This is a genomic window from Candidatus Nitrosocosmicus sp. T (genome assembly GCF_054408485.1).
Genome location: NZ_CP166992.1, coordinates 634,386 through 692,056 on the forward strand (window position 1 = coordinate 634,386; position 57,671 = coordinate 692,056).

Genomic DNA, 57,671 nt, shown 5'->3' on the forward strand with positions numbered 1-57,671 from the left:
AAAAATAGAATGTATCGATAGACATATTTCACTATATTTGCTCTGTACTTTTAGACTAGAAAAACAGTAATTGATCTTGCTGCCAATTCAGTCTAACAGTGTTAAGAAAAACTACTCCCACACACTTATAATTCATTAATTATAGCCGATCATTTCTATTCTGTGAGCGTGAACCAGAATTATGAACAAAAATATCTTAACAGGTTTAACTCTTTTTTCTTCAATGAGAAACTTTAAGCACTTACAAACCCGTCTTTCTAAAATCAATATTAGATATTTCAGGTTACGCTGATGATTTTGCAGGAGGAAGACTAATTGGTCATCAATGGATTGAAAAGAATAACGAACAATTACGAGTAGATCTTAATTTTATTGCTATTAGATATATCAAATACTACTGGGAGTTCTTATTTAAGTTCAAGCTAAAACAGTCTCACAGTCCTTTAGATGCCAACATAAACGCGATCATAATGAATGTCAACAACGAACCAAAAACTCCTTCACTCGAACAATTAGTAACTAATGAATTCCAACAACTTCGAAAAGAAGTAATCAACAAGAGTATAAAACCCGAAGTTCTTATTCATTTAGATCCTATTGGTGATTTGTATAAGCGTAATGAGAGAAGCGATTCGATCACTGTTGATAAATCATTAATTGAGTTTTTTAGGAACCATAGAGTCATATTGTTATCTGCGCTTAATTTTATGATTACTCGTTACTTGGAAAAAATAAATTTTGTTCCCAGAACTGCAGAAAAGGTTGCAGGGTCGATACCGAGAACTCTTCTAAATCCTAAAGAAAAATTATCCTTTTAAAGTTACATGATTCTTGTTTTTATTGTCATGCAAGATCCGAAAAGGAATATCATATGGATCACGTTATCCCATTTAATTATGTTTATCAAACTGAAATCTTTAACATTGTACCTGTGTGTAATACTTGTAATTCATCTAAGAACGATAGATTGCCTACACTAAAGATATTTGAAAGGGTGGTTGAAAAAAATAAGAAATTAAGTTTAAGAAGAGCCTATACAGACGAATGGTATCGCAAATTATATGATACATGTGTTACTTCGTACCACGGAAGCAGACCATTCTTTGATCCTCACAAATTAGTAGTAGGGAGACTCGGGGGTAAATTTTCTTAATACCCGTGTAGTACAACAGGTTCTGAATTATTTCAATTGTTCTTTAATGCTCTTTTAAGTGAATATAATGGAATTAGATGTCGATATTTTTTAGAATTAACTAACCAAAATCCATGTATTGTTGTTTTTCACCATAAATATTCAGAAAGACATATGAACTCGTTAGCAGAATTATCTATTCATTTATCTATTTTTAAATATCATATATTATCTGATTGAAATATATTGAATTAACAGTTCCCAAATACCTCATGGATTCGAAGCCCACTGAACATGCTGACTTGCTTTATTAACAATAATACCTAGGATAGGACCCTTTGCATGTTAAAAGTTCTTTTATAATTTCAATGGACTATAACAACAGAAATAAGATTGGGAAGGGTTGCAGCAGTCCTATCTGATTTTGATGGAACTTTGTGTCCTACCTCTGATATAAAACAAGATCATAATAATTCTGAATTAATTCCATCATCGTTTGAAAATATACGCTGTGAAATTTCTTTAACTACACCAATAAGTATCATAACCAGTAAAGACTTGATTCCATTTATACAAAAACTAAAAAATTTGCAAGATTGTTATCTTGTATTTTAGGCTTAGAAATCTTTGTTCTAAACGGTATAAAACAAATTGATCATGATAAAAATATTCCAAATGAAAATAATAAATCATGCTTAGGAGATGTCATCATAAAAGATAGGGTTGCACCCTTGGACTCTGAGATGCTATTAACTAACTCGGGTATTAAGTGATATTGCAGCCTATCTTGAAACAGAATATAAGAAAATAAATATTGAAAAAGGTTTCTAAATTCCAAAGAAAATACAATAGGTGGGATTACATTAGATTGGAGAAATGGATCTGATTGAATGACTAGCAGGGAAAAATACGAGGATCTTATCAAAGAATCAGTGTCTATTGTGTTAAAGAATGCTTCTGTCCAAAAGGAGGAGGGCGATGATTATTCATGAGAAGGATTTTCTTCTAGATATGTTAAAGTTTCTGTATTGTTGGATTCGTCTGAATCAATCCAATTAAAATTCGAGATATGATACTTTAAATTAAAACGATCAAGTCACAAGCTTGACTATTACCTTATCTTTACTATATCAACGCGAATCTGTAGAGAATGGATTCGTCAGATAGACTTCGATGCCTTATCCATAATCGGCCTTAAATCAGGAAATTAAATATATAGCCTTAATGACCATCACAAATGTGATTAAAATGCCTAATTCTTCTATTACTACGCCATTTACACAATTGATAGCGGATTTTAAAGGAAAGAAACTTCCATCTGAAGAAATTGAATCGGATTATAATAACACTTTAAACTATCCAAATAATTATTTTGTTGCACCAGAAAACTGGAATGAGTCTTTTTATACAACAACTAGAAAAAATATGCTTTTACTTAGCAGGGGGATAGAAAACATCGTAAGAATAAAACCCCCTTTTAACAAATTCACCTTAATATCTTTATTTCAAAGGAACAGTAATTTCAACGATGTCAAAGAGCAATACCTCACCCTTTCTCCACTGACAAAAAAACTGTATTTGATAGGACACACAGGCTTGGCAAGCGGTATTAGTTTATCCAATATGGCCGACATAGTAGATTTCAGTGGCTGTGGATTGGAAAATAATTGGATAATAATATCTTTAAGTGAAGACGAAGGTTGTGCATTAATTGCTGAAGAATTTACACCTGGTAAGTATAGAGGATTCTTCACAAATAACCGAAATCTAGTTAACAGATGTCTAGATACATTAAACAATTCTTTACCCGTTTCAGAAAGAATAGAAGTTTAATGCGTGGTTACTGAAGCCGCAATTCTATCTTTAAATAACTGAAGTATAAAATTAGTAAAACAGATCATTTCAATATTGTAGCAAAGATGTTGCTATATCGCATTATCGTGACTTACACAATGCTGCTTATACCTCAAGAAACTAAATACTGTTATAACATGGCAAAAAATTTAAAAAGGATTTAAAATATGCTAAAATGCATATTTCGAAGTGCTTAAGCGATACTAACTCATTATAAGAATTTTATTGAGTTATAAAGTCTTGAAGATTTGTTTTTGTTATCTTCAAATTATTTTCTTTCTCCAATATTTTCATAGCAATTAGGGCAAGCGACTTTTTCACACCAAATGTTTTTTCCGGATCAGTAATAGGTTCTAATCTAATGGTTATTTGATTTTCTTTTGATATAATTGTAATGTAAAAAGATATTGGTCTTTGATTTTCAATTACAACTGTGCTCATCAAGATTATGTTTTTGTCCTTATTGAGAAAACAATCGGTATATTTGATAATTGTTTTATTATCTATTTTGTGAATTACTTTCTCAAATTCTAGGTAAATATTTTCAAATTTCAAAGGTCCAGAAATTACTATGTGAGACACAATAAGTCTTCATTTTTTTCTATTTATCTTTGATCGAAGACAATCATATTGGTATGGCTATATAACTATAATCCCGAGAGTGTAATTTTTTGGCCATATAGTTTTTTTCAGTAAATTGGCTACTATTTTATTACTACATTTGTTTTGGTTTTAACATGATCTAGAATATCATCTTTCATGGGGGATCTATAATTTTGCCCACAATATTAACAGGAGAATATGCCAATATTTTTCCATCTTTGCTTATGGGAGTTGGCCCACAGAATAAACATAGTGCTTTACCTTCAGGCCAATATGCAACATCCAGTTCATTAACGTCCCTCTTTGCGTTCTCTTCCGCTTCGACATCTATTTCTGTGAGATCTGTATAGAGTTCATCTCCCCATCTGTTAATTTTGACTTTGACTGGCAGACGATCAAGTATTGCTTGAAAGGTCTTTGATGAAAGTGATTTTTAAATACTGAAAATGATTTAACTTGTGAGATCGTTTGTAATTATAAATATTAGTGCATGTATTTGCGTTGTAATTATCATACTATCGTTAAAACTATTAATCATAACGGTCTCTATTGACGTCGATATTTGATTAATCGAGAATAAATCCATTCGCTGTTTTTTAGAAATTGAAGTTTATTTTTATGAGATAAATGTTATTCATATTGGTTATCATTCCATAAATACAATTTAAGATCATATTTCTTTACCGCTAGCAATAAAACAAACTAAGAAAAAAATGGTTAGTACTATATCTATTCCTAAACCCGATACGTTCATGTCGATAATGGTCGGTTTAGTTGGGTTCCACAATAAAAAGACAAAAGAAAAAGTGTTATAATTCAATTATAAAAATTGAAAAATCAGGAATCGGAGGAAAGTATTTGTTTGCAAACTTGACGAAAAAAAGATTGATTTAGTTAAGCAAGTAGATTGCAAAGTTTAGTATAGAAGCAAAAATTATCCAGACTAAATATGGAACTAAAAGTATCGCAGCAAGTCTTGAAATTGCTCTTGCATAAATTATTGTAACTATTACCATTATATCAAGTAATATGATATCTACTAATCCTAGTAATGGTGACTTTAATCCGAAAAATAGTAATGACCACAAGGCATTTAGGGCTAGTTGAATTCCAAATACGATGAAGAAGACCTTTCTAATTTTAGGCTTAGATTCACTTACCCAGACGGTGTATAAGGATACTCCCATGAGAAAATATAGAATAATCCAAGCTGGACCAAATACCCAGCCTGGTGGAGCAAATGTAGGTTTTGTTAATGTAGAATACCAATCAGGGTACTGCTTCAATTGTAAAAATTGAACCAAAAATGCCTGCGGATTGACAAATAAGTATTGAAATAATAAACTTAAGAACTTTCATATATAATGTGGTTTTTACAACTAAAAAAATATTTGGATTAAAAATACAGAAATAGGATTTCTTACTTTTAGTCAATCTGATACAAATAAGAAGAGGATGTCTTCTAAGAAACAATGCCGTATACCTAATTTTGAAGAATTATGGATAGATCATCCCAATCCTCTTATTGATCTATTTATATCTCCTGTAGGTTATTATGTTGACCAACTAAATATAAACGAATTTCTTCCTCATTATTCAACTATGGAAAAATCATTAATTCCTTCAGAAGAACAATTCAAGGACTTTACCCCGTTAGAAGATATCATGATGATAGGATATCCTAATGGGTTATGGGATAGTGAAAACAATTTGCCCATCGTTAGAAGAGGAATTACTGCAACATCAATATCTACAGACTATAATGGAAAGAAAGGATTTCTAATAGATTCAGCAGTATATCCTGGTTCTTCTGGTTCCCCTATTTTCATGTTTAATGAAGGAAGTTATAGCACTCCCCGCCGGTTTAGCAATTGGCACAAGAATATTTCTCATAGGAATATTATATGCGGGTCATATACATACTGCGGATGGGGAAATAATTACTGAAGAAATTCCAACTAAAAATAAAAATCATACCCGTTCTTTCATACCTAATAATCTGGGGATTGTAATTAGATCAAACTTGTTGTTGGAATTTGAACCCGTTATTAGATCAATGATAAATCAAAATTCTAAAGCCAACTAATTAGCTTTGGCATTCTTATAATTCACATATGGCTCGTAAACGATTTCGCTGAATCAAACGCTCGGACTATGCTTGATTTTCTCATTAAGAAAAAGAATGTAAGAGCATATCCAATTATAGTCGAAGGGAACAATAAAGTCGTATCTCTATCCGAACATGCTATTTTTATCTCTGAAAATTTAAGTTATGTAATAACAAAATCATTTACGTTCCTTGATCTCCTTTGTTTGGCCAAATTTTTCCTTTATATAGTTAAAGGATTCCACCTCATTCATTCCTCCTAACTGAGTATTGATGATCAAGAGCTCTTACACTTGTTCTCCTTTAATTGAAAATCGGACCGTTACTATTCATAGAGTGCAAGTTGTTTGATATTGTGTTATAGAAATAACAGAAGAAGAAAATTAAATCAATACTTTGTTGCAGAGGATAGATGTAAACATTTGACAAGTTTTACATCAAACAGCTGATCTGGTCCATGACAAGATATTCAAAATAAAGTCTAAAGAGAGATTGATTATATTAAATGTGGACCCTATATTCTCCAACATCGCGTTAATCCATTTCTAGTCTATTTACCTTCTAGTTCATCAATCGGATCCGACATTGAGTCCAATTCCGCCATCTGTGCGTAATAATCATCGCCAGAGGCCATATAATCTCCAAAACTAGAAAGGAAATTGTCCTTTTCTACTTTAGATATCACTTTTGTAACTAATTTATTCTGCTCGTCCTTTATTTCTATTAATTTCAACATCTGATCTTTAGCATTAAATGAATTCAAATTTGATATGTAAGAAACATACTGAGTAATTTTTTCGTCTATTATATTCGATTCAATCTCTAACCCTTGCATCAATTCCTTTAAAGTATTAACCTCAGAGGTAAAAATTTCCTTTACCGTAGATAACTCAGCTGCAGTATGTTGCATCTTGATATACTTCTGATAAAATTCAACGAACAGCTTAAGTTCGTTCAAAAGGGTTTCAAGGGATTTCTTTTTTGGTAAAATAGTATCTTGATGTTCTATTATGTCTCTCAATTTTCCAATTATCACTATATTATTTCGGAACTGCAAAGTTTCCGGTTCAAAGGCATTTAAGAGATGGATTCTATGATCGATTGGTTGTTTTTTTGATTATGTCCAATGTCTTGTGATAATTTGCAAGTTCGCCTAGCAAAAATTTCACGCAATCAGATAAACCTCTTGCTGCATTTCTAAGAGAAGAAAAGGTATTTTTTTGTATGTTATTCTCTATCTCTGTAATAAGATCATTGAGATCTGGTTTCCCTTCCGTATAATATCTACTGATTTTGGTTATATCAATTTGATTGAATAGCAGGTATTAAAGAGTTTAATAAATCTAGATTCTTGGAATTAATGTCCATTTTACTGTAAAAACGCATTGAAATCTTTGAGATCTGTCTCTGAGAGATCGGCATCAGAAAGATCGGAACCCTGGAATTTTGTGAATAACAGGTCGGCATCGGTAAGGTCGGCATCGGTGAGAGAAGCATTAGAAAAGTCTGAATATCCAAGGTTTGATTTTAAAAGGTCGGCATCAGAAAGATCGGAACCCTGGAATTTTGTGAATAACAGGTCGGCATCGGTAAGGTCGGCATCGGTGAGAGAAGCATTAGAAAAGTCTGAGTTGAAGATATCCGCGAAGGACAGATTCGCACCTTTAAGATCAGTGTTTAAAAAATTGGTAAATGAAATGGTAGCGTCCGAGAAATCAGCGTCGTCAAGACTCGCTGAAGAAAAGTCTGAGTTGGAGAGAGTTGCATCCGAGAAATCGCCGTCAAATATGCCCGTGTTAGAAAAGTTAGTCCCTATTAATGTGGAACTAGAAAACTTAGCATTGTGAAATGACGAATTAGATAAATTAGAGTTGGAAAGGGTGGAATCAATCAAATTAAGATAGTAGAATTCAGAATTGGAGAAGTTTACATTAGATAGTTGCGAACTTTGTAGTGTAGTGTAGTTTATTTTTGCATTGCTAAGTTTGAGATTTGACAAATTGCCAGAAAACTGCACGTGATCTAGTTTAGAGCCATCTAACTTGGTATTAAAAAGATTTGAGTTCATAATTACCAATGAATTCAACTCGACACCGGACAAATCTTTATTTGATAAGTCGATCTTGTCAAAAACAATTTCTTGTTTGTATTTATCTCTTTTCTCGTTGAATTGTTTAACGTCACCATTTTCAAGAAAGTTGGCTAATTTATCTGGCGTGATATAATATGGATTTAACTCGTTGAATATTGGTGGAAGAAAATGACCTAGAGCAAATGAAACAATGACTAGGAAGATGTCAAAAGCGATATAATGTTTTTTTATCCATATTTTAATTTTAAATCGTTTTAATCTCCCAGAATTTCGATTTGAAGCCATTAACTCTAACTTACGTATAATTTGGACACATTTATTTGAGTGTATCAAGAAAAATCAATTTAGTTTAGATTCAAGTGGAGGAGAAAGATTTGAACATCACCGAATTAAAACAAAAATCACTTCAAATTTGACCCAGTTGCTAGATGCTTAAAACTAGCAGCGAATATCATGATGAATGGGAGAATAATTTGTTTAGATCCAACACAAAATAAGGATCATGAAACATCATTGGACAATTACGATTCCATCATATAAAGAAATACGTTCATAAGCGAACTCAAGAAATGCCAACTCATTCAAATATCTTCTTATTGAATAGTATCACAAGTTCAATTTCACTTTGCATATTTTCTGTAATTCTGATGCGATACCATTTAATTTTTTAAGAGTTTTACTGGAATTTGGATTCAATATCAGAATCCTATTTTGAGGATCCAATTGTAAATAGTCGAAATCGGTGTTCCCATATATTAGTAAACATATCAAATGTCGATTGATTATAAGGAGGAGAATGAGAGAAGATATGTCTCAAAACCTTAAACTTGTTGTAATCTGGATTTTGATCATTTTCAATAATCTTGTATGCTTCTTTAATGCTTTCAAAAGGATTTCCAATGTAATATTGAGATACCGAACTAGACAGATGGATTAAATTTTCCTTTGATTCCTACAGAATCAAACTATTTATATTACTATTAGTAAGATCTAGTTCTTTTATATTACCACCAATTAACCAACTCAAATGTAATGCAGTTCCACTTCTTCCTTTACCAGTTGATAGTTCGATGATATTGTAGTCCTTTTCCAGAAGTCGTAACCTTCTTCCCCATAAGATTATAAGGATTTTTTCAAGATTGAAAGAAATCATTTGAGTTTTTTTCGACTTCTTCCTCAGAATTCCCATACACTACTAATAAAATATCCTGGATATAGTTTTCGTTGTCTAGTGTTATTACAATTTCATTACTGTTGTTGAGTTTATTAATCTTAACTTTCTCGTTAATGGCAAAATTATACTCCCCCTTAAATGCATAATCCATGGATATTCAAGTCATTACGATAGCATTTAATCGTAATCAATTGTTCTAATTACTATTATTTGGGATCCATAGGAAATTAAGATATGAACTCAGATGAGGTCAAGTTTACTAAACTCATTTAAATATTCTTATAAGAAGAATAATAAGTCTAATTTATCAACGGTATGTATCCCCTTACAAATACTACAATTTCATTGAGCAAATTTTGTGAGAAGAAAAAAGGATCTAACAATATCTCATCCTCTTGTTTGATGATGACCCAGTTGGTAATATACTTATACAGGTGCTTTTTATCTCCGCAACTCTTAATATAATAATTGATCTGTCTATCAATTCGAATAAAACTATTCCAATTAGGAACCAAAGAATGAATACTTCCATTTAGTCCTTCCTGATGAACAACCTTTTCTCTGAATGCGTAGACAAGGTTTATGAAATTGCGAGAGTTATGAATGAAATTTTTTAGTGCAGGATTCTTAATTCCAAATGAGGTTAGAAATACCTTTCCTGAATCATTAGAAAGCGAAACTAAGCGATTTTGAAAATTTAATGAATAGTAAATATTTGATAATAATGCGAGATTGTCAAAAATTCCGGTTACCAAAGAAATGATATATTCGATGTGATAAAACATATTAGCAGAAGCGAAATTAACGGAAAAAATTAAGAATGTCAAAATCCTAATATCGCTAAAAAGTTCCGACGAAAGAATGAGAAATAATTTTATCAGATTTAGGAAGGAAATGAGACTAAAAGGTATTGAAAGTGAAATGAGAGTAGTCGCTGATTCCAAAACCTATGGCGAGTATCATGATAGGTGGGTTCTTTCGAAGAATGTTAATTATAATTTGATGTCAGGAGATACGGCAAAAAGAGGACAGTATGTAGAAATTAAGAAAACCGAAAATGTTCCACCTTTCGAAAAATGGTGGAAGAACTCGTTAGACATCATAGATGATTTTCATGATATAAACAGAAGGAAAAGTGGCTTAATTTAGAACATTGAGAACACGTTTTAAAGAATCGTTATTTTCCTAGGGTCTCAGAAAAGTCTATTAACTTATATTTTTGGATCAGCGTCGTATTAACTTATGAGTTATCCAAATTTTCTAATTGGAGCGGGCGCTTCTACCGCTTTTGGTTTTCCTTCAATGAAAGAACTAACTCGCGAATTTGCGCAATATCTTCTCCGAGAAGATAAAACTAAACTGAATGAACTTTATAATGGAATTGTGAATATAATGAACCTTGCATTTGAGAACAATGCAGATGTAGAATCCATAATGTCTGTTATAGTTGGTCTCAAAGAGGAGACCAGGTTCAAAGAGAATATTGGGGATTTCGGACTATATGCTTTGTATAGTAAATTCCAAGCATATGATATTTTTTCAAATCTCGATTTCAATAAAAGCGATTTAGACCAATTAGAAAAAGAATACAAGCAATTCATTCGATCTGAAATGGAATTGTCAACGCCCAGACTAGATAACGCCTATCTAATATATGATAATCTTTTTGGGAATTTGTTTCACTACTACAGTTTTCAAGATCAACCTAAAAAGGCAGAACCTTACAGCAGTGTGGATGCTGAATATCGTAATAATGTTTATAGGCATTTCAACATCTTTACAACTAATTATGATACCATAATTGAAAAATATTTTCATGACAAGTTGCGAGATCCCTGGTTTTATACCGGCGCGAGGAAGGAGAATGGCAAAGACGATTATCTGGATATGGATGAATTTGTCAGAAAATGCTTCTCCACTGATGAACAGTCTACAATGAGAATTATGAAACTACATGGCTCAATCAATTGGATCAAGGATAAAGATGGACATCTAATACAAAAAGGCCTTAGTGAATCTCATCGAAGCATAGAAAATAGTAATGAAAGTGACTATATCAAAGAGGAGATAATGATATATCCATTGAGTCAAAAGCAATTATATCTATCTCCGTTCATACAATTTTTCAATTATTTAGAGAAAGAATTAAGAAATAATAAGATTTGGATAGTAATTGGATATTCATTCAGAGATATTTTCATTAGAAACATGTTTGAGAAATCAATAGATACTGTTAAAAAGATTATAGTAGTAAGCCCCCATAGTGATGAGGTTAAAGGTTTATTCAATAGTCAAGCACAAGAAAAAATCATAGAGATAAAAAAGAGATTTGGCACTGATGAAGAGTGTGACAATGTAAATGAAGATATTGAGCAAGAACTAAAGAAGGCTGTATATCCAGGATAACTGGATAAATTAGCATTCATTGAACCGATTGAAATTTCCTATTTATACTTTAATTAATGATAAATAGGTTCTGTATAATTAAGCCGTTAAACTTCCATATTTATTTATAGTAAAATAACAAATTATCTAATCTGCAAGAATAGTCTTATCATACACGTAGCAACCGACAATCATTTTGACAGTCATTAGATTACATTTTTAAATATGAAAAAAAGTCATTCCAGTTGAATTTCTCTAGCGATCTGTAATCCTAAAGGTTTAATTAATTCTTTAGAAATAGTAAATGAGTCCTTTTTTAGTAGCAAAATTGCAGCGGAAACCACCGGTCTCGATCCTTTGATATTCATTGATTATAGGTATTAAAGAATATTCAATTCAAATTTTTCACAAATACTCATTTCAAAATTGTGTAATAACATACAACGACTCGTGTGAAAATTCATACGATTTCCACCGAACTAAGTACTAATAGATGGTAACTATAATGTATGATGGTAAGAAATAATTTATATGAAAATTATAATTTTAATTTATTCATTGGTCTATCTATGGACCTTCCCAGTTAAAGGGTATGTGCTTACTGGACCTACCTTCTCTTTTCCACTTAAAACTCATCGTATCTACTTCATCTTTCAACGCTGTTCCCCAAGTAGCAACAGCACCTGGGCCAACTTCACTACCAGGTGGATTAATTGTTTGAACTCTTTTTCCTGGTGGAGTCATTGGACCTCCTAATGCTACTGCTTTTGCAAGAACTTTTCCTGGTATTTCTGCACTCCACTGGCTTAAATCCTTAGAAATTTCAAATCTTATGGGGGCAAAATCAATTCCCTTAATTTCGCCTATCAACTTGGCAAATTCGGCCATAAATCCACCTGCTTTACCACTAAAAATCATCTGAAGGGCCTCTCTTTGTTTTTGATCAGCACGCTCATCAAAAAATAAACCCATATTTACTTTTGTATTTCCTGCCCAAATATTTCCTTCAAAGGCTCCTATAGCTAATGCGTTTAGTCCATTTAATGATATATCACCGTAATTTCCTTTGTTAATATGATATGCCAATATCCCCTCACAATCTCCAAAGGTAGGTTCTTGAGCAAATTCACAAGGACATGGTATCTTACATTTGCAAACATCAAACCAATCTCCAGAAGCTTTCCAAGGGGGAATGCTTTCCGTCATGGAGTTAGGTGAAAATACTAAAATATAAAATTACCTTGTTTTATAGGAAATTTTATAATATAAATATACAAGAGTGAAAATAATGCAAATAACTCCAATCTTTTTTACTTAATTTATAACACATTCTATCATTTGCAAATTCATATCCATAGTCGTTCATATTCATACCATTGTCATCTCTATCTTGATTTGAACCTCCTATCATCATGTTATTCATACTATTCTGCGAATCATTCATTTCGTCTTCTGTTGCAATTGATGTTATTCCTGTTATTGAGAACAAGCCTATTAATATGAATGCTATTCCTGCTACTCTTGCAATCCAGATTGCTTTAGACCAGACTTTCTCTGCAAAAACCATTGGAAGGAAAACCGTTAAAATTACATGGACAGCCATAATCACAGTTACATGTTTCAACATAATCTGCTTTAAAAGTCCAAGATGGAATCTGGTTTAAAGTAGAAGTCATATACTTTCACTATAATCGAAATATATTAATTTTTACGGTACTATTTTATAACGTGGTTGATTTTAGATAAACAATTGTATGAACTTTTAAATGACATTTGTCTTTACATTGATCATTAATTTTTGATACTGACCCATCTGGAAATTCACACGATTTCCACCGAACCCTTATACCATAAGAAACTTAATCCCACAGAATAACCATTGAATGTACGGAAGAGAAGGGTCTGGATACTATCGAACCCAAATAACTAGTGTATAGTAACGATAATGCGTAATACGGAGAAATAATTTACATGAAAATCATAATTTAATTTATATATTGGTTAACTATGGACCTTTCAGGTTAAAGGATGCGTGTCTACTAGACCTGCCGCCTCTTTTCCACTGAAAACTGGTATTTGATCATATTGAGTATATTATAACCTAGAGTATCATTGAGAACAATTTGCATTCAACCAAAAGTGTACCCTCTAAAAAGGTTAAATTAAAGGAACGCCAAGAAAATTTTAAAAAATTGCAAAGAATATGAAGAAAGATTTTGTAATAAATAAAAATGCACTAATTCGAATATATTATAAGAGTATAATTTCTATATCCCTTGGTAAAAAGTATCCGATACCTATATTTGCAATTGTAGGATTATTTTTTGGAATAATTTTTCATTATGGATTGAATAATGCAGAATTGGGACACTTGGTTTGGTTTATTGTATTGATAATAGGAGGATTGCCAATAATATTTGAAACAATAAAAGGGGTCATGCATAGACATTTTGTCTCTGATATTGTGGCAACGCTTGCGATAATTACCGCTATAGTAACAAATGAAGCATTTCCTGGTGTAATTATTGTTATCATGCAATCTGGCGGAAAGGCTTTGGAAGATTATGCCTTCAGGAAAGCCACCAACTCCCTTGATGAATTAATGGCAAGATCTCCTAAGATGGCACACAAGAAAATCAATGATCAAAATGTGGAAGATATCGAGGTCAAGGATATTAGAGTCGGAGATCAATTAATAATTCGACCAGGAGATCTTATTCCAGTTGATGGTATTATTATTTCCAGTGCTGCACAAATCGATGAATCTTCTGTTACTGGTGAGCCCTTGTCTAAAGTTAGACGAAGAGGAGAAGAAGTTTTTAGTGGAACCGTCAATATAGGTAACGCCTTTGAAATAAAAGCAAAACGCATTAGCGAAGAAAGTCAATATTCAAAAATAGTAAAACTCGTAAAAAAAGCACGAGAAGATAAAGCGCCGATACAAAGAATCGCGGACAAGTATGCTTTATTGTTTACACCAATTACACTAGCTATATGTGGTTTGGGGTGGATTTTAACTCAAAATGCTCAAACTGTTCTAGCAGTACTTGTTGTGGCAACTCCATGTCCTCTTATATTTGCAACACCCGTAGCCATTATAAGTGGAATAAACAAGGCATCAAAACAAGGTATAATAGTAAAGAGTGGAGCAGCCATTGAACAGATTGACCGGGCTCATGTAGTGATTTTTGACAAAACAGGTACTATAACATATGGAGTTCCTATTGTAGAAGATGTTTTATTGCTCAATAATTTTGGAATAAATGATATGGACAAAAAGTTGGGATTTACTACAGATGACATTTTATATAGATCAGCGTCTTTAGAACAAATATCTTCTCATCCATCTGCACAAGCCATAACTAACGCAGGAAGAAAAAAATTCCATAATTTACCGTTACCTGTAAACTTCAGTGAAGAAGCGGGTCTGGGAGTTAAAGGTTTTATTAATGGAGAACATGTAATGGTCGGGTCTCCATCTTTTATTCAATCTCAATCCGATTTGACTCAGGCAAATAATCTTTCAAATTTGAATAACGATCTCTTAAGATCTATTTCTGATTTGCAGAACAATGGAAAGATGGTTGTCCTTGTAAATATTGATGGAACAAATTCAGGAATAATAATTCTTAGTGATAAAATCAGAGATGGCGTTGTCGGTATGATCCATGATTTAAAGAACTCTGGTATAAAAAAAACCATCATGCTTACTGGAGATAGCCTGATTAACGCCGAGTCTATAGCGAAACAAGTTGTTTTGGATGAATTCAAGTATGATCTACTTCCAGAGGATAAAGTTAACGAAGTAAAAAAAATAAATGAAAAATATAAAGGTGTTATTATGGTTGGAGATGGTATCAATGACGCTCCTGCGTTGACAACTGCGACTGTGGGTATTGCAATGGGAGCCAAGGGTACGGCTGTTTCCGCAGAAGCAGCGAATGTGGTTTTATTAGTCGATGATGTAACCAAAGTATCAAACATAATACAGATTAGTAAACGAACAATAAACATAGTAAAACAATCTATTCTTGCTGGAATGGGAATAAGTTTTATTTTGATGATTATTGCTAGTTTTGGGTTGATTCCTCCATCAATAGGAGCCTTGCTTCAGGAAGCATTAGATATTGGTGTAATATTAAATGCTCTCAGAGCTAGATGACTGTATCGAATCTATCAACAAGCCTGTTTATTATTGGTCAAAATTCTAATTGTATTCTTTGATAAAGGTTGAATGAATAAAACAAGAAATTCGATTTACTTGGATTTACTAGTTAGACAAAGAAACAGCAGAAAATGCACTGACTAGGGTTTTTGACTCATTAGATAATAAACAACCACTTTTAATTTTACAGCGGATAAAGTTCCGAACAACCAAGAAATTAGTCACGGGAAAGATTGAAAGATTGAAAAATTTCAATTTAATGCTTTGGACAACCAGATATTCCATTGATTCAAACATTGGGGAATGGGCAAATGAAAACGTTCAGTTTATGATGGACTTTGGGCTATTCTCATCAGGTAATCTGTAGAACATATATCCATATACACCTGTTACTATTACTACAAAAATTGAAATTGCAGAATGAGCTGCAAGGATTTGTAATGATGTAATGGCCCCATAAATTGTCTGCGCACTGAAAACCAGTATGCCTATAACACCTGCTCCAGACGTTATTGCTATTACTGTAAAAAATCATGTAATATCATTGCACTTTGTTTCTATTAATCATGTCTCCTAGTAATAAAATTGCAATTGCGGAAACACCTGCTTAAAATATGGTAATTATCCAAAAAAAATTTGCTGAATTGGCTTTAAATGATTTTAACTCCTTTTTCTATACTCCTTTTTTTACTTCTTCTACTACTTCCTGTTCCTTTATCTTTGGAGTTTGTTATGGTGCCTATGTTTCATTCTAACTTTGTCCTGCAGATCTCTCCTCGCTTTCAGATTCTTCCTCTACTTCTTCTGTCTCCTCTTCATCCTCATCCCCATCCTCATTTTCTTCATCAGAGTCTGTTCCAGCCAAGATCTCTAATTGTTCGTCCGCTAACTCTATTTGTTCTGCTGCTTTGGTATTATTCCCATTATCCAATGCTGTAATTGCATCTGTAAGGTGTTGCTTTATTTCATTCACATCTGCTGTTTGATTGAGCGACTGAGATTGTTGCTGTAGTTCTTGCCCTTGTGTTATCGCTGTCGTCATGTTCTGAGCAAATACAGATAAATTGCTCATGGTCATGATGGCCAAAGACACTGATGCCAAAATAATGGGCATAATGAAGCCCAATGCGATTTTTTTGTTCATTGTAACCGTCTTTACAAGCCATTAGATAATAAGAAATTTGGTACAAGGTGTGAAATGTGACTATCAATTTAGGATTATTATTTAAAGTTCATTTTGTTAATTGTACCAGAAATGTTTTATATCTAGCAATGGTGGAGTAAAACAAAATTGTATTCAGAGGGTTTGATTCATTGCAGTTGTTTTTATTATTTCTACTACTACTCTTCTGATGGTGGAGATAGGTGCTAAATCATTTTCATGGTGGCTGGATAGATTGTGGGAGATGATATTATTGGCGAAACCGGGAAGAAGATTCTTAATTTTATCCAAAACAATCCCGGCTGCCATCTACGGAAAATCAAGGAAATGATGAATATATCAATGGGAACAGCACAATATCAACTAGATAGACTCGAGAAAGCCGGGAGAATAACTTCAACTAGAACAGGACTTTATAAGCACTATTTTCCAGCAGGAGTATTTCAAGATAATGAAAAAGAAATACTTCAAATCCTCAGTCAAGATACTCCTAGAGAAATCCTCATGATAATAATAGAAAAACAGGCTCCTACTCAAACTGATATTGTAAATAGTATTAACATTTCAGCCGCCTCGGTTAGCTGGCACATTAAACGGTTAGTAGAGTTCAAACTTGTGGAAGAAATTAGAGAAGGTAAATACAAGAGATATCAATTGCATAATAGAAAGGTTTCAGCGAAGTATATCTCGACATTAATGCGAAATTACTATCCTGCTATTTGGGATAAATGGAGCAACAGGTTGGTGAATGTCTTTCTTTCATTATCAAGGAGCGACAATCTTTAATTGTTAACAGCAGCTTTTATCCTATTTTCTATATCGCTTTTTCTTCCACAAATTCCTCTTGATGTCGAAGAATTTGATGAAATTGAAAAAGAGCATTTTGATGACATTGAATTTGGTATTGACGCAGTAATCGGTGTCTTTGCCCTACTCTTGTTTTCATTATCGATTCTAGCGTATAAAAGAACAAGGCTTAAGATGATGGTATACGCAGCAGGTGCATTCGTCCTATTTGCAATCCAGTTGTTATTACAGTCATTGGAAGAGACATACGACTTTCTGGAAAGTCCTGTAGCTGATATAATGTCATCTGCCTTAACCCTTGCTATTTTGGTATTGTTCTTTTTGGCAATAGTAAGAGGAAGATAGTCGAATTTTTGGAAAAAGTATTAATTTAAAAGGACACCGAACATCTCCACAATATTAGTTTGTTATCTATTAACCTCTTAGAAAAAGAGTGATGAGAGTTCGAGACATTTAGAAGTGGATCACATTAATCTATAAAAAAATCCGAACGCAACAAATTACCGTTTTGCTGGATTCATTATGAATTAAGCCAACTTAGTGAGTTGCTGTGGTTCTGACCTGAAAAAAAATGACAATTGGGATCTCATATCCTCGAGTTACTACTCTTGTCAGTAAAATGAGATAATGGCTCTAACTATTTTTCAAACCCCTCTGGATATCCTCATGATTTCTATTGAACCTGCGTCAATATTGGTCCTTTTTTGCCGACGAAATTATGTTAATAGAAGATGGATTAATCCATCTATCAATATAGTACTCTAACACTGAATTTAAACAAAACCTCTATGTAAATAGTAGTATCGTGAGTCACTTGACCAACTTACTTGTTGTAATATCTTAAGCTCTACAAAATTTGAATTTCTTATCACAATAATTTAATGTAATCGTAATTGAAATATTTGGAATTGCTTACGTAAAAGGCGGTATTTATACACTTATTACATATGTTGGCAAGTAGTATCCAAAGTTAGCCGATATATGCGTTTTCTCTGAGAAAAACCTTATTCAAAGAATAATTCCGTGCCACATCAACGATAATGCTATAGTTTCTTTGAGTTGTTGCTTTTTCTAATATTATCCACTTCAAATGACATAGATTTGATGCCTAATTCCTATAAATCACAGCATGATCATCTACTGAAAAAAATAGAATTTACATTTGACACATTAACTTCAAAGTATCAGAAACAAATTATAAATTAACAAAATTATGAGTCTAGTCACGATAATTACTTTAATGATAAATTTTGAAATTTATGATTAAGGCGAGGAGTGTGATTCTTCAAATAACGTCTACGCTAAAACAGTCAATTAGAGTCAAATTTGTTTTACATACCACCGAACCCCTATACCATACGGAACTTAATCCCCACGCACCCAAACTCACAATATTTAGATAAAGTTAAATAATTTTAAAAAAATAATAATAGCCGTTGTCATCGTTATCTGCACCTTTTATTATTGTGATCGATGACGAAATAGATCTTGCTTCTCTTTACAAGGAATTTCTGAAAAAGGAAGGCTATAATGTAGTCTCTTTTACTGACCCGGAATTGGCTTTTGAATATTGTGCTGAAACTGCCGATAAAATTTCATTGATATTAACAGATTTGAGAATGCCAGGTATGTCTGGATTACAGTTTGCAAAGAACATACGAGAAATTAATAGCAAAGTAAAAATTTTTTTGATGACGGCTTTTGATACAGCGGATTTAAGAGATGACGAGGATTTTAAAAAGGCTAAAACCGATAGGCTACTTCAAAAACCCATTCGCTTCGCTGATTTAAGACAAATGATCAATGAATCGTTAAAAGTGCTCAATATGGATTAATAAAGATAAAAAATAATGGTACTGATTAACCTTGTCTATATCATTATAGCCATTGCATGACTGTCTAATATTTTTTGTTGCATGTCTTTTGATATTTTACTAAAGTCTTTTTGATGATACATGCAAATGCCTTTAAGATTAGTGTCAAATTTTAAGGGCAGATAGGATTCGTAATCCAAAAGATACTGTATTTTATGCTTAAAGAGGAATGACCCTGCATCGCCTAATATGGAAATTCCTTTTTTCCCAAGTTCCCCGGCATATTTGACACTTTCTTCGATATTTCTCCATATGGATTCTACATCATCATGATCAAGATATCCTCTCAGAGAGTCAACGATGATCAATGATTTTTCCTCCTGGTTGATTATATCGAGATTGACTGTCATATTTTTATACAGTATCTCCCTAACAGAATTCTCCGTTTCATAGAAGGGCAAAATTTGAACCAATTCATTATCTTTAATTTGTTTTTGAATATAATTAGAATAAAATTCTCGCAGGGTAGTAAGATCACGATAAATAAGCAAACAATGCAGTCCATATTCACTTTGTGAAATAGTCTCGGCTGCGTCTCTCGCATTCATTAACTGGCCATAATCATTGGGTGAAATTAAATATCCTCACCATGAGTTGATTGTGCTTCATTGTTTAATAACAGTGTTGTTGATTGATTCATAATAAAATCTGAGATATTTCTCTACAATTTGGAATTAATTCAATATGTCAAATAGTCCATATTATTGCACTTGCATCGGCCGCTATATCTTGGATCTTTTTTAAAATCTAAAATATTGTTATTGCAAAATTAATACGATTTTTTAATCTCTCCTAATTTCTCAAAATCAATCGAATAATTTTACTAAATTTTCATTGATCCTTGTCGTCTTGATGTGCTCTACCATCTATATTAGAACCCCACCACCACGGAACTTAATCTCCACGCCTGGAGTGTTACTAAATATTATTTCAAATCCATCAAATATTAAGCACTATCATGCATGGTCAGATCAAATAATTTATTGTACTGTAAAGTGTTATAGAACCCTATTAGGCTTGGGTTTCATTAGTTAATTCTACAACTTTCAGAAATGACTTATTGTAGTGTATATCATTAAATCATGTTACACTTTTGGATGTGTGAATCATTTCTGATGCAAGCGATTCTGTGGATTTGTTTTTTATTATGCCTTTGTATATGGATATATGTTGTTTTGCTATATTGTCCCAAATTAAGTTTTTTCTAAACTCTTTAACACTTGACTCAAAATGTTTGTAGTGTTTGTCAATTTGTTCAAATGCCTTTTCAAAAGCACTAGGGTCTCGCTTTGTTACAATTCCCCGATTCTTTGATGAGAATTCTTTAAAAAAACCTAGGTCAGAAGCCACAAATGGTTTTCCATGTCCAAGACCGTCAAACATTACACCAGAACCCGAACATACCTTATAGGGTAAAAATACTGCATCACAAGAAAAAAATAACAAGGAGAGTTCTTCTTCTGAAAGATATCTTTTGTTTAAATTAATCACTTTATTATCATGAAATTCAAAATCAATATTTTCACTATTATAAAAATTCTTTGAATAGTTTACCACCAACTTCCAATCCTTTGGCAATTTCATTTTTCTTATGATATCCCATCCTTTAGTATTGGTAATGAATCCTTGAACTAATGCTAGTCTCCCTTTTTCTGGAAGATGCATTTTCTTTCTTGCTTCTACTTGTGCTATGTCAGTTTGGAGATAAGGTTCGGATCCATGATATACTACATTCGTTCCTGATATCAATTCTCTCATGTAATTTGAAAGAACTATTCCATAGGAGCTCTTAGACATAAGGTCTTTGTTGATTCTATGTATAGAAGAATAATTAATAAAATGACGCCAGCATTTGTATAGTGAATAAAGTCTTAGCAAGTCCTTATCGTTACCTTTTTCTTTTATATTTATTAAATTCGTCCATTGTTTAAAATACATAGATGTATGAAAAGTAGTTACTATTGGAATTTTGCATTCATTATAGAATTTATCAAGTCCCGTCGAAGTTTTAGATGGTATTAAAGGATGCATAAAAAAACCATACAGTCCAAACTCATGTTGTAAATGTATTATATCCGGATTAATGTCTTTTACTAATTTTAGTAATAGCTTTGAATTGTCCTTGTTATGTGGCGAAATACCAGTGTAGTCTCCAGAACCTTCAGAACCAGATACAACATTGACATCCAAACCGTTTGTGCGTAAAGATTCAACCAAGTTGTGAGTATAACGGCCAACACCACCTTGCATGGGAGGATATTCAGTACAAACCATTAAGATTTTAATATCTGAAACCACTCTATTTTATACAATAAAGAAAGTATATCATACTTAAAATAGTTCTACAAAGCAAAAGTCCGAATAACGATTTCTAAAGGTCGAAACAACTATTTAATTAAATCAATCAACTAACTTTTATATTAGAAATACTTTTTTTTGAGTTCAGTCATAGAATTCATACTATATGAGAGCAAACCTAGTCATATCCTAATATTATAAAAACTATGTTGACTATTATGTCATAATGAACATCAAAAATGTTAGCATTCCAGTAGTACTAGCCATTAGCTTGGTACTATTACTAAATACCGGAAGCTCCAGTATCTATGGTCAAAATCTGACCAATCAAACAAGTGGACAAAATACTACACAACAAGCCCAACAACAATTAGATCAAGCTAATCAACAAATACAACAAGCCCAACAACAAAAGGAACAAGCTCAACAACAACTTGCCCAAGCAAATCAGACACAATCACAAGGTAATCAATCCAAGCAACAAGACCCAAAGATGAATGAAAAACTACTCAATTATACCAATGCAGCTATCTTAGCTCTAAATGACGACAATACAGACGTAGCACAAAGTAACCTAGTACAAATTCAAAATGCATTGATAAATGCGAGTGGTAAACAAGTGGTAGTTGTTCCAGCCCCAGCAGTATCAATAGATGATTCAGACGGAGAATCTGGATAAATTTTTTTATTTAAACACTTTCTTATATTCTAATAAATCAATAACTAATGTCACAATTGAGTGTGCTGCATTAATAATCTATATGATAACCATGGGTTTTCTGACAAGGTGTAAATGGTAAAATTTTTTATTTAATTATTGTCTAGGAACGACAAATCAACAGTCAGCGAAATCCATTAAATTATTTCTTTAAATTGTCGCTAGTACTAAAGGAAAAGAAAACAATTTTTAAAACCACGGTAAGAAATTCCGCTTTAGAAAATAATTTATTATAATTTTACGTATATGTATATTCCTTCTGCAAAAGGCTGTAGGCTTTGGCGTAAGCCAATAAAGGTCTTGAGATGCGCCAACAGATCTCAGTACCAAGATCCAATGCCTGCATATGTTAAATTGTGTTCGCTTTGTTATCTTCTGATTTCAGTCTCAAGCATGCAAGATTAACATTAACAGAATTTAGATTTTAGATCTTCATCTCTTTTGATTATTTTACGGTATTAGAACCCCGTTACCACAGGGAACTTAATCCCCACGAAGCCTACCGAGATCCAGAATTTCATTTTGCTGAATAAATTATCTTGGGAATTAGTCTAGAGTCTCTTTTGAATCTTGTGTTGTTTCTATATTCATTTTTCAAACCTTCTCAATGACCACTTTGACTTTAGAAATAAAAGTAATATTCCCTAATCATAGTCAAATAAATCATCAACTGTTCTATTATTAGTAAATTTCTTTTTGTAATAGTAGTAGTTGATGTTACTGTCTCTATCTCTATCTACATCTTGGTTATCAGAATTTTGAGATGTCTCTGCTTTAAACTCTGTTATATCATTATAATTATCATTTTTAAAATAATTTATCGCCGATGCTTTTTCAAGCCATACACTTTGCATATTGAACATTCCTTATCATAAAAACTCGACTTTTGTGTTAGAATCTTTTCAGAAATAGAATGTGGACATTTCACATCATTATCACCATCAGGTCAATTCTCCGGTTATATTATCTCCTTTTTTCTATCATGCTTAACACATTCTAACTATTTGGTCAATTATTTTGTTTTAAAGTACTGATTGTCTATTGTATTATTTTTGGATAGTAGTTTATAGTTTTCCTCAATTCCTTTTGTTGCATATATCAAAATATAGTTATAACTTTATTTCGGAAAGATTGTGACAGAAATGGTTTTGGAGAATGTAGCTGTTCTTATCATTATTGCCAAAGACTATTTTAGAAATAATTTGGTAATTAAAAATAAAAAAAGGTTAGTTGTTTGCTTGTGCTAAAGCGTTATTTCCTGTATTAGATTGGAATTGGAAGTTTAAGTTATTACCAGATAATACGGAGCTTCCACCAGAAATAACTTGACTGTTCTGTTTCGATTTTTGAGATTGGCTAATTACTTGCTTTGCCTTGTTACTCTTTTTTGCTAAAGCATCTTCTGAAATTGCCAATGGAGCTAAGACCAAAGCAAGTGCGAGAACAACTGCAATTGATACTAGTATTGTTTTACTTGTGTTCATACTTGTAAAATTTATTAGCAAAATTAAATATATATTAGATATTTCAAATTTTTTTATAATAATATAAAAGAAAAATCAAACAGATATCTTTTCTGCTAATCTAATAGGTAAGAACCCAAGTTTATGTCTCACCATAAAAGAGGTCAAGGTTGGGTTAAATCCAAAATACAGTATTAAATTAGAAAGGAGTTTAGCAAGTGTTTATACGGATAATTTCGTGAATTTCATCATTCTGACATTTTAGACTTACAGTATAATATTTTATGGAGGTTTAGTAATAGAGACAGTCATGGCGGCAACTGCAACAAAAATGAGTGATCATAACGGTTGTCATTGTAGGAGATGTGGCTATTTTCTTACGACCATTAGTAGGGGGCGCCTCAACTTAATATAATAGCTTCACGCATAGTAACTATTCAGCAACAAATAAGTATGAAATTGCAAGATTTTGTATGTTTTCTTTATGATAATAAAATGATAGACTTGATGAATTTATTAACAGATACTGAAACTGGGTGTCTTAATAGATTGAAATTACAGAAATATGTATATTTGGCACAAGTATGCCTGCAAAATAACTTTGGTTGTGAATATGATATCTATAGAAACGGACCGTACTCAACTGGGCTTGCAAATTACTACTATGAAGAATTAGACCTTAATAGATTATTAGCGGATGTCAAAAATAAAAACTGGAAGAACAACCCAGACTTTAGTGAGAGGTTTTTGGCTTTATTCAAAAAGCAGGACCCCGACTGGTTAGAAGTAGCTACAACCCTGGTAGATAGCACATTTTATTGCGAGGATGAGCAGGAATGTTTGGATAAAGTATATGCTATCAAATCAATGTACAGTAGTGATTACATTTTTGATATATGGCGCGATCTCAAGGAAAAAGGGCTAGTTCCATATTAAACCCGCACTTGTACTATTTTGGAAATTGCATCTATTAGTTAGTTAGTTAGTGCTTTGAGTCATGAAATCAGCTGATTTTATACGATAAATAATATCAAGTCTAGATAATAGTATCTCCTTGTGATTAATATGGTGTACTTAGAATTAAGATGCTCTGGTTTCGATACAATTTTTCCATATATCTAAGAAGGCTAGCCATAACCATTTTATTAAAATAAGTGTCAATACAAAATACTGTATGTCGATCTATCCTAAAGAATGGGAGAAACGATCAATAGAGGGTGAATTATGTGGAATCCTTGCTTGTGATAAATCACCAACTGTAGAATGTCCTCAATGTAGAACACATTATTGCGAAGATCACAAGAATATACATAAACATCCGCTCTAATGAATAGATTCTTTGTTACGCTTTATTCCTATTACACTTTTTGAATATTGATGAGAACACTAGTATTTCTTTTAGTAAAAGGTTACTATCAAGTCATCAGTTGGTTACGCTTTAGAAAATTTCCGTAAAGAAGAAGCATCATTTGAAACAAAAACAAACAGTTGTGCTTGTCCTCTTTTCATTATATGCATTTACAGTTTTAATTTGAGTAAGAGTCATCAGTCATAGAAATAGATCAGGTAGAGAAGAAAGAACTATTGTATCTTAATTATGTAAGTCACTCTAAATATGATCCTACTCGCTTGACGGTGTCAAAACTACCTTTTTATTTTATACGTGAGATAAGCGTTTTAGTATATTTGAGAGTAAAAAGCAAATTACTGACACGAGACTATCCAAAGTATTCAAATTATGAAAAAGGACATCTTTTGGAACCTTCCTGTAAACGAGTAATCTCATCTCAAGGAACCATATACAAGAGTATCAAATTGCAATTATCCAATCTTGATTTGGAGATCGGCATAATCTTGAGTGGTTCGATTTCGCTGCGTGTAAATCATAAGTAGTAAATCTAATCCTCTAGGTTCAATCATGTATACTTTTTTTATTCTATGATAGGAAATAAATGAATTATTTATCAAATATTGTAAATACTCTCTCAAAATTAATTCAGACGAAGGTATGACTGCTTGTAGTCTTGTATCGATTTCTGAGAATAAAGATCCATTTAAACAAGATAGTAAAATGGATTCTGTAATACAAGCTTTCAGATAAGTTGGATCCTTCTTTTTTTTAATATCCTTTTGATTCAACATTCTTTCCTTCTATTTCCTTATGAATTAGAATAGCAAATTAAACCCAAAATTATTAGTGGATTCAAATCCTTTGGGATACCCCGGTGATATGTTAAATAATATGTGGTATTATGGATCTTAAAACCAATTGACTGGTAACAAAGTGTATTTAAAGCCATTCCTCACTTCGACTATTCAGCTTATTCATAGATAATCAAACTTGCGAGTAATTCTCACAGAGTTAGTTATTTAAGAATATCATCATAACTCTTAAGTAGTGTAGAATAAAAAGCATAGTTCTGATATTCAAAAAAAGCAATACGATAAATAAGAGTAAATTTGAACATCATAATCCTCTACCTATCCTGTATTTCTTTGAATGTATTCAAATCAGTCAAGTTGCAATTCTAAAATGTGATGTTCATTAGTTACACACTCTTTATCAGTAAAAGATAGATAACTGTAAATCTATTCTAAATAATCTATAACATAAGTTTCAAATTTAGATACTGCAGCATTCTTACAGAAATACAGTATATCAAAATGATTACTAACTTGCAAATCTAATTATCTTAAACTAAATATAGATTTATCAGTTAAATTGTATAAATTCATCTTATAGAATTGATTAGAACATGGTTTGTACTTCGAATACTTTCAAGAAGATTACAATTATGCGAGACGCTCAAACTAAAAGATTTGGTTCATTTTCTATGCTATTAACAATTGTTGTTGCTGTTATTGGGACTGGCTTGCTCTTTTCCTTTTCTGCGGATTTAGAAAAAAACATAATGAAAACAAATTATAATGCATATGCACAAGCAGATCAACAACAAAACAATGACAATAAAGCTGCCGAGCGTATAACAATCAACTTAGATTCTGTAAAATTTGCACCATTAACAAATACCAATACCAATGCTAATCAACTAAAGGTTAATATATTCTATAAAACTAATGATCCTAAACTTGTGAACACTATTATGGCGGGAGTGATGAAAGTATATTTGTCTGATGGAACTCTAATAAAAACTTCAACTATTCAAGATGATTATATTTTAGGACAGGCAGGTCCTATGCAATTTGCAACATCATTTGAAGATAAAACTATAAACAATGTTAAAGCAGAAATCACTATGACCGATACATTTCATACAGAAACGTTTTCAAATACTCTTACAGTACCAGCATCTCTAGAAAAATGATTATATATTCTTGAAATTGTGATTGCAGTACTAATAAATTGAATTACTGATTTTTCACACAGTAGGTAATAATCTCTACAGCGGAAAGAAGACTCCATACATAACTTTAAAAAATTAATTTGTAACAATTCATACTGAATGATACAAGGTATATCTTCTCACAGAAATCTTCTGGATCCAAATAACAATCCAATCCTTTATCCTAGAAAAATTAAATATTGAAATAAACAATGTGTTTATTCAACTATTACTTCTCCTACCATGGAAGGGTGGTAAAAGCAATAATATCGATTTTCGCCGGCATTATCGAATGTAATACTATAGTATTGGTTTGGTATTATTGCTTCGGAATCAAATAATAGTATAAATCTCCATTTAGTCAGATCTTATTATAGTACAAATTTCATAAGAAGTAATTCAAAACGTGCAATGAAATTGCTTTGAATTTAATTTCTTGTATTATCACAGGACATTAAATAGCTAAATTATATTACCATTCGTTATCTATCTTTTAAAATGAGTCAAGTATCTGTGATTTCTGCTGTAACTTTGATAATTAGTAATATAGAAAGGTCATACAGATTTTACTCTAACATTTCTGGATTCAAGCTTCTGTATGGTGGAGGTTCTAAGGATTCTTTTACTACATATCAGATTGGTAAATATAAAAAAATCACATATTTGAACTTGGGACTTAAGAATTTATCAAATGCCAATATTGGCCATGAGAACAATAACAATAATTTCGGAAGAGTCATTTTTTTTATACAGATGATGTTGACAGACTCTATTCTTATTTTAAGACCAATAAATTAATTTCAAATTTAATTCTGTTTGAAAATAAACCTGTAAATGCATCCTGGAATGAGCGATACTTTCACATACGTGATCCAGACGGCTTTCAACTTTCATTTGCTCAGCCAAGTTAGAATTCAATAATTTCATAGTTAAGAAATGTATTTTATTTTCTGCTCTGGAACATATTTGATTATGTTTTTATTATGATCATAGTTCCAAATCTTTGCAAAGTCTTAAGTATAAGAATCACGATATTTAAAACCCTCGTATTCAAAAACCACAGGATGAGATGTAGCTAAATTGAAAACATCTAGCTCATTCTATCCTGTGTTATTAAAAAGAAAGGACATTGAGAATTGACTAAATTTTTTAATTTAGAAAGGAAGAAGAAATAAGTAAACCAAGAAATCTACAAAAATATGAAAGGAATAGAGTTTGTTTTATTGGCCGCCGGAGCAGTTTTAGGAGCTTATATTCGATATAAAATTACCTCTTTTCCTTTAATTCTAGGAATAGTTGGGTCAAATGTCTTGTTTGTAAATATAATAGGCAGTTTTATTTTGGGTATTTTTTCTGTTTTATTGGTTAACTGGAACTTAGATCCAAGATACTCTTTTTTAATCGCTATTGGATTCTGTGGGTCCTTAACTACAATGTCTTCATTTGCTTTAGAAAATATAGTAATGATAGAAAATAAACAAATTCTAAGTATGATGATTAATACAATAGCCAATGTGGGCTTATCCTTTTTGGCGTTATATGGTGGCAGAATCTTAATAATTCAATTGTTACAATGATATTCTTAGAAAAATGACGCTAAAACAAATGATTTGTTTAAACATCCGTATAAAGAAAAATGACAATGTAAATGGAAAAAGATTAGAAAAAACTATTATTGAATTTTTGATGAAGGCAAACGTTTTAGGAGCTATAGTATGGCTTGGAGTGGATGGATTTGGAAGAAGAGGCAAGTCAACATTTCATTTGGAGGGTTTAATGATAAATCAACCTATGATGATAGAAACAATAGATGAGGAAGAAAAGATACAACCATTGTTATTACCGTTAAAACAAATGATAGGTGATAATGGCTTTATTACAATTCATAGGGTTCAAGTGGTATAGTTAATATGCTCATTGAATCCTTTGAAAATTAACTCTATAAATATAATTATAGAATATACTGATTATTCGAAACTTATCTATATCTAAGATTTGTTAATACCTCTGAAAGCTATCAGAATCAGAATATCAAAGCCTTAATTAATATGGCAAAATTCTTTGGAAAAGACTTTGATTTACTTCATTTATCTAAAAAAGAAGATGTTTTATCATTTCTTGATTCTAAAATAAAAAGTAATTGAAAGTTCCTTATCTGCAAATACTTAGGTTCGTTCCACCCCGAAGGCGATCTTTACCGTGGAATGATATTCAGTTATTTTTCCCGTATTTGGATCTACTCTGGCGGTCATATCGGTTAACTCAATCCCAGTAATACCGCGAATTGTTTTTGTCGCTTCAGTTAATGCTACCTGAGTGGCATCTTCCCAACTCTTGTCAGATGAGCCCACGAGTTCTACTATATTTGCTAAATGTGTCATACCTCAAATTAAACAATATATTTTAAATAGATATTGTAATAACATGGTTTTCAATAACTGTATTGACTTTTATTGTCAAAATATAAGTTAATATTTTAAATAATGAATCACTAAGAAATTCAAATCAAAAGTTTTGCATATTGAAAGAATGGCCAAAAACCTTAAGCTTGTTTCTGCTGGTCCTGTTGCTTTTCTCCTTCCCTTTGTGATTTTTGCTCTTTATGCAACAGAAAAGTCAATACAGCCCTTATCGCTATCGTCACACCTACTATCAAAAGAGTCATCGGTTCAGGTGATGCTATAGTCTTTATAATATCTGCGGCAATAAAGAACTCTAATGCGGTAAGCAATCGTGTGGTAAATTGAAGCTTTGTCTCATGCTGATTATGTCCTGCTTGTCTTCGGTTCCTTGTTTCAGCTTTTATCAGAAAGCTCAAAGTTACAATGGCTGCATAAATTATTATTATTACACCTATTATCTCTAATCCAATGGAAATTGCCTCAAAAATGGGCCTTAAGGAAGTTAACATTTCAGAAAGCATGAATGAGATATGTTATCATAAACAGATAAATACATCCAACTGATTATCTGGTTGCTGTTACCCTTATCACTATCATCATCATGTTCAATAGATTGTCCAATAATAGTTCTAGGAGATATAATAATACAAAAAAGCTTACAAATATTTCAAAACAATTACAAACTAGTGTGAAATTTCGTATTTGTCCCACCGAACCCGCTACCTATTTTAGAAACGACCATTATTTTGGGTGGTAAATAGAACTTTTAGCATTCGGTTCACTTGTTAGCTTAAATGACTACTTCTGGTGTTATTCCTTTATCAAATGCCTGATTCTCCGCCCACATCTTTCTCATCCTCTTCCGACGGCATCGAGAGAACCGAGGTGATAAAGAATCCGGAAGATATGGTTCGTGTAACAACCGAAGATTTCTCAAAAATAAAAAATAGAATTGATATTTGTTGTGATTTTGAGGGTATTAGGGTTACTTTTGAAGTAAAGCCTATTTGGAATGCTTATTGTGTATTAAAGGGCAAGGGTATTCGTCTGAGATGGATCACTGAAGTTACTAAAGAAAACATTTACTATTGCAAGGAATTGGCAAAAATTACTAAACTTAGACATCTAGATGGTATAAAGAGTACCTTTGGAATTCATGATGGCTTAATATCGGGCATCGGCTAGGGTAAATAGTTTAGGACAATTACCTCGAGAACTCATCAAAACTAATGTTAAAGAAATAGTGGAGCAACAACAATATGTTTATGATATATTATGGGCTCGAGCCATTCCTTTCAGACAGAGGATAAGGGAAATCGAAGAAGGAGCGAAAAGAGATTTTATTGATACTATCCAAGATTTCGATGAAATCCAGAACATTTTGAATATCGCATTAAATTCAGTTACTGATGAAATAATGATTATCTTTCCATCTGTGAATGTATTTAATAAATATGTACATGAAGGATTATTAGGCAAAATATCTGAATTGGTATCGTCAAGACAAATTACTGTACGAATTCTCATACCTGAGACCGAAGGAGCAATAGAAATTAATCGAATAGTAACTAATCATGGTATGCATAACGGCATTGATGTTGTATATTACTCAAAGAACATTGATAATAGACTAACAACCTTCATTTTAGATAATGAGTTCTCTTTAACAATTGAAGTAAGAGATGAGCGCAAGAATAGTCTATTTGAGTCTACAGGGTTGGCAACTTTTTCCAATAGCGAATCAACTGTTCTTTCCTATATTTCTATATTTGAAAATCTTTGGATAGAAAACAACAAACCATAATCATTTAATATCAATCATTATATCTCCTTGTCTTTACGAGTTATTGACATTCTTGTGATAATCCTATAATACAATAATATAAGATAATGAAACCCATGTGGGTATCCTCATGGTTTCCACCGAACCCGCATCACATCATTAGTAAATCTCTAATAAGCGTTGTAAAGCCTTATTTATATGTGTAATAATTTGCAATATATAGGAACTAAATTACACAATTTGCAATCTATGAAAAAACCCTTTTCACCATTTGGTTCCTGTAGTTTTACTATTATTGTACTACTATTATATTTCCTAATTCCTTCCACTTGTTTTCTCACTGTCTTTGCTATATCGCCTGCTTTTGAACCCCAAGCAATTAATGATCAGAGAAATGATTGGATTCAAACATCTGGTAATGACAGTATCAATCTAAAATCCAATTATGGTGATCTATTGGAAATAGATTATCTTAGCGATGGAAAAACTTTGAAGGCCACACTTTGGTTAGGATCAGATTCGGAAAATGCCTCTATCTATAACCAATCATCAAAAAGGATTAGTTATGGTATGCTTATTAAAATCGCTAGTTATAACATAAACACTGGATTTAGTGGAGCAGATTACAATTATTATGTTGAATCGGTTAACGGAAAATGGAGTGAATATCTTTATCAATTATCCTCAACTGGCAGTCAAATACTTTTATATTCTAAAACAAATTATACCGAATACTTTGGCGGTCCCACCATAGGACCAGGATATGTTAAACTTAACTTGAATCTGAGTTCTATTGATAGTCCGAGCGAATATGGCATATTATTCTACACTACAGATTCTTTCAAAACAAATGAAGTTAGTGATTTTACAGATTGGGTGGGCATTCCTCCATCTGCTATGACCATGGTAACATCTCCAAAGGATATAGTGATAACGCAAGGAGAACAATTACTAGTTCCTGCTAATATCTTTTCAACCTTTTCTAATAATGTTACTGACATCACTTTTAACAAAGCCAGCAATGATGTCGGCTCAGAGTTTAACTCTAGCGGCTTGTATGTATCTATTGAAAGAATTCAACCTCCATTATTTAAGATAAATGTGTCTCCGCAAGCACCTCTAGGTTTCTACACTATTCCATTCTCCGCTTCATTATTTGTAGAAACAACGCTTGAATCTATGGAGTCTATATCTACTCACAATGAGGGTGGATTTATCAAACCCAATCTTCAAACTTCCAAAAAATATCCCACATTTGGCTATGTAACTAATCCATCTATGAATTTGACAGTTATTGTGACACCTCCTGTTAGTTTTGATGAGCAGTTCAAGGATTTTTGGAGCGTATATGGCCAACCCATAAGTATTATTGCTGGAGGATTTGCAGGCGGCTTTGCCTCACTAGTCTTTGCAAAAATTAAAAAAACTGATAAATAGTACGAAGATACTAGAAGATAGATTGACTTGTATGATGAGGGTTAAACAGCGTGTTAGTATCAGTTAATGTGTTCCGGCTCTTCTTCTTGAACCTTTTAAAGTAATTAAAATTAAGTGAGTGTTTGAAAGTTGTTAATGTAATTTTATACTTGATAACTTTGATAAATAAAAATTTCAAATATTTGCTTGAGATAGGACTAAATAAAGCCGATGAAAAACCAAATGCTATTTCTAATTCTCAGACATAAACTTGTTAGAAAGGATAATAGATATGGATCAAACTACCTGCTTTAATTGCAACTTGAATTCGAATTAAATCATTTATTTTTGTCTATTTTTTGATAGCCTGGTTAGGTTTAGTTTGAAGAATTCTGAGTTGAGTTACAAAATCGGACCAAATTTGTTTCCCATACCACCGAACCAGCTACTAAGAAATAGTAACGATATAGGATAAAGTTATTTTAGTGTATATATTAAATATTTTTAAAAATTAAAATGAAAATAAGTTAGTTTGTGTCTTAATATTTAACACTACTATATGTTTTGCGATTTTCAATCACTCTGATCTTCAAGAGACTCCACTGCTATCCTGCTCTGTTGATCGTCTCTATAGTATTGGAGATTATGAATCCATACTTCTATCACCATATCATGATTGTCCACTTACATTATAACCTGAATTCTCTTAAAGCCAGTTGATATACTTAAATAAATTATCTCAACTCCTTCACTGTTTCAAGTGAATACTTACAATCAAACGTTGTCTTACATCTTATCGGTCAACATGATTATCTAAATTTGAATTTTCGTATACACATCAGGTATTGAAGTTTAATAAAATTTAACTATTTTACATTATTAATGCAATAATTATGTTACTTGCCCTAAAATGACTGGGTTTTAAATACAATTTCGCTATCTTCAAATACAAAAAATGTGTTATTATACAAATGAGCTGTACGGAGGAATTAGTAAAAAGATACCTGGAATTTGATGAACTCATGAAAACATGTCTTCCCAAGGTTGATACCCATCTAATTTTGGATATTCTTCACCGTTTAGCTGAAGACAAGAATCCAATGTATACTTTAGAAATCTTCCTCAATAGAAAACCAGATGTTGAGGAGTTGAGAAATAAGATATCCAATGATTTGTCGGTGATGCCAGCATTTTTTGATGGGGGAACGCATGTAGTAATTGCCCATAGAATTGATTTTAAAATGCTTGAATACTTTTCTTCAGATGGAAATGTCTATAGGATTCGAGGAACATACACCGGCCATGGGCTAGGTGCTTCCATTGGTCCAGTATTTGAAAGGGATGATCCAGAGGAAACCTGGGCTGATTATGATAGAACACATTCTCAAACACCTATGACATAATTTGAAAGTGGGGATCCGGAGGAATTACTATCTTACTCTAAGGGAATCTTTTACTTAGATAAATTTTAGCAAATGTTCTCTTCTCACCTAGTACAAATCTAAGTATCTCATAATGATAATAATCTTTAATGGTACGCTCAAGGTGTTATGCTATATATCTGAAGAATTACAATTAGTTTACAGATTATCGTAAATATTATTTTACATAATGACTAAATGAAGAGTTCAAATTATTGTAAACTGCATAAAGATTAATCGACATCAGCATCTGTGAATAGGAAATCTGTAGAAATCGACACAAGGTTCCTGTACTCATCCATACCGAATATTTTCAACTATCAATGATTATTGGTACGAAAGGAAAAATGAAGTTGTATCTCTCAAACTCGTGACATTGTGCTTCAATGTTACTCGATATAGGAATATTGTTCTACTGAGATTGAAATCCTTAAGACCTTAATCCAGGAATGGGTTAATTATGCAGGTTGTAGATTATGATCGATTTATTATTAATTTTTAAGAAAAACATATGTTTTTGTAGTAAGAATAAATATGATTTACATATTTTGTATCAATTTATATAAAAGATCATGGCTATTATGAAATGACTGATTCAAATCATCAATACCCGTCTTCTAATTTGTTCATTATTTACTGTACTCTAGCAGGGTTTTTTGCCGCTTGGGGAATATCTGGCTTATTGGTTATTATGGATTTGATTTCTCAAACTCCTCCAAGTTCATTTTTTGGGGCAATTGGAATATCGTTAGGATATTATGCCCCCGTTAGTGCAGCATTAATTGGGTTCGGATTGTATATTTTGACAGGGACCATAGCTGGCAATATATTCGGACAAGTATCCTTATTTTGGAAACGAATATCACCGAATAATTCCAAACACGGATCAAAAACTGGAATGATGGTAAGCACTCTATTGTGGGCCGTCTTGTTTGTCCCAGTTACAGTATTGGTTATTCAACCCATGTTATATTCATTTAACACAGGGACCACTCCGAATCAATACGTATACTCGATTGCCTCTAACTTTGGCCATCTCTTTGGAATAATATTATTTGGATCACTGATATTTCATTTAATCTATGGGGCTTTATTGGGATTTATGGCAGGAAAGATGATGGAAATAAAAGCATTTTCATTACCCAAAACAGTCTGATGATAAAAAACAATACTAACAAATACTAATGGATTTTGTAATCATGTAGCATACAATAATGCTATCTCTCCATAACAATGACCTAAAACTTGAGGTGTATATTACCGATACGCCGGCGATCTACCATACTTCCAAGTCTTCAGTTATCTTTTTTCATTATTATTGCGTTATTTTAGCCTCGTCTAATGTACTTCATTTTCTTGTGTTATAGTTCCTTTCATCGAATCAATTGTTTACATACCCTATTACAATTGATTTATCCAAGTTTGTTATTTTTATATTTTTAGTGATCATTTTCGATTGGAATCATTATCTGAATGGTTTCTATCTTTGACTGCGACATACTGGTTTTGGAAGTTCTTTTTAAAACTATCATAATTTGAATAAAACCAAATAAAGTTGTCATTTAATTTATCCAAATTATGTAAATGGTCACTTGATTCCAAAAGTGTAATATTCACACTTCATTACTAATTAGCTTGAGCATTTTACTACAGAAAAATATTCGGTTATAACCTTTCTATATCTATTAAACAAACATGCTAATTGTCAATGTATCTATAATTTTACAAATTTTCTTCAACTAGTTAACATTAGTTCTAGTCTTTAACATTATTTGAAAATATACTTGCACAAATCATGTTGACCAAATATGCAATGGAAGATCTACAAGGTTTTGATGACTAATCTCTGTAAAAGTAAATAGTAAGATGATAATGAATGCTTAATTAAATAGGATCAGTTATAATAATAAGATGATATAAATAGAATTTTTGAGATTTTTCTAATCTCGGTAATAAATTGTGTAGTTTATAAATAGATTTTATAAATATTTAAATAGAATAATTTTTAATGTACTTAGATCAACTTTGTCAGAATTCATAACTGACTGGGAAAGCATAGTCCATAAGAACGTTAGATCTAACGATTACATGGATGCTGGAAATGTAGATGCAGTTGATAACGAAAATATAACAATTACAAGCCAAGGTGATCGTAAAGAATACCGAATACCAAAGAATCAGGTCGAGGGATATAATGGTGCAGAAGTTTTTTTGAAATTCAGCATCAATGAATTGGAAAGATACAAAATCTGATTATTACTTTATATTTTTTTAAATAAACTAGGTAGATTCATAATTTATGATAAATCATCACTAAGTATTATACCATTAAAATAACCCTTTTGACATGGGATTTGAATGCGTTATGTAGTCGTCTGCTGTTCTTATTTATAGCACACAGTAAGACTATATCTGATATACAAGTCAAATTTGTTTCACATACAATCGATCAGTGACCAATTTGAGTAACGGTGATAATTACAGTTAGATAAAGTAATCCTCAACTGTCCGTATTATTAAAAGATAAGGAATGAAAAATCAGACTGTTTTTACTAATTTTCTAAAGTTCTCCTTGTCCTTTCCGATTCGTTCATTAAATGTCTCTTCTGTATATCCGTGAGCCTCTATACCGTGTCTTTTTGCATTCTCTAAAAGTTCTTCCTCAGTTTCACCATACATTGTATGTGTACATACGGGGTCTCCTGCATCTTTACAGTTTAAACTTAATGTCATGTTTGCTAGTTATTTTGCATTCAGTTAAAGATATCTATTAACTTCCAGTGTAGAGAGGGAGAAAACAATCTATCTCAAATAGTACATATTCAAATTCCTTAAGTGCTTATACATCATTTTTGAATGTAATTCATATATCACATTGTGAGTTTCCGAACCCGCAAACCATACGGAACTTAATCCCACCAAACTAGCGACATTATTATAGTAACGATATAGGAAGGCATAAGATGTAGGGTAATTCTTAATTTTCATCTTTTTAAAACAAATCTTTTTCTGTTTTCTTCTTCACAATCGAGATCCTAGGAATAACAACCAACGAGTCAAAAATCACATGGCGACAATCTTGATTTCCGGGTTTAAGAACTATGCACTTTCGTAATTCCATTTTTTCTGCCATTCCCTTGTTTTTCTATTGTTTTTAACCCTTGGTCTAGATACTTCAAATATAATTGCAATAATTTCATTTCCTCAATGTAACTTTCTTCCACATTATTTAATTTTTCGAGGTCTAGTTGAAATATATCTATTAGTATTTTAGTATGATTTATTATAACATCTTTAGATATATATCGTGATTGCAGAACAATAGATAGCCAGCTTATATAATCAGTGAAAATGTTCATTTCGTTTAGATATACCGCTATTGCTAATTGCTTTAGTGTTCTAACAGTATCCTCATAAGTATGTCGTTTTCCAGTTTCTCCCCATTTTCTCACCGCCATTGAATCTCTGCTAAAATAGGTATTGGTGGCAGCGTCAGCAATTTTTGCTATTGCATCATCATTAAAAGAACCATCGGGGGTGATTAATCGCATCCTTTATCCTTTTTCTTTGAGAGCAGACTAATTAATCTTTTATAAGAACTACTTTATTAGGAAATCACAGATTCTAGTAATAATGACATTTATCGCAATTTCAAAAGTTCTTGTTAAACCAGATGTTGCAGATAAATTCGAAGAAGCGTTCAGGAACAGATCCAGAATGGTAGATTCATTTGATGGTTTTATTGGATTAAACTTTTTGAGAAGCCAGAAACACAATAATTTGTTTATAGGAATATTCCATTTTAAAGATAAAGAATCTTTTATGAGATATATGACTAGCAAAGAGCACGATATTTCTCATAACAACAGTAAATCACTATCGCCTGCAATTATTTCCAATTCTGTTGAGTTTTATGATCTAATAACAAACTAAACGCCCCTATTTTACCAAAGTAAACCATTTTTAGTTGATGCATCAGCAAAAAATAGTCTAACAGCATGATTTGTAAATGATGACGTTGCTTACAGTTAATTGAATTTAGGAATAAAATATCAGATATTGAATATTACAGTAAATGTTTTTCTCACCGAGCAAATAACATTCATCCCAATAGCAATTTGCTTCAATCAAATTGCAGTTTTTTTGCGTAATCATTTTAACAATGAATAAAATAGAATAAAATTATTTGTCAGTAGTAGGTAAAATAAAATAAAACGTAGCACCATTACCATCATGATTATTTACTGCCCATATTCCTCCACCATGTGCTTCTACAATTCCCTTACATATCGATAAACCTAGGCCAGATCCGCCATGGCTTCTCTTTAATTTGTGATCTATCTGATAAAACTTTGTAAATAGTTTATCCATTTTATTTTCTGGAATTCCAATTCCATTATCTTTTACACCAAATAGCACAAAATATTTTTCAGTGGCATTGTCATTATAGCCTTGGACCGTTTCTTTTAGTTCTAAAGGAATCAATTTATCATTATTAATTTTTTCCACATCTTTAACCGATACTAATATCGTTCCCCCATTGGAAGGTACGAAATCTACAGAATTTTTGACTAGATTCACTAGAACTTGCTCTATTCTCTTTTTGTCACAGGATATTGGATGTTGAACTTGTATATCTTTAACTAATTTTACTCCTTTAATTGTTGTAAGTGAAATTATATTATGGGTCATATCATCTATCAATGAGTTTACGTCCACTATTTCTTTTGATATGGTTATTTTGCCTAAATCAAGTTTATACGCATCAAGACTGTCAGATATCAATGATTCAAGATTGATAGCATTCCGTCTGATGGTTTGGACGGCCTTTTTATAGTATTCATTTAATTCCCCCCTTTTTTCTTTTAACATCATTTCTGAATAAAATAAGATTGTAGTAACGGGATTCCTCATCTCATGGCTTACCATAGAGACAAATTCTTCTTTTAATTTCTCTATTTCTTTTAGATGGCGATATTTTGATTGCTCAATGATAAGCATTTTTTTCAAATCGACAATGGTTTTTGCCGACAGTTTCTGCGAAGATGATAAAAATCGTAAGGCATCGGATATATCAGAAGCAACATAATCTACTAAAGGCGCATCTTTGTGTTGATTCTGTACAAAATCCTTAATTTTTTGATATTTGAATAAACGGCCCCCTATAATAACAATGGAGTCTTTCAAGAGCGCCTGATCTCTTATTATTTGCAAAGTTTTGATCAATACTAGTAAATTTTCCAATATGGTAATAGAGATACATATGAGATCATATTTTTTACTAGATTTTGATAACACTGTAGTTAGATCAGCCATCGGGAGACTCTGACCCAAAAATTCTACCTTCCAACCCATTTTTGACAACAAGTTTGCAAACATTTTTAATCCAACATAATGATATTCACCTTCTACAACCAAAAGTAATGCAGTTCCAATATTCTCATTGCTATTGAATTTAATTTGGTATGATTCTTGTATAGCGGTGGTTATCAGATCTAACGAAATTTGCGTTGCATAATGCTCATCAGATATGGATATTTTATTTTCCTCCCATAACTTTCCAATTAAATATTGACTATAGTGAATAATATTGAAAATGTCAATTACATTGACATTATTTTTTATTTCTTTAAATATTATCTTGTCTGCTTGGTCTTTATCTCTCACTATTAACGCATTCACATATTCATGTGAAATTTTTTTCAAATCTGAGGATAACAATTTATTAATTTTCAATCCAAGTTGTTTATTTGGTCTTTATAAAATTTTATTCATGTCTTCCATACTTGCTGAATTGTAGATGCTTGTCGAAGGTGTAATTTGATAAAAGACGGGTGTGATAATTCTGTGACTGATTTATCCAAATCCATGTAATATTAATATGCCCATCAAAGGGTACACAGAAAAAATTAGGGTTTTGCTTCGTAAACAATATTGAATGGTGTTTGCGCTGAACGCTTAAATTTAGTAAAGCCGGCTTTATGAACCAAATCTTTGATCCTTTTTTCCCCTGCTTGGGCTCCCAAAGCAATTCCTTTATCTGCCAAAGAGTTCGGTACACAAATCAAAGATGATGCTGAATAATATATTCTACCTACTAGGTTCAAGTTTTCTTCTACGTTATCATTTGCCATTGGTTCAACAATCATACATGTTCCATCATTTTTTAATGATTTTTTGGCAAATTCCAATGCGCCTAGAGGATCACCCATATCATGAAGGCAATCAAAAAAGGCTACAAGATCATAATCATTGCCTATAGATTCGTTAGCAGAAACTAATGAGAAATTGATATTGTTGTCAATATTATCTTTACTAGCATCCTCTTTAGCTTTTTCAATTGATGGTGCATGATTATCGAATCCATAAAATTGTGAATTTGGATATGCTTTAGCCATTATTGAGGTCGAAATACCATATCCACAACCAATATCTGCAACTTTCGCACCTTTTTTTAGTCTTTCTTCGACGCCCTCAAGAGAAGGTATCCATGATTGGACTAGATTACTCATATAACTAGGTTTGAAAAATTTTGCAGTTCCTTCAAAAAGGTCATGGTGATGTTCTCCCCATCTTAATCCCTCACCGGTCTTAAAAATTTTTACGAATTTATCTTCGTCTTTAAAAATAGATCTTAAAACTTGGTAACCTCCTAATATGTAAGTAGGACTATTTTCATCTGCTAAAACCATTGCGTTTTCCGGCGTTATTGAAAATTTCTTTTCTAACGGATCATAGGTTATATAACCAGATGCAGCCTGACTTGCAAGCCACTCTCTTATGTATCGTTCAGATGTATTAGTCTTATTAGATAGTTCCTCAGGTGTTAATGGACCGTTTTGCTGTAAGGCTTTATACAATCCAAGTCTTTCACCAAGTATAACCATCATGGCACTCAAACTACTTCCCATATCAGCTACTGCTTTCATTACAAATTCTTCAAGTTTTTTAGGATCTATTGAATTTGATTGTGAATCGGTTGAACTCATAATGTTTGAAGCAATAACAATTATTTAAATTAATTGCAAAAGCATAATCACAAATAGAAATTTACTCAGGATTACCATCTCCTTCGTTATCACTCTAACCGAAGAATATAATTTTATAAAATATAGTTATTGACAATTATCGGATCGACACATATATGGACTCGCCTCGAAAAACCTATATTGATACGATCCATTCTATTTCAGATACAAAATATTAGTAACTAAAGCAACTCTAAAGTTAGACTCGTAATATATCCGTTACTAAACCCGCTGGTACCTATAATCACAAGGACTTTAAGAATTTAGGCAAAGTCACTTAAATCCTATGGCAGGATTATTTATGATTATCCCAGAGGGTGTAATCTGAATGTCACCGTTTTGCTCAGCTTGGGTAATTTCCTCTGTTGATTTCAAGGTTTTTGCTTTAGTGGTATCAGTCCAATTTATGAAATTTAGATGAATCATGGGGCTATAATCACTATCGCCTGGTAATGCTGTTCCAACAGGAAGCTGATATCCAAATGGGCCTTCTCCCTCTATCCCATTAAGAAAGTCATAACCTTGCTGAACGTATTGATTTGGGATGGTAGATAATAGCGGTGCAAAGTTTATTTTATGTCCTTGACTCTTGGTAATCGATTCTGCTGTTTTATTATCTGATGTATCTGTTACTATGTATGAAACCGTAATTCCATCAACATATCTCTTTAATGTGGTAAGTGTAATTGTGTTGTTAGATATTGCAAAACTATTAGAAGAGGTAGTCACAATTAAAAGAAAAGCAGTCAATAGAAAAGTTGAACCAGCCAATATCACAGATAATATAGGATATTTTGCCATTACTTTGGTCCTGCCACAGTTGAATATAAAAGGATTCTTGTAAACCATTTAAGAAACAGAACATTTGATCTGTATTTAAAGTCGAGTTACCCGTATAAAGGAAAATGGAAACTTTTTGTACATATAGTATATTTGATCTGCCTATCATCTTAACCTCAATATTTATCAATTAACAGCTCCCATGTACATGGATTCGAAGCCCACAGAATTCATAATGTATTATGCATTCCTATTTATAGATTTTAACTAATTTTTAATTTTATTTCATCTTTTTTATGTGATACTGCCGCCATAATATTTGAATAATTTTTGATAAAGATAAACATCCCTATAATTGACGCAAAAAAAACATTAAAAAGATTTTTAATATCAAAAGAATCTAAAGAAACCGTTCATATGCTTGCATTTCTTATCAAGTTCTACTAGAACAATACAAAGCAATTTCTTATCTACATTGTGTATTCAGAGATAAGCAAAGTTTAAACAATCCCCTGTGTTTTCATTACATCATTCTGATAAAATAATGGTCAGTGAAGCATTACAACGCTCCGTTTTATCTTATATACATCACCAAATCATTATTTTAGACGAAGATATAGATGCAGCAACAGCCGTTAAGCAAATGCATGATGCTAAAGCTGAGACAATTATTGTAAAGAATAAAAATAATGAATATATCGGAATTATAACAGATAGCGACATTTTGGATAAAATTGTGATGCGAGGTGAGGACTCGGATAAAGTATCCATAAAGACAATAATGTCTTCTCCTATCATAACTATATCTGCAAAAGCAAATGTAAAACAAGCTCTGGAGCTTATGAGACTCAATTCAATAAAAAGAGTTCCAGTAACTGATAATGTACATATTTTAGGTATTGTGACTCAAGAGGGCTTGGCTAATGCCATTAGGACCTCTGTTTTGGAACAAACATTTAGGCCATATCGAACAATAGTCCGAGAACATTACAAGCCTATAATGAGTAATCTGGGTTTCATACTGCAGTTTGCAGGTTTTTTGCTCATCGTCCCTGCCATTTTAGCTGCTCTGATGGGAGAGGCTGCTTCAGCAGTAGGAATTTTTCTTTCTGTTACCTCCATGTCTGTAACAGGTTTTGTATTGAATTCTTACGGTGAAAGAATGCCTATGAATCTCAGGCAGGCCTCACTTCTTATGGTTTCAAGTTTTGTACTTCTGAGTCTTTTTGGAAGCATTCCATACATCTATGTAAATCCGTTTCCACTAGAGCAAGGACCGGTGACTCTTTTTATAAACAGTTTTTTTGAAAGTGCGTCTGGATTTACAACGACCGGTCTTTCATTCATATTATTTCCTGAAGAGTTACCCAAAAGCTTTGACCTCTATCGTTCATACACCCAATACATTGGTGGTCTAAGTTTCGTATACTTGATAGTTGCTTTTTTCTATCCTGAAAGAAAGTTAATGCATCTCAGAGGAATGATAGGTGGGGGAAACCTCAAGGTAAGACAACTGATTCTAACAATTGGTGTTATCTTTAGTTTTTATGCAATTGTTCTTATCTTTTTCTTATATTTAAGCGGACAGACAGATATACTATTTTCTCTCACCTTGATTTTTAGGTACCTGTTACCGGTGGTGGATTTGTTCCCACTTCTACTGCTTTAGATTCACAAAACAACCTTCAATTGACTACACTTATGATAGGTATGATTATTTCGGCGCTTCCATTCGTGTTTCATTATGCAATATATAGTAAGAAAATGCATACAACAAGCGTTCGCCCAGAATTATTTTTGTATGCTGGAATAATTGTTATTTGTGTAATTATTTTTTATTTTGTATTAGATAACATGTTGGAAGTACAATCAGAGTTAATGGCGTCTGTATTTCATGTTATAAGCGCTGCGACTAATTCTGGTTTTCAATTCATTAATATCGCCCAAATACCGATAGAAGCAAAAATGGTATTAATAATAGCAATGTTAATTGGAGGAACTGCATTCTCCACCGCAGGGGGTATCAAGGTAGGTCGATTACTCCATATTGTTCAAAAAGTCACTGGTAAAAAATTCACATCAGACAATAGTGGTGGATCTATATCTGCAGTAGCATCACCATATAACAAAAGGTACCTCACAATGGAGTCAAAGCCAACAAAAATTAAAGAAGAAGAAAAAATATTTGATGAAGCAGTATATGTCATAGTTTTATTTATCGGCATGTCAGTTATTACTGGAATAATTATTTCTCATATAGATAAGGAAAATTTCTTGGATTCCCTTATTGATTCTGTTTCTGCATTGACTACAACAGGATTATCTTCGGGTATAACTTCCGTAGAAATGGATCCCATTTCAAAGATAGTTCTTATTATTAATATGATTGCAGGTAGATTTGAAATAATTACAATAATATATCTATTTGTAAAAATATCTAAGAAAAGACAACAAACTACAAACACCCGCACTAAATAAAACCGTAATACAAATTATAATGTAATTTATTGATGAAATATTGCATACTGATGGATTTGACAAAACAGACGAACCGTTTAATGAATTATAAGTACAGGACAGTCTGCCAATTCCGAAACCTTTCGAGTAACACTTCCTAATGCTTTTATTTTTGAAATACCCTTTAGTCTGTTACTGCTGCCCATAACAATCATGTCAACTTTCTTAGCATGAGCGTATTCCAATATTTTTTCTGCAATATCCCCAGTTAAGCATTTGCTGTCAGATTGAATGCTTTGTTCACTTAACTTCTTAATTTTTTCTTGTGCTCGTTTGTACCATGTATTTTCCATTGACGGCTTTAAATTCATTAATTTTGCTTTTTCAATAAGTTCTCTATTGTTTTTGAATATCATGGTGTCTGGATCTTCGATATGCTCCATAACATGTAATAATGTGATACAAGCACCACATGGTCCAGCTATTTCACATGCTATTTCAAGCGCCTTATCCGAAACTTCTGTGCCATCATCGGTTACTATGATATTTTCTATCATTATTTCGATCTCTAGACCTTAGATAGATGATCTAATAAATGAATGAATTTATTTTATGATGCGTAACTGATTTCGCCTCGAAGTCAATTGGAGATATCAATTGGTTTTTCCTTGAATTTAATTGCTATATTATTAACCATTGTTTGATAAATAATATTTAGATGATCTTGCTTTTATAAACGAATATTTCATTATTCTCCTCATAACTACTGCAGTATAATCAAAAACTAAGATATAAAATTTTTATTTAATTTAAATTTTATTTTAAATTTTATAATAAATTAATTCTACATTCTAAAAGTAAGAACAAATTGTATACAAACGTATATAAAATGATTATCAGAATTGTATAGCGTTGGCAAAGAAAATAAAACTCGAAGTCATCGTCCCAATAAATAAAAAGAACAAAAGCAATCCACAGCCCTTGATAAGCGGATAGTAGGATTAAAGCGGAACTTGCACTATTATTCTGAGTTACTACATCTCATACCGAGACTTTTCGACTATCTTGCTCCCTAGCCCATATATGTTTAATAAGGACATTAGATTAGAAATACGGAATTAATCAACCAGCTTATGAAATCGGGTCTCATTTCTTCATTAATCTTGTGTCAATATCGATCTATTAATGATGTTTTTGATTAACCTAATGCCTAGTTTGTATTTGGAATAGTTAAAGTTAAATAAATCTACAAAAATCATGAATAACGCAATGTCCTCTACTATTCGTTCAATTATCGTAGTTGACGATAAGGTGGAGCTTGCCAACTTGTTTAGGACATTTTTACAGAATAAAGGTTATAATGCAATCTCTTTTGTTGATCCAGTACTGGCATTAGAATACTCTTTTTGAAAAGGATACTATATGGTTATTACCTCATTAACTATAATAAATGAAATGCTTTATTCACGCCAATGAAACAGTATTTAGTATTTACTTTAAGAAAAAATAATCATATCAAATAAGTCTTGTAATTATATTAAGAGAGTTAACTTGGCTGGAGGGAAGTATTAGAACATTGTCGAATAGATTTAATACAAACGGTAACCTGGATGCTCATACTAAAGATAATGATAAGAATAAATCTCTAAAAGCATTTGATTGGATAAAAGCAGCAAAAATAATTAAAGAAAATAACATTCAAAATGCAAGCATAGGGTTAGATATTACTATAGAAGATACTATATCCATTTTAGAAAATGGAAAACCAATAAAAACTAAAAACTACTGGTGTTATAATTTCGTCCAGCAGCGATTCTAATCCTGTCCTGATAAACAATGATAGCGGTGAAATAATGAATTGTTTGTTTAACATCAATGAGAGATATATAGGATACAACAATCTGGAAACTCCAAGGACAACGGAAGAAACAAGATTATCGGAATGGCCTAAAGTAGCACTCAATATTATTAAAGGCGCATTCTATTATAAGAACATCCGGGAGAACAAACTTTCACAGATTTATTTACTAAGTCCACTTTTCTACTTCTGGAAGATATTAGAGTGTGGTTGTCTTTGACAATTTTCAATAATCTTATGATCAATAAAAACTCGACTATCATAATGGATCTAATGAATTAAGCCTGACTGGCTGTTTGATTATTTTTTAATGTTATCTAATAGATATTATTGATCAATGTATTAGAACCTCATTACTACTAGTAACTTAATCCCAACCACGGATGAGAACTGTTACCCCATCAAGCAAATTTTTTCAAAAAGGTATATCTGCATTCCTATGGAATTGCCTCTCTTATAGAAAAAGGAATATCATCAGTATTTCCTTCAGATGTTATATTGATCGGATTAAGTCCTTGACTTTCTAGTAACTGTGAACCATTTTTGGAAATTACAAAGTTTACAAAAGAGATTGCACCGTCCATATTTTTCACGGTCTTTGGAATGGTGATTGAGAAGTCGATTGGGTCACCGTAAATTGTTTTTTGATCGGATTGAAGCGTATAATTTGCAAGTTTATATGTATCAGAATAAATGGGATCACCCAGATTGATCTCTTTAGGTAAAGTTATGTATGGGAGATCTCTAGATATAGCCTCGTGCTTGTATGCTACGACTGCATCCAATTGACCCGTTTCCAATACTGTCTTTAGAATTTCTTCAGGAAAGATCTGTCTTGGATTTCTATCTTCTCCAAATACTCTATCCTTTATAGATAAATCGTTGTAATAGGTATTTGCTAATTCTGCTGTAATGATTCCATAGTATCCTTTTGGATCCAACTCAGGATCTGTTCTACCAAATTTGAAACCATCCCAAGAAACAACATCATACCAAGGGATTTCACCCATTCTTGCTCTCTCTAGATCACCAAAGTGTGGACTATTCGGCGAATAAGCAATCACAATTTCAGCTGATCCAAACTTTAAAAGCCAATTTACTATGGGAGGAGTAGTGTTCATTAGCCTTGTCATTGGTACGCTACCAGCGCTAACAAATACATCAGGTGTTCTTAATCCATCCTTAATTAAATTTGAACCTTGAACAGACCCTTTGCCTTCCCCAACGTATGGATATCTAAATTCACTTTGAAATACCGGTCCAATTATATCTTCAAATATTTTTACAAGGGATCCAGCATACATCACAAAGACTTTATCTTGATTATCGCCAGTTACAGTTTCTTTTACACTTGGAAATTCACCTAGCAAATGTAACGAATATAATCCAATGATAACAAAGAGTATCGAGAATAAACCATTCTGCTTCTTCTTGCTCGTCATTAAATAGTTAATCACAATATTCAATATTAGAACTCTGTTATCAAGTGGAACTTAATCTCTACGGATTGGAACTGTTACTAACAATTAATTAAGGTCAATATTTGATGAGTTGATGAGTTCAGTATTGATTTTATAATAATTGAATACTTGCTCTTTATTGTGATCTAAACGACATTATTCCAAAACTCCAGATAAGAATAAAAAATTAAGAAATGTTCTAAACTAAAAAATAAAACAGATTATTGTCCGAATGGGGCTTGTAATTCCGCTCCACCATACGTACCTGCTGCATTAGGATCGACATCATCAACTGGTTCTTCAGTTATTATAAACTCGGTATAGGTATAGGCATTTACCATATTATCTGAAACTTTCAAGCTATTTCCATCTAATGCCCCAAGACTTAATTTATAGTTGGATCCATCTGCGTCAACCAACCATGCTTCGAAAACTTTGTCTTGTTTTGGTACAGCAGTCATGTTTATTGATGTATCAAGTGTCTTATTGTTAGCTTCAATGGACAGTGTCCCTATCTTTTCTGTGCCAAATCCAGGTCCTGGATCTTTCGCTTTATTTATATCCATTGTAACTGGTTCTGCATTGAGTGATTGATAACTAATCATCATTTAAAAAATAGAGGCAAAGACAATTCCGTATAGTGATATCTTTGACTTCGACATCAAAATATTATATTTAAAACTTATTTAAGAATTTATGTTTCTGGTCACATATATAGATTCTATTTATTCATATAATACATAAGATGTAGAAAAGGCTAAAAGCTCAATTTCTCTGTTTTGTATTTAATTGGATATTTATCAATAATAACCCCAAGTATTGTAGTTATTATAATATGTTATACTATTTTTCGTATGAGTTCAAATATCGATTGGAACGATGTCATAAAAAAAGATGCTGAGGTGTTTATTTGAGGATAGTTGTATTTGTATTGAATCGTTTCTCTAATTCTGTAGTGAAACTTCTATAGGGGTTGGATGTGATATTATATCAAATACTGGTAATCGTTTTTGCGCAAGGTCAACCAATTCTTTTATTTTCTCCTCAGATGCGTCTGATTTTACTTTGAGTCATAAATTAAAGTCAAATATGTTTTACATACCACCGAAGTAGATACCTATATATAGTAACGATCGTTCAAACCCTTTAAGTAATTCCGTGTATGTTCTGCTTGGATTTTTGATAAACAAAGAAATGAGAGACTACCCAGTCCTGTGGTTTTTTATTGAAAGTCTAAGATATTATCTAACTATCCTGCTTTGTTGATTATCCTTGGAAGATGGGTGAGTCAGAATACCTACAATGTATCTGATATTTTTACCTCTTTCATGATGATGATGACCTTTGATGATGAAATTTCTGCATCTTGTTCCAGATTGTGGTTCGGTTTGGCTGAATTCAGCACGATAATCTCTTAGACATTCTCTGAATGTAGCCCTGAAAGGTATTTATTAATTTTATATACTAAGAGCCTATTGCTATAACTATTGTTTAGATCTCTCTTCAAGTCGACGTTTGTCATCGCCTTCGGTTTAGTTCTAATTTTATCTTTTAGCATATTGATTTATTTATCAACGTCTTTTAACTTGACCTTATCAAAATTTCCTGAAGCCCTTGCCCAATCTGATATTCAAACTGTCAAATACAGAAATTTAACAATAGATCTCGGTAATGGAGTAACTACAAACGCTCAGATAACTTACCCAGCAACTGGTAAAGGACCCTTTCCAGGTGTATTTCTTGTACCTGGCTCTGGTGCAACAGACATGAATTCTACCCTCAATAAAGATGTAAAGCCATTTTGGGAGATTGCAAATTACCTTTCAGAAAGAGGTTTTGAAGTACTTCGATATGACAAGAGAGGCGTTGGGCCTAACCTTACTATTGAGGACTCTAACATTTGGGGAAACATGACAGTAACAGATCTTATCAATGATGCAGAAAAAGCCTTGAACGTTTTGAGTGAGCAGCCATATGTCGATCCCAAAAGTATCAGTATAATTGGTCATAGTGAAGGTACAATTATTGTGCCACGAGTTGCAATTGATAATCCCACAGAAGTGAAGAATATAGTATTGATGGGTGCAGTAGCCCAAAATTTAATTAAAGATATATTGTATTATCAAGTTGTAGATTTACGTTCTAATTACGTAACACAAGTTTTAGATACAAACCGTACAGGGTTTGTCTCAATTGATCAAATGGCATCAGATCCGCTATTAGATGATATAGTGAAAAACTCGTCTCTCTTAGATATAGATAATACTTTGAATGCTACAACAATCGAGGATAGTATAGAAAACGAATCAGGAAATCAAAGTAATAATAGCGGGTTGCTCAATATCAACTCTCAACTCAAACCTTTACTAATAAAAGAATATGAAAACAAAACAGCGTTCGATTTGTCAAAATGCTATAAAATAATTGGATGCCCACTATGGATTAAATCAGAAGCTAATTTAGAACCAAATTTAAGCACAATTGGAAATATTTCTAGATCTATACCTATTCTAATACTTCAAGGAGAAAATGATAGCGCAACTCCTCTTGAACAAGGTTTGTTATTGCAACAAAGACTCAATGAAGTTAATCATCCCGATCATACTTTGATCACTTACCCCAACCTTGGACACTTTTTCTATTCTTCATCAAAATGGCAGAATGGATTAGGCCCTATTAATTCCCAGGTATTGGCAGATCTATATTCATGGCTGAATTCCCATTCTAAATAACAAATATGATCGAATTGATTATTGTGAATCTTACGTAACTCCATACTTTTTTGACAAATATTTTTTGATCTTTAATTAACAACATGAGGACAATAATGCTTGAAAATATTTTCGTACCGTATTACAAACAGATCATCAAGTAGATTGATCAATCCTTGGTGATTGAACTATCTTATCTTGAATTCGGGTTGCAAAATAAGTCAGATTTGTTTTACATACCACCGAACCCGCATAGTATACAAGTCTATACTAGTTGCTCCTTATTATATTCGTCATCAGAATATGAATTTTGCCGATATTCGTAAATACTGAGAAGAGAAACTTAATAATCATGGTAGAATGTTAATTGTTTGAATAGAAATAAGAGATATGCCACTCCGAGACAAGAAGTCCGAGATCCTGTATGGTTCTGCGAACGCAGTAGATAAAGGCGTAGAATTTATGCTAAACACAAAATCGCGGATGGACATCACCTTTGATAGTAAAGCGCCTTCCATTGTTGTAAGAATCCCTCAGTATCGCATAGGCTATATTGATATCCTAAGGAGAGGGGGCGCAATCAGGTGCATTACCGAAGTAACACCAGATAATATTGGGGAATGCAAAGAATTACTCGGATTAGTGACTGAGTTGCGTCACTTGGACGGAATGAAAGGTGGAATTGCTATTAACGAATCTGAATACATGGCCACGACAGTTTTAAAGGAAGGTAAACCTTTGACTGAAGTAATTTACAGCAACGCAGAGGAGATGGTGGCTCAAGGGCAATATATATTTGATACCATGTGGAAAAATGCTGTTTCTGCAACTAAGAAGATAAGAGAGATTGAAGAGGGTAGATCTGTTGATTACAAGACTCAGGTCTTGAGCAAATCTGAAGGGACGTTAAATGAATCAGAGTTGGGAAATCTCCTGTATAATGCAAAAGAGATCGACATGGTTACATCAACAGAGGGACTTGAGATGGGCTATGATTTATTTCGAAACATGATAAAGCATGTACGGGAAGGAAATGAGACAAGTGATCACAAGGACATTAGAGTGTTAGTTGAAGTATCGAAAGATAACTTAGACTTTGTGAAAAAGTATCTCGACTTAGAGATAAAAGTACGGCATCTAAAGAGGGAACCTCCAATATACTTTGCAGTTACTGATTCTAATATGATGGCTACCATCGAGCGTATGGGAACCGGGAATATAACCGAAAGCATTCTTTATAGTAACGATCCTATATATATAAAACGCTTTAAGTTGATGTTTGAACGGTTATGGATTGATAGTAGGTCGGCAGAAGAGGTAGCATCTTTGATTCAAAACGACGAGGAGGTACCCATTATAGAAACAATTGAAAGTTCTGACAAAACAATTCGTATTATTAGAGAGTTAATATCATCGGCTGACACAGAAATATTGGGAATACTTCCTTCCTTTGAAGCGTTTAGGAGACAAGTTGACGCTGGAATGTTTGAACATATAAGAAAAGTGTCACAAGAAAAAAAGCTTATCATCAAGATACTTATCACCGACAAAATAGAGTCATCAGACGGTAAAACCGACGTACAGATTGGAAAGGAGAAATATCGTTTGTTGATTAGAAAAAAGGAATCGAAAGATCCTCAGGGTAATGTCAAAGTCTATGAATTTACATCATATGGTATCGAAAACATGACTGTGAGGTCGATATACAATAAAAGTATTAGGCCACAGATGGGTATGGTTGTAGTCGATAAAAGTAAATCAATTATGGTTGAACCAAAAGAAAGTCAATCTGAAAATGCTCTTGACCATATAGGCATGTCCTCCTACTCAAACAGTTCTCAAATATCAAAGTCATATGCTACCATGTTTGACACCCTTTGGAACTATGCAGAAATGTTTAATCTTTTTGAAAAATCATACGAACGGCTTAAGGCCCAAGATAGAATGCAAAGAGAATTTGTAGACATTGTTGCCCATGAATTGCGAACCCCGCTCCAGTCTATTCTTGGCCTCACCGAGATAGTCAAAGGCCGTACAAAAGAAATAGAGAATAGAGAGCTTCTGAAGACAGTTACTGAAAACGGGGCGAGGTTACATAGATTTATAGAAAATGTTCTAACCACGACCAAACTGGAGGGCTTCCTGTCAAATGTTCCAAAAGATATCTTCGACTTGAATATCCTTATTATGGATATAGTTGACAACTATCGGACAAGGTTTCAGAATATAAACATGTCCCCTGTGCCTAACACAAAAGATATTCATTTTAATTGTCAGGGGTTTGGAGAAGAGCACAGAGTCCATGCAAACAAATTACAGGTTTCAATGGTGTTGTCTAACTTAATAGGTAACGCTATCAATTTCATACCTCCTAAACAGAAGGGATTGATATCAATAACCGTTAAACAGAATGGTAATGACGTTATTGTCCGTATAAAGGATAATGGTGAGGGAATTCATCCTGAGATATTTCATAGACTGTTCACAAAATTTGCTACAAAATCGTTTTATGGTTCAGGACTTGGACTATATACTTGTAGGAAAATTATACATTTACATCGAGGAGGAATATGGGCTCAAAACAATCCTTCAAATGAGAAGGGTGCTACATTCACATTCAGCCTGCCTTTGATTGATTCTTCCAAGCATCTGAAAAACAGTACAACTAATAAAAGTGGCCTTTAATCTTACAGCCAATACAAAACACTATATTTCCTCCACAACCAAAGTCGATATAACATAGGAACTAACCCATAGTTTCAATTACTCCTATCTTAAAATGGAATGAGAAACTTGTTCAGCAAAATTTTTCAATCTTTTATCAACACTGAACTATCAGTCAATAAGAAGATGACTGATTAAAGTCCTTTATTTTTTACCATCAATTTTGTACGTACGTTGTCCTTGAAGTTCTGGAATTATTACCGAGTTGCCCTTTCAGTTTCTCCATACGATACTAGTTTAACAAGTATTATTTTGAAAACTATTGGAATAAGATATGGTCTTATAATCCTTAACAATTAGTAAGTTTATTTAAACGGTGATTATGAGTCAGATTTGTTTCGCATACCACCGAACCCGTATACCATAAGGAGCATACATAATCCCATTGACTTCGCTATCTATTATAGTAACTCCTTATGATACTATTAATTTAGAATACCTATTAAATTTAGCATTTGGCAGACCAACATAATATGGATCAAAATTGATTTAATCTATTATATTCCAAATTTCCACAAAGGATAGTTCAATCCTATAAATAATATCTAAACCCGTGTGGATATCCTCGTGATTTTTGCCAAACCCAATACTAATTATGGTAATGATTAATATCTTTATATCCGACAAAAACGATATAATACAGATTAATAATATTCAAAATAAATAGTGGTTATTTTAAGGAAGTGTTCCCAGAATTGAGTTGCTTTTGTTTACCTTTTCTGGTAACCATAAGAGCAACTCCAATTAATATGATAATCATGGCAATAATTATAATTAACGTTACCTTTTCATCTAGTATCAACCATCCCAATATAATTGCAATGACTGGACTTACATATGCAAAGGTGTTAGCTAATGATGCAGATGTTTTTCTTAGTAACCAGTAAAAGTCAGTAAACCCTACAATTGTAATAATAAAAATCAAATAAACTTGTGCAAGAATTGACTGTACTGAAACCTGCATCAAATCCAAATTATGATATTCACCAAAGCCTATGCTTACAATTGTTAACATCAATCCTCCTGTTATCATTATCATTCCAGAAGATGCTAGAATACTTACAGGAAGTTTAGCTTTTGTAGAATATATTGAACCGATTGCCCATGCAATGGAACTGATTATAAGAGCTAAAGTACCAATAGGACTAAGATCACCTGTGCCTATAGATGGTGCAACTAATAACATAAGACCGCCAAAACCTGCACCCAGTCCTACCATGGTTGATTTGGTAAGTTTGTTTTGAGTTCCTTTCTTTAACCATTTATACATAAAAAATCCAATTATTACAACCCAAAGAGGGATAGTTGAATTCAATAATCCCGTCATACCCGAAGAGAGGTACTGCGTTCCCCATGTTAGTAATCCTTGACCACCCAAAAACAGAGTCAAACCCAAAATCAAACTATCCTTCCATTGAGATAATGTAATCTTTTCTCTTGATTTTAATTTATATTCTATGACTGGGGTTGATTGGATTTTCAGATTTTCTTGTTTAATACTATGACTATCATAGGCTTTATTATTGTCCTTTCTGAAAACAATATGCTTAATTTTTTTTCTCCAAATTGGTTTATTGAGATGAAAGTAATATATTGTAAAAAGAATTGACCCGGCAATAAAAAATCTCAGCCCTGCACTCATCAGAGGAGGAATGGTATCGATTGCAACTTTAATGGCCAAGAAACTTGATCCGTTAATAACCCATAATGCTATCAAGATCAACCATATAGTGGATTGCTGATTTACGGTCATAACACATTCTGATAGAAAATGATGGGCGTATTAATGGTATCGGTCTTTAATAATCTATAAGATCTCGACCTAAGATGGTATTTTGTTGTTTATCCGATATGATGACTTAAAGCGTGCTAACCAACTACCTAATGTATTTAAAAAAACTAGTCATAATTCAAATAAAAAAATGTATTCTAAAATGATTGCTTAGTTGAACCTCATCGTCAAACTCCATTCCACAGTGACGACAATGATGTGACCCCAAGTACTCCCCATGACTTCTCTTAATTACAACAAGTTTCTCCTTTTCAGAGGGATCGATAACTACAATGTGGTCGCCAATAGCTCTGTTTATTAATATTTCTTTAATAATATCTTGTATTTTTGGTAGATAGATCTCTTTCTCTTCTAGTGTCAAATAATATATATCAACGGGATTTGTTATCTCAACTTCATTATTATTAATATCCCAAAACTTTGGTATGATATTTGTGGTAGGCGTATTACCATATAAATTCTGAATCTCTTCTTTGATATCGTTTATTAGAAGCAATTTCATATCATGAGGAATAGAATTAATCTGCACCTTTACAAACATATTATTAGTTATCAAGGATACTGCTTTTTAACCAATTGTTTATTCCTTCAGCAAAAGATTTAAATCAAAAAAAAGATGCTCTTAATATCAAATTTTTCCGCTTCATCATTTAATATCCCATTAAAGGGGGGTATTCAATCCTACACACCAATTCAATCCAAAGCTAATCAATACTTAAAATACAAAATTTCTTTATCATAAACAAATAAAGTTTGATGGGTGATTATGTCGATATCTTTCATCTTTTTATTAATCAGTAATTAGTTACCATATAGATATTTCTTGTCACAAATCTTAGGATCTAGAAATTATCCCACTTCAAATAATCAACAACAATAAATAGTATCATTTAGGCATCAACGATACCGATATGTTCTCGAGATTAGACCAATCAAGACAAAAAGTATTATAAAACAATAATGATGATAACGGCAGCAACAATAACGTCGATAGCAAAAAAATACCCTCATAAGCGGAATAACCTTGTTATTTCATTTCTGGGCTATGAACATAATCTACATTAGAAGTCAATTATAAGTCGAGGATCTCGAAATCCTCAAGAATATTAGGTCATTCAAGAAACTGTTAAATAAGTATGCAAGTTTAATTAATAGATTTACTTTTATGAAACCATTTGGATATCCTCATGATTTCCACCGAACCCGCATAGTATACAGGTCTATATACAAAATAGATCGTTTAAAAATATGCTATTGTTAATCAGATGCAATCATTAATTTCTTTTTACGTCGACGCTTCTCTATTATTACATTGAAATTTTCGTTTTGCTTTTCTTGGTAGCCTTCTTCTTCTCTCGTTACTGGCATGTTTTCCTTATTTTTGTGACTTTTTTTTATTGAAACGCGACTGATAATATTATCAGATCTCATCGGATGCTGTTGTTTAGAAACTTCCTTCAAAGTATCTTTTGAATAAGCTGGCGAAGGAGAATTGATCACATAGTGTTTATGTCGCCTTTCTACATCTTTGTTGTCTCCTTTAAGAACCCTTTCTATTTCTTTTGCTAAAGATTTTTTGACAAATTCTTTGAGTTTATCTGTATCAGGGCCTTGCGGATAGGTGGCTAACAAATATTCAAAAATTTTCATGTACTCGACTACTTTGTTACGATATTCTTCCTCAGTAGGTTTGTGATTTTTTGTTATCTTAAACCATGTAGTTGCGCATTGAGCAGGATAGGCTTTTGCAAGTTCCTCTATAATACGCTCCATTTCAAAGAAATCTAGCATAAAGACAAACTCCTACATGAAAGAATAATTGGAATACCTTCCTTTCTTCTCAACTACATAATTCATGATATCGTACTATTTATCCTCTTATCATGCACTTGTAGTAAATCTATTACCAAACTTACTGGTCCGGTCTATTGATGACTGTATGTCTTATCATAATGAGCATGACAGAGTGAATCCATTAATCTGATTACTATGTATTAAATTTAGTTATATGGTTTTGACTAAATAGGTGATTGAATCGAGTCAAATTTGTTTCATATGCCACCGAACCAGATAACTGTTTTAGTAACTAATATGATATAAAACAAGAAATAAAGTAACTTAAAATTATTCAATTAATTAATAAAAATAGCGTCACTATACATCTTGATATTACAAGAATCATCACATTGAATGTATCGGATATTTTGAATGAGATAGCGACTATTGTAACAGACTTGTCACTAAAACGACAATCATAGAAGTTAGTAAATCTAACTACTTTTTATGACACTAATTTTAATTTTCCAATAATTAATGATATATTATGGACAGAAATTATAAATCAAAGGGATTGAATGATAATAGAATTATGAACTTGCAAGGTGATAATGATGGTGGGAATGATCGCTCTAAAGTATTAGATGATTTATTGAATTATGCTCTTGAAATTCAAAGATCGAACAATCTTGAAAAATATGGTGGATGGCAAGAAACAATTGAAAGAGTTATTGAAAAAACATATGGAAATGACTCAATAGAGCTAAAACATATAAAAAGTGCAATGAAACTTAATTTTCTAACAACTAGTGGACAGTCTGAAGAACAGCGACGTATCTATTTTAATAACCTGTATGAAAGGAGATTTAACAGAATAGAACAAAT

63 protein-coding genes (1 of these 63 only partly in view) are annotated in these 57,671 nt (G+C 32.3%); 33 read left to right on the top strand and 30 right to left on the bottom strand.

The window, feature by feature from the left end:
* Positions 1-470: 470 nt before the first annotated feature.
* The 4 genes from AB0A59_RS03310 (at position 471) to AB0A59_RS03325 (ending at position 2,965) form a co-directional block, all read left to right on the top strand.
* On the top strand, positions 471-818 hold the full coding sequence (locus AB0A59_RS03310; RefSeq protein ID WP_458746452.1) for a hypothetical protein: 348 nt from the start codon (positions 471-473) through the stop codon (positions 816-818).
* Positions 809-1,153: an HNH endonuclease gene (locus AB0A59_RS03315; protein WP_458747545.1), complete on the top strand. Its 345-nt coding sequence runs from the start codon at positions 809-811 to the stop codon at positions 1,151-1,153. The genes AB0A59_RS03310 and AB0A59_RS03315 overlap by 10 nt, the downstream gene beginning before the upstream one ends.
* Positions 1,154-1,525: 372 nt before the next feature.
* Positions 1,526-1,747: a hypothetical protein gene (locus AB0A59_RS03320; protein ID WP_458746454.1), complete on the top strand. Its 222-nt coding sequence runs from the start codon at positions 1,526-1,528 to the stop codon at positions 1,745-1,747.
* 609 nt (positions 1,748-2,356) lie between these two features.
* Positions 2,357-2,965 (top strand): hypothetical protein, encoded by a 609-nt coding sequence (locus tag AB0A59_RS03325; RefSeq protein WP_458746455.1) that lies wholly within the window; start codon positions 2,357-2,359, stop codon positions 2,963-2,965.
* Positions 2,966-3,208: 243 nt separating this feature from the next.
* On the opposite strand, the gene AB0A59_RS03330 is transcribed toward AB0A59_RS03325, so the two are convergent.
* The 3 genes from AB0A59_RS03330 to AB0A59_RS03340 all read right to left on the bottom strand — a co-directional run bounded on the left by AB0A59_RS03330 (position 3,209) and on the right by AB0A59_RS03340 (position 4,875).
* A complete protein-coding gene (locus AB0A59_RS03330) occupies positions 3,209-3,568 on the bottom strand; it encodes a hypothetical protein (RefSeq protein WP_458746457.1) in 360 nt (119 codons plus the stop codon).
* A gap of 175 nt (positions 3,569-3,743) precedes the next feature.
* On the bottom strand, positions 3,744-3,992 hold the full coding sequence (locus AB0A59_RS03335; protein WP_458747546.1) for a cyclophilin-like fold protein: 249 nt from the start codon (positions 3,990-3,992) through the stop codon (positions 3,744-3,746).
* 487 nt (positions 3,993-4,479) lie between these two features.
* Entirely contained in the window at positions 4,480-4,875 is a 396-nt protein-coding gene (locus AB0A59_RS03340) for a TspO/MBR family protein (protein ID WP_458746459.1), read from the bottom strand.
* Between the two features lie 169 nt (positions 4,876-5,044).
* Here AB0A59_RS03340 and AB0A59_RS03345 point away from each other — a divergent pair, with 169 nt between their 5' ends.
* Positions 5,045-5,536 carry a serine protease family protein gene (locus AB0A59_RS03345; RefSeq protein ID WP_458746460.1) on the top strand — a complete coding sequence of 164 codons (492 nt, stop codon included), beginning with the start codon at positions 5,045-5,047 and terminating at the stop codon, positions 5,534-5,536.
* A 710-nt stretch (positions 5,537-6,246) separates the two neighbouring features.
* Here the strand turns inward: AB0A59_RS03345 and AB0A59_RS03350 are convergent.
* The 5 genes from AB0A59_RS03350 to AB0A59_RS03370 all read right to left on the bottom strand — a co-directional run bounded on the left by AB0A59_RS03350 (position 6,247) and on the right by AB0A59_RS03370 (position 9,747).
* A complete protein-coding gene (locus AB0A59_RS03350) occupies positions 6,247-6,717 on the bottom strand; it encodes a hypothetical protein (RefSeq protein ID WP_458746462.1) in 471 nt (156 codons plus the stop codon).
* A gap of 348 nt (positions 6,718-7,065) precedes the next feature.
* A complete protein-coding gene (locus AB0A59_RS03355) occupies positions 7,066-8,073 on the bottom strand; it encodes a pentapeptide repeat-containing protein (protein ID WP_458746464.1) in 1,008 nt (335 codons plus the stop codon).
* Positions 8,074-8,740: 667 nt separating this feature from the next.
* Positions 8,741-8,941 (bottom strand): hypothetical protein, encoded by a 201-nt coding sequence (locus tag AB0A59_RS03360; protein ID WP_458746466.1) that lies wholly within the window; start codon positions 8,939-8,941, stop codon positions 8,741-8,743.
* Positions 8,922-9,113: a hypothetical protein gene (locus tag AB0A59_RS03365; RefSeq protein ID WP_458746467.1), complete on the bottom strand. Its 192-nt coding sequence runs from the start codon at positions 9,111-9,113 to the stop codon at positions 8,922-8,924. Before AB0A59_RS03365 ends, AB0A59_RS03360 begins: the two co-directional genes overlap by 20 nt.
* A gap of 148 nt (positions 9,114-9,261) precedes the next feature.
* Positions 9,262-9,747 carry a hypothetical protein gene (locus tag AB0A59_RS03370; RefSeq protein WP_458746469.1) on the bottom strand — a complete coding sequence of 162 codons (486 nt, stop codon included), beginning with the start codon at positions 9,745-9,747 and terminating at the stop codon, positions 9,262-9,264.
* Between the two features lie 76 nt (positions 9,748-9,823).
* Here AB0A59_RS03370 and AB0A59_RS03375 point away from each other — a divergent pair, with 76 nt between their 5' ends.
* Together AB0A59_RS03375 and AB0A59_RS03380 are read left to right on the top strand one after the other, a co-directional pair.
* Positions 9,824-10,111 carry a hypothetical protein gene (locus AB0A59_RS03375; protein ID WP_458746471.1) on the top strand — a complete coding sequence of 96 codons (288 nt, stop codon included), beginning with the start codon at positions 9,824-9,826 and terminating at the stop codon, positions 10,109-10,111.
* A gap of 93 nt (positions 10,112-10,204) precedes the next feature.
* Positions 10,205-11,368 carry an SIR2 family protein gene (locus tag AB0A59_RS03380; protein ID WP_458746473.1) on the top strand — a complete coding sequence of 388 codons (1,164 nt, stop codon included), beginning with the start codon at positions 10,205-10,207 and terminating at the stop codon, positions 11,366-11,368.
* Positions 11,369-11,914: 546 nt separating this feature from the next.
* Here the strand turns inward: AB0A59_RS03380 and AB0A59_RS03385 are convergent.
* From AB0A59_RS03385 to AB0A59_RS03395, 3 genes are read right to left on the bottom strand one after another with little or no spacing between them, the layout of a single operon-like run.
* A complete protein-coding gene (locus AB0A59_RS03385) occupies positions 11,915-12,553 on the bottom strand; it encodes a DUF1326 domain-containing protein (protein WP_458746475.1) in 639 nt (212 codons plus the stop codon).
* A 52-nt stretch (positions 12,554-12,605) separates the two neighbouring features.
* On the bottom strand, positions 12,606-12,950 hold the full coding sequence (locus tag AB0A59_RS03390) for a hypothetical protein (protein ID WP_458747641.1): 345 nt from the start codon (positions 12,948-12,950) through the stop codon (positions 12,606-12,608).
* A complete protein-coding gene (locus AB0A59_RS03395; RefSeq protein ID WP_458746477.1) occupies positions 12,886-13,023 on the bottom strand; it encodes a DUF1326 domain-containing protein in 138 nt (45 codons plus the stop codon). The genes AB0A59_RS03390 and AB0A59_RS03395 overlap by 65 nt, the downstream gene beginning before the upstream one ends.
* 527 nt (positions 13,024-13,550) lie before the next feature.
* Between AB0A59_RS03395 and AB0A59_RS03400 the strand changes: the two genes are divergently transcribed.
* Positions 13,551-15,509 (top strand): heavy metal translocating P-type ATPase, encoded by a 1,959-nt coding sequence (locus tag AB0A59_RS03400; protein ID WP_458746479.1) that lies wholly within the window; start codon positions 13,551-13,553, stop codon positions 15,507-15,509.
* Positions 15,510-16,263: 754 nt separating this feature from the next.
* On the opposite strand, the gene AB0A59_RS03405 is transcribed toward AB0A59_RS03400, so the two are convergent.
* Entirely contained in the window at positions 16,264-16,656 is a 393-nt protein-coding gene (locus tag AB0A59_RS03405; RefSeq protein WP_458746481.1) for a hypothetical protein, read from the bottom strand.
* 255 nt (positions 16,657-16,911) lie between these two features.
* On the opposite strand from AB0A59_RS03405, the gene AB0A59_RS03410 reads away from it, so the two are divergent.
* The 3 genes from AB0A59_RS03410 (at position 16,912) to AB0A59_RS03420 (ending at position 19,316) form a co-directional block, all read left to right on the top strand.
* Positions 16,912-17,460, top strand: a complete 549-nt coding sequence (locus tag AB0A59_RS03410) for a winged helix-turn-helix transcriptional regulator (RefSeq protein ID WP_458746483.1) — start codon at positions 16,912-16,914, stop codon at positions 17,458-17,460.
* Positions 17,461-17,826 (top strand): hypothetical protein, encoded by a 366-nt coding sequence (locus AB0A59_RS03415; protein ID WP_458746485.1) that lies wholly within the window; start codon positions 17,461-17,463, stop codon positions 17,824-17,826.
* Between the two features lie 1,091 nt (positions 17,827-18,917).
* Positions 18,918-19,316 carry a response regulator gene (locus AB0A59_RS03420; RefSeq protein WP_458746487.1) on the top strand — a complete coding sequence of 133 codons (399 nt, stop codon included), beginning with the start codon at positions 18,918-18,920 and terminating at the stop codon, positions 19,314-19,316.
* Between the two features lie 35 nt (positions 19,317-19,351).
* Here AB0A59_RS03420 and AB0A59_RS03425 read toward each other — a convergent pair whose 3' ends face one another.
* Entirely contained in the window at positions 19,352-19,903 is a 552-nt protein-coding gene (locus AB0A59_RS03425) for an MEDS domain-containing protein (protein ID WP_458746489.1), read from the bottom strand.
* A 532-nt stretch (positions 19,904-20,435) separates the two neighbouring features.
* The gene (locus tag AB0A59_RS03430; protein WP_458746490.1) at positions 20,436-21,653 is read right to left on the bottom strand and encodes a glycosyltransferase; all 1,218 of its coding nucleotides are present in this window, start codon (positions 21,651-21,653) and stop codon (positions 20,436-20,438) included.
* Between the two features lie 226 nt (positions 21,654-21,879).
* On the opposite strand from AB0A59_RS03430, the gene AB0A59_RS03435 reads away from it, so the two are divergent.
* Positions 21,880-22,332: a hypothetical protein gene (locus tag AB0A59_RS03435; RefSeq protein WP_458746492.1), complete on the top strand. Its 453-nt coding sequence runs from the start codon at positions 21,880-21,882 to the stop codon at positions 22,330-22,332.
* Between the two features lie 683 nt (positions 22,333-23,015).
* Here AB0A59_RS03435 and AB0A59_RS03440 read toward each other — a convergent pair.
* Entirely contained in the window at positions 23,016-23,225 is a 210-nt protein-coding gene (locus AB0A59_RS03440; RefSeq protein ID WP_458746494.1) for a hypothetical protein, read from the bottom strand.
* Positions 23,226-23,597: 372 nt separating this feature from the next.
* Positions 23,598-23,855: a hypothetical protein gene (locus AB0A59_RS03445; RefSeq protein WP_458746496.1), complete on the bottom strand. Its 258-nt coding sequence runs from the start codon at positions 23,853-23,855 to the stop codon at positions 23,598-23,600.
* 528 nt (positions 23,856-24,383) lie between these two features.
* Here AB0A59_RS03445 and AB0A59_RS03450 point away from each other — a divergent pair.
* A complete protein-coding gene (locus tag AB0A59_RS03450) occupies positions 24,384-24,770 on the top strand; it encodes a hypothetical protein (RefSeq protein WP_458746498.1) in 387 nt (128 codons plus the stop codon).
* Positions 24,771-25,008: 238 nt separating this feature from the next.
* Positions 25,009-25,161, top strand: coding sequence for a hypothetical protein (locus tag AB0A59_RS03455; protein ID WP_458746500.1), 153 nt, complete (start codon positions 25,009-25,011; stop codon positions 25,159-25,161).
* Between the two features lie 494 nt (positions 25,162-25,655).
* Here the strand turns inward: AB0A59_RS03455 and AB0A59_RS03460 are convergent, their stop codons facing one another.
* A complete protein-coding gene (locus AB0A59_RS03460; RefSeq protein ID WP_458746502.1) occupies positions 25,656-25,976 on the bottom strand; it encodes a hypothetical protein in 321 nt (106 codons plus the stop codon).
* Between the two features lie 653 nt (positions 25,977-26,629).
* Here AB0A59_RS03460 and AB0A59_RS03465 point away from each other — a divergent pair.
* The 5 genes from AB0A59_RS03465 to AB0A59_RS03485 all read left to right on the top strand — a co-directional run bounded on the left by AB0A59_RS03465 (position 26,630) and on the right by AB0A59_RS03485 (position 29,083).
* A complete protein-coding gene (locus AB0A59_RS03465; protein ID WP_458746504.1) occupies positions 26,630-27,160 on the top strand; it encodes a hypothetical protein in 531 nt (176 codons plus the stop codon).
* Between the two features lie 516 nt (positions 27,161-27,676).
* On the top strand, positions 27,677-27,976 hold the full coding sequence (locus AB0A59_RS03470; RefSeq protein WP_458746506.1) for a hypothetical protein: 300 nt from the start codon (positions 27,677-27,679) through the stop codon (positions 27,974-27,976).
* Positions 27,976-28,089 (top strand): hypothetical protein, encoded by a 114-nt coding sequence (locus AB0A59_RS03475; protein ID WP_458747547.1) that lies wholly within the window; start codon positions 27,976-27,978, stop codon positions 28,087-28,089. Before AB0A59_RS03470 ends, AB0A59_RS03475 begins: the two co-directional genes overlap by 1 nt.
* 288 nt (positions 28,090-28,377) lie before the next feature.
* Positions 28,378-28,755, top strand: a complete 378-nt coding sequence (locus AB0A59_RS03480) for a fluoride efflux transporter FluC (RefSeq protein ID WP_458746507.1) — start codon at positions 28,378-28,380, stop codon at positions 28,753-28,755.
* A gap of 13 nt (positions 28,756-28,768) precedes the next feature.
* On the top strand, positions 28,769-29,083 hold the full coding sequence (locus AB0A59_RS03485) for a DUF190 domain-containing protein (protein WP_458746509.1): 315 nt from the start codon (positions 28,769-28,771) through the stop codon (positions 29,081-29,083).
* Positions 29,084-29,343: 260 nt separating this feature from the next.
* Here AB0A59_RS03485 and AB0A59_RS03490 read toward each other — a convergent pair whose 3' ends face one another.
* Both AB0A59_RS03490 and AB0A59_RS03495 read right to left on the bottom strand, forming a co-directional pair.
* On the bottom strand, positions 29,344-29,559 hold the full coding sequence (locus AB0A59_RS03490; RefSeq protein WP_458746511.1) for a dodecin family protein: 216 nt from the start codon (positions 29,557-29,559) through the stop codon (positions 29,344-29,346).
* Positions 29,560-29,720: 161 nt separating this feature from the next.
* Positions 29,721-30,089 carry a DUF1622 domain-containing protein gene (locus tag AB0A59_RS03495; RefSeq protein ID WP_458746512.1) on the bottom strand — a complete coding sequence of 123 codons (369 nt, stop codon included), beginning with the start codon at positions 30,087-30,089 and terminating at the stop codon, positions 29,721-29,723.
* Positions 30,090-30,405: 316 nt separating this feature from the next.
* On the opposite strand from AB0A59_RS03495, the gene AB0A59_RS03500 reads away from it, so the two are divergent.
* The 6 genes from AB0A59_RS03500 to AB0A59_RS03525 all read left to right on the top strand — a co-directional run bounded on the left by AB0A59_RS03500 (position 30,406) and on the right by AB0A59_RS03525 (position 36,453).
* Complete coding sequence (locus AB0A59_RS03500; RefSeq protein ID WP_458746514.1) at positions 30,406-30,765, top strand: hypothetical protein; 360 nt, start codon at positions 30,406-30,408, stop codon at positions 30,763-30,765.
* Between the two features lie 58 nt (positions 30,766-30,823).
* Entirely contained in the window at positions 30,824-31,384 is a 561-nt protein-coding gene (locus AB0A59_RS03505) for a hypothetical protein (protein ID WP_458746516.1), read from the top strand.
* Positions 31,385-31,612: 228 nt separating this feature from the next.
* The gene (locus AB0A59_RS03510; protein ID WP_458746517.1) at positions 31,613-32,800 is read left to right on the top strand and encodes a hypothetical protein; all 1,188 of its coding nucleotides are present in this window, start codon (positions 31,613-31,615) and stop codon (positions 32,798-32,800) included.
* Positions 32,801-33,750: 950 nt separating this feature from the next.
* On the top strand, positions 33,751-34,182 hold the full coding sequence (locus AB0A59_RS03515) for a hypothetical protein (protein ID WP_458746519.1): 432 nt from the start codon (positions 33,751-33,753) through the stop codon (positions 34,180-34,182).
* A 604-nt stretch (positions 34,183-34,786) separates the two neighbouring features.
* Positions 34,787-35,356 carry a hypothetical protein gene (locus AB0A59_RS03520; RefSeq protein WP_458746520.1) on the top strand — a complete coding sequence of 190 codons (570 nt, stop codon included), beginning with the start codon at positions 34,787-34,789 and terminating at the stop codon, positions 35,354-35,356.
* A gap of 869 nt (positions 35,357-36,225) precedes the next feature.
* On the top strand, positions 36,226-36,453 hold the full coding sequence (locus AB0A59_RS03525) for a hypothetical protein (protein WP_458746522.1): 228 nt from the start codon (positions 36,226-36,228) through the stop codon (positions 36,451-36,453).
* A gap of 285 nt (positions 36,454-36,738) precedes the next feature.
* Here AB0A59_RS03525 and AB0A59_RS03530 read toward each other — a convergent pair whose 3' ends face one another.
* Both AB0A59_RS03530 and AB0A59_RS03535 read right to left on the bottom strand, forming a co-directional pair.
* Complete coding sequence (locus tag AB0A59_RS03530; RefSeq protein ID WP_458746524.1) at positions 36,739-36,933, bottom strand: DUF1059 domain-containing protein; 195 nt, start codon at positions 36,931-36,933, stop codon at positions 36,739-36,741.
* A gap of 359 nt (positions 36,934-37,292) precedes the next feature.
* A complete protein-coding gene (locus AB0A59_RS03535; protein ID WP_458746526.1) occupies positions 37,293-37,751 on the bottom strand; it encodes a hypothetical protein in 459 nt (152 codons plus the stop codon).
* Between the two features lie 82 nt (positions 37,752-37,833).
* On the opposite strand from AB0A59_RS03535, the gene AB0A59_RS03540 reads away from it, so the two are divergent.
* Complete coding sequence (locus tag AB0A59_RS03540; protein WP_458746528.1) at positions 37,834-38,133, top strand: antibiotic biosynthesis monooxygenase family protein; 300 nt, start codon at positions 37,834-37,836, stop codon at positions 38,131-38,133.
* Positions 38,134-38,382: 249 nt separating this feature from the next.
* On the opposite strand, the gene AB0A59_RS03545 is transcribed toward AB0A59_RS03540, so the two are convergent.
* The 3 genes from AB0A59_RS03545 to AB0A59_RS03555 form a co-directional block, all read right to left on the bottom strand.
* Positions 38,383-39,936, bottom strand: a complete 1,554-nt coding sequence (locus tag AB0A59_RS03545) for an ATP-binding protein (protein ID WP_458746530.1) — start codon at positions 39,934-39,936, stop codon at positions 38,383-38,385.
* Between the two features lie 173 nt (positions 39,937-40,109).
* Complete coding sequence (locus tag AB0A59_RS03550) at positions 40,110-41,189, bottom strand: class I SAM-dependent methyltransferase (protein WP_458746532.1); 1,080 nt, start codon at positions 41,187-41,189, stop codon at positions 40,110-40,112.
* Between the two features lie 312 nt (positions 41,190-41,501).
* Complete coding sequence (locus AB0A59_RS03555) at positions 41,502-42,029, bottom strand: DUF7482 domain-containing protein (RefSeq protein ID WP_458746534.1); 528 nt, start codon at positions 42,027-42,029, stop codon at positions 41,502-41,504.
* Between the two features lie 523 nt (positions 42,030-42,552).
* Between AB0A59_RS03555 and AB0A59_RS03560 the strand changes: the two genes are divergently transcribed.
* The gene (locus AB0A59_RS03560; RefSeq protein ID WP_458746536.1) at positions 42,553-43,677 is read left to right on the top strand and encodes a CBS domain-containing protein; all 1,125 of its coding nucleotides are present in this window, start codon (positions 42,553-42,555) and stop codon (positions 43,675-43,677) included.
* A gap of 32 nt (positions 43,678-43,709) precedes the next feature.
* Positions 43,710-44,486 (top strand): potassium transporter TrkG, encoded by a 777-nt coding sequence (locus AB0A59_RS03565; protein WP_458747548.1) that lies wholly within the window; start codon positions 43,710-43,712, stop codon positions 44,484-44,486.
* Positions 44,487-44,563: 77 nt separating this feature from the next.
* Here the strand turns inward: AB0A59_RS03565 and AB0A59_RS03570 are convergent, their stop codons facing one another.
* On the bottom strand, positions 44,564-45,022 hold the full coding sequence (locus AB0A59_RS03570; RefSeq protein ID WP_458746538.1) for a universal stress protein: 459 nt from the start codon (positions 45,020-45,022) through the stop codon (positions 44,564-44,566).
* Between the two features lie 700 nt (positions 45,023-45,722).
* Here AB0A59_RS03570 and AB0A59_RS03575 point away from each other — a divergent pair.
* A complete protein-coding gene (locus AB0A59_RS03575; RefSeq protein ID WP_458746540.1) occupies positions 45,723-45,875 on the top strand; it encodes a hypothetical protein in 153 nt (50 codons plus the stop codon).
* Positions 45,876-46,041: 166 nt separating this feature from the next.
* Positions 46,042-46,284, top strand: coding sequence for a hypothetical protein (locus AB0A59_RS03580; protein ID WP_458746542.1), 243 nt, complete (start codon positions 46,042-46,044; stop codon positions 46,282-46,284).
* Between the two features lie 476 nt (positions 46,285-46,760).
* On the opposite strand, the gene AB0A59_RS03585 is transcribed toward AB0A59_RS03580, so the two are convergent.
* The gene (locus tag AB0A59_RS03585; RefSeq protein WP_458746544.1) at positions 46,761-47,765 is read right to left on the bottom strand and encodes an extracellular solute-binding protein; all 1,005 of its coding nucleotides are present in this window, start codon (positions 47,763-47,765) and stop codon (positions 46,761-46,763) included.
* 239 nt (positions 47,766-48,004) lie between these two features.
* Positions 48,005-48,349 (bottom strand): hypothetical protein, encoded by a 345-nt coding sequence (locus tag AB0A59_RS03590; RefSeq protein ID WP_458746546.1) that lies wholly within the window; start codon positions 48,347-48,349, stop codon positions 48,005-48,007.
* Between the two features lie 1,020 nt (positions 48,350-49,369).
* On the opposite strand from AB0A59_RS03590, the gene AB0A59_RS03595 reads away from it, so the two are divergent.
* On the top strand, positions 49,370-50,515 hold the full coding sequence (locus tag AB0A59_RS03595; RefSeq protein WP_458746547.1) for an alpha/beta hydrolase family protein: 1,146 nt from the start codon (positions 49,370-49,372) through the stop codon (positions 50,513-50,515).
* Between the two features lie 369 nt (positions 50,516-50,884).
* Positions 50,885-53,179, top strand: a complete 2,295-nt coding sequence (locus AB0A59_RS03600) for an ATP-binding protein (protein ID WP_458746549.1) — start codon at positions 50,885-50,887, stop codon at positions 53,177-53,179.
* Between the two features lie 709 nt (positions 53,180-53,888).
* Here AB0A59_RS03600 and AB0A59_RS03605 read toward each other — a convergent pair.
* The 3 genes from AB0A59_RS03605 to AB0A59_RS03615 form a co-directional block, all read right to left on the bottom strand.
* A complete protein-coding gene (locus tag AB0A59_RS03605) occupies positions 53,889-54,971 on the bottom strand; it encodes a DMT family transporter (RefSeq protein WP_458746551.1) in 1,083 nt (360 codons plus the stop codon).
* A 157-nt stretch (positions 54,972-55,128) separates the two neighbouring features.
* Complete coding sequence (locus AB0A59_RS03610; RefSeq protein WP_458746552.1) at positions 55,129-55,566, bottom strand: hypothetical protein; 438 nt, start codon at positions 55,564-55,566, stop codon at positions 55,129-55,131.
* Positions 55,567-56,267: 701 nt separating this feature from the next.
* The gene (locus AB0A59_RS03615; RefSeq protein WP_458746553.1) at positions 56,268-56,801 is read right to left on the bottom strand and encodes a hypothetical protein; all 534 of its coding nucleotides are present in this window, start codon (positions 56,799-56,801) and stop codon (positions 56,268-56,270) included.
* A 532-nt stretch (positions 56,802-57,333) separates the two neighbouring features.
* Between AB0A59_RS03615 and AB0A59_RS03620 the strand changes: the two genes are divergently transcribed.
* Positions 57,334-57,671, top strand: the 5' portion of a protein-coding gene (locus tag AB0A59_RS03620) for a hypothetical protein (RefSeq protein ID WP_458746554.1). Its footprint extends 34 nt past the window's final position; only the first 338 of its 372 coding nucleotides appear in the window; its start codon is at positions 57,334-57,336; its stop codon lies off the right edge, out of view.

Coding starts and splice junctions, on each gene's coding strand:
- AB0A59_RS03435 (WP_458746492.1), top strand. CDS start 21,880: ATGAACATCAAAAATGTTAGCATTCCAGTAGTACTAGCCATTAGCTTG.
- AB0A59_RS03405 (WP_458746481.1), bottom strand. CDS start 16,656: ATGAACAAAAAAATCGCATTGGGCTTCATTATGCCCATTATTTTGGCA.
- AB0A59_RS03510 (WP_458746517.1), top strand. CDS start 31,613: ATGAAAAAACCCTTTTCACCATTTGGTTCCTGTAGTTTTACTATTATT.
- AB0A59_RS03570 (WP_458746538.1), bottom strand. CDS start 45,022: ATGATAGAAAATATCATAGTAACCGATGATGGCACAGAAGTTTCGGAT.
- AB0A59_RS03485 (WP_458746509.1), top strand. CDS start 28,769: ATGACGCTAAAACAAATGATTTGTTTAAACATCCGTATAAAGAAAAAT.
- AB0A59_RS03600 (WP_458746549.1), top strand. CDS start 50,885: ATGCCACTCCGAGACAAGAAGTCCGAGATCCTGTATGGTTCTGCGAAC.
- AB0A59_RS03560 (WP_458746536.1), top strand. CDS start 42,553: ATGGTCAGTGAAGCATTACAACGCTCCGTTTTATCTTATATACATCAC.
- AB0A59_RS03565 (WP_458747548.1), top strand. CDS start 43,710: ATGATAGGTATGATTATTTCGGCGCTTCCATTCGTGTTTCATTATGCA.
- AB0A59_RS03555 (WP_458746534.1), bottom strand. CDS start 42,029: ATGGCAAAATATCCTATATTATCTGTGATATTGGCTGGTTCAACTTTT.
- AB0A59_RS03550 (WP_458746532.1), bottom strand. CDS start 41,189: ATGAGTTCAACCGATTCACAATCAAATTCAATAGATCCTAAAAAACTT.
- AB0A59_RS03400 (WP_458746479.1), top strand. CDS start 13,551: ATGAAGAAAGATTTTGTAATAAATAAAAATGCACTAATTCGAATATAT.
- AB0A59_RS03365 (WP_458746467.1), bottom strand. CDS start 9,113: ATGGATTATGCATTTAAGGGGGAGTATAATTTTGCCATTAACGAGAAA.
- AB0A59_RS03520 (WP_458746520.1), top strand. CDS start 34,787: ATGACTGATTCAAATCATCAATACCCGTCTTCTAATTTGTTCATTATT.
- AB0A59_RS03605 (WP_458746551.1), bottom strand. CDS start 54,971: ATGACCGTAAATCAGCAATCCACTATATGGTTGATCTTGATAGCATTA.
- AB0A59_RS03355 (WP_458746464.1), bottom strand. CDS start 8,073: ATGGCTTCAAATCGAAATTCTGGGAGATTAAAACGATTTAAAATTAAA.
- AB0A59_RS03380 (WP_458746473.1), top strand. CDS start 10,205: ATGAGTTATCCAAATTTTCTAATTGGAGCGGGCGCTTCTACCGCTTTT.
- AB0A59_RS03495 (WP_458746512.1), bottom strand. CDS start 30,089: ATGTTAACTTCCTTAAGGCCCATTTTTGAGGCAATTTCCATTGGATTA.
- AB0A59_RS03465 (WP_458746504.1), top strand. CDS start 26,630: ATGCGAGACGCTCAAACTAAAAGATTTGGTTCATTTTCTATGCTATTA.
- AB0A59_RS03490 (WP_458746511.1), bottom strand. CDS start 29,559: ATGACACATTTAGCAAATATAGTAGAACTCGTGGGCTCATCTGACAAG.
- AB0A59_RS03310 (WP_458746452.1), top strand. CDS start 471: ATGAATGTCAACAACGAACCAAAAACTCCTTCACTCGAACAATTAGTA.
- AB0A59_RS03500 (WP_458746514.1), top strand. CDS start 30,406: ATGCCTGATTCTCCGCCCACATCTTTCTCATCCTCTTCCGACGGCATC.
- AB0A59_RS03530 (WP_458746524.1), bottom strand. CDS start 36,933: ATGACATTAAGTTTAAACTGTAAAGATGCAGGAGACCCCGTATGTACA.
- AB0A59_RS03480 (WP_458746507.1), top strand. CDS start 28,378: ATGAAAGGAATAGAGTTTGTTTTATTGGCCGCCGGAGCAGTTTTAGGA.
- AB0A59_RS03345 (WP_458746460.1), top strand. CDS start 5,045: ATGTCTTCTAAGAAACAATGCCGTATACCTAATTTTGAAGAATTATGG.
- AB0A59_RS03535 (WP_458746526.1), bottom strand. CDS start 37,751: ATGCGATTAATCACCCCCGATGGTTCTTTTAATGATGATGCAATAGCA.
- AB0A59_RS03425 (WP_458746489.1), bottom strand. CDS start 19,903: ATGAATGCGAGAGACGCAGCCGAGACTATTTCACAAAGTGAATATGGA.
- AB0A59_RS03615 (WP_458746553.1), bottom strand. CDS start 56,801: ATGCTAGATTTCTTTGAAATGGAGCGTATTATAGAGGAACTTGCAAAA.
- AB0A59_RS03470 (WP_458746506.1), top strand. CDS start 27,677: ATGAGTCAAGTATCTGTGATTTCTGCTGTAACTTTGATAATTAGTAAT.
- AB0A59_RS03440 (WP_458746494.1), bottom strand. CDS start 23,225: ATGCAAAGTGTATGGCTTGAAAAAGCATCGGCGATAAATTATTTTAAA.
- AB0A59_RS03375 (WP_458746471.1), top strand. CDS start 9,824: ATGAGAAATAATTTTATCAGATTTAGGAAGGAAATGAGACTAAAAGGT.
- AB0A59_RS03455 (WP_458746500.1), top strand. CDS start 25,009: ATGTCGATCTATCCTAAAGAATGGGAGAAACGATCAATAGAGGGTGAA.
- AB0A59_RS03460 (WP_458746502.1), bottom strand. CDS start 25,976: ATGTTGAATCAAAAGGATATTAAAAAAAAGAAGGATCCAACTTATCTG.
- AB0A59_RS03445 (WP_458746496.1), bottom strand. CDS start 23,855: ATGAACACAAGTAAAACAATACTAGTATCAATTGCAGTTGTTCTCGCA.
- AB0A59_RS03515 (WP_458746519.1), top strand. CDS start 33,751: ATGAGCTGTACGGAGGAATTAGTAAAAAGATACCTGGAATTTGATGAA.
- AB0A59_RS03360 (WP_458746466.1), bottom strand. CDS start 8,941: ATGATTTCTTTCAATCTTGAAAAAATCCTTATAATCTTATGGGGAAGA.
- AB0A59_RS03590 (WP_458746546.1), bottom strand. CDS start 48,349: ATGGATATAAATAAAGCGAAAGATCCAGGACCTGGATTTGGCACAGAA.
- AB0A59_RS03325 (WP_458746455.1), top strand. CDS start 2,357: ATGACCATCACAAATGTGATTAAAATGCCTAATTCTTCTATTACTACG.
- AB0A59_RS03540 (WP_458746528.1), top strand. CDS start 37,834: ATGACATTTATCGCAATTTCAAAAGTTCTTGTTAAACCAGATGTTGCA.
- AB0A59_RS03395 (WP_458746477.1), bottom strand. CDS start 13,023: ATGACTTCTACTTTAAACCAGATTCCATCTTGGACTTTTAAAGCAGAT.
- AB0A59_RS03390 (WP_458747641.1), bottom strand. CDS start 12,950: ATGGCTGTCCATGTAATTTTAACGGTTTTCCTTCCAATGGTTTTTGCA.
- AB0A59_RS03575 (WP_458746540.1), top strand. CDS start 45,723: ATGAATAACGCAATGTCCTCTACTATTCGTTCAATTATCGTAGTTGAC.
- AB0A59_RS03585 (WP_458746544.1), bottom strand. CDS start 47,765: ATGACGAGCAAGAAGAAGCAGAATGGTTTATTCTCGATACTCTTTGTT.
- AB0A59_RS03385 (WP_458746475.1), bottom strand. CDS start 12,553: ATGACGGAAAGCATTCCCCCTTGGAAAGCTTCTGGAGATTGGTTTGAT.
- AB0A59_RS03370 (WP_458746469.1), bottom strand. CDS start 9,747: ATGTTTTATCACATCGAATATATCATTTCTTTGGTAACCGGAATTTTT.